Source organism: Streptomyces oceani (assembly GCF_001751245.1).
Taxonomy (GTDB): Bacteria; Actinomycetota; Actinomycetes; order Streptomycetales; family Streptomycetaceae; genus Streptomyces; species Streptomyces oceani.
Genome location: NZ_LJGU01000158.1, coordinates 33421 through 91091 on the forward strand (window position 1 = coordinate 33421; position 57671 = coordinate 91091).

Consider the following 57671-nt stretch of genomic DNA (forward strand, 5'->3'; position numbering starts at 1 on the left):
GGGCCCGCCGGGAACGGAGCAGGCGAGGCGTACGGCGCGGGCGGCGGCGGCCCGACGACCGGAAGAACGCCGGCGGCTGGTCGCGGTGGTGCGGGGGGACCGTCCGAGCGGCCGGGCGGGCCGGGCGCGTCGGTCCCCGGCGTCGCGGTCACCGTCGGCTGGTCGGCGACGGACTCCGAGCTCCTGCGCGGCGGATCGCCGTCCGCTGGCGGTTTCCACGGATCCTCGGGCCCGTCCGAGGCTCCCGAGGAGTCAGCCCGGCGGTACGCGTCGGTCATCTCGCTCTCTCCCCTCCCCAGCTTCGCCGAGGTTCCCCAGCTTCGCCGGAAACGCCTGTTCCTGCCGGAGCCCAGCCGATTAGGCTGCGCATCACCCTTAGACCGGAGGCTCCGTTGTCCGACCTGACCGCCTTTATCAGCGGGCTGCCCAAGGCCGAACTCCACGTACACCACGTGGGCTCGGCATCCCCCCGTATCGTCGCAGAACTCGCCGCCCGGCACCCGGACTCGCCGGTGCCCAAGGACCCGGCGGCACTCGCCGAGTTCTTCACCTTCCGGGACTTCGCGCACTTCGTCGAGTTGTACCTGTCGGTGGTCGACCTCATCCGGGACGCCTCCGACGTACGCCTGCTGACCTACGAGATCGCCCGCGACATGGCGCGCCAGCAGGTCAGGTACGCGGAACTGACGGTGACCCCCTTCAGTTCCGTTCGTCGGGGCATACCGGACGCGGCGTTCGTCGAGGCCATCGAGGACGCGCGCCGAGCCGCCGAGCGGGACCTGGGTGTCGTCCTGCGGTGGACGTTCGACATCCCCGGCGAGGCCGGGCTCCCCGCCGCCGAGGAGACGCTCCGGATCGCCACCGACAGTCGTCTCGGGGCCGACGGGCTGGTCTCCTTCGGCCTCGGCGGGCCGGAGCAGGGAGTGCCGAGGGCACAGTTCAAACCGTACTTCGACCAGGCGATCGCCGCCGGACTGCACAGCGTGCCGCACGCGGGCGAGACCACCGGCCCGGAGACGGTGTGGGACGCGCTCACTTCCCTACGGGCCGAGCGGATCGGGCACGGCACCAGCGCCCCGCGGGACCCGAAGTTGCTGGAGCACCTCGCGGAGCAACGCATCCCACTGGAGGTCTGTCCCACCTCGAACATCGCCACCCGAGCGGTGCCCGTCATGGCCGAGCACCCGCTTCCCGAGATGGTCGCGGCCGGTGTGCTGGTGACCATCAACAGCGACGACCCGCCGATGTTCGGCACCGACCTGAACACCGAGTACGGCGTCGCCGCCCGGCTGTTGGAGCTGGACGCCGCGGGAGTGGCAGAGCTCGCCAAGAACGCCGTACGGGCCTCCTACCTGGACGCCGCCGGAGCGACCCGGCTGTGCGCCGAGATCGACCAGTACACCCGGGCCTGGCGGTGACCGTCGTAACGGCGGTGGCACACCGCGGAGCACCGTACGCCGCACGGGAGAACACGCTGCCCGCCTTCCGTGCCGCGATCGCCGCGGGCGCGGACGCGGTCGAACTGGACGTCCGCCTCACCCGGGACGGCCTGCCGGTCGTACTGCACGACCGGACGCTCGAGCGACTGTGGGCGCACGAGGCGTCGGTCTCGGCACTGAGCGCGTCCCGGCTGCGGGAGTTGACCGACGGCGAGGTTCCCTCACTGGCCGAGGCGCTGGCGGTCACCAGCGGCGTCCGTACCCTCGTCGACCTGCCGGAGCGTGCCGCCGTCCACGCGGTGCTACGGGACGTACGCGCGGCCGGTGCCGCGGACCGGGTGTACTACTGCGGAGGCCCGCCGGCGCTGCGGGACGTACGAGCCGCGGCGCCGGAGGCCGAGATCGCGCTCAGCTGGCACCGTGCGGCGCCGCCTCGGCCCTCGCTGCTGGCGGACCTGCGACCACGCTGGCTGAACTACCGCTTCGGGCTGCTCACCCCGGAGTTGGTACGGGACGCCCACTCCCGGGGTTACCTGGTCTCCGCATGGACGCCGGACACCGGACGGACCATGCGTCGGCTGCTGGCCATGGGGGCGGACTCCCTGACCACGAACCGCATCGGCACGCTGCGGCGCCTTCTGGACCGTCAGCCGCGGAAGCGCCGGGACTGACGCCGCCGGGCTGGTCAGGGAGGTCAACCGCGGCCGAAACCCGGCGCCGAGCCGGGGCAGTTCGCCTCCGGTGGACTGCCCCGGCCGGCGGACTGCCGCTGCCCTCCGTCACTGGTAGGGGTGCTGGCCCTGGCCGTACGGCCCGCCCTGCTGCGGCTGGGCCGCGTACGGGTTGCCGCCGGCCGGGGGCTGCGGCTGGCCCTGCGCCACCGGACCGGGCTGCTGGCCCGGCCCGGCGCCCTGGGCCAGCAGCTGTTGGGCGTCCTCCTTGCTGACGTCGCTCTGGGCTCCGCAGAACGTGCACTGCAGGTGGTGCTTCGCCGGCATGACTGGGAAGAGCGGGACGAAGAACAGCGAGAACCTGGTAATCCGCTTCCGCAGGGCGTGCGCGGACGGATTGCCACAGAACGCGCAGAGCAGGTTGAGCATGGCCAACTGCACTGTCTTGGACGAGGTTCCGAAGATGATCACGATGCGTGGCCTTTCCATAGCGCAGGGGGACACGGCGAGTACGGTCACTGTGGACAGCATCACACCCCGCGACGGCCGTCCGTCAAGCGACCGTCGTCACCGGCCCCGGGCCGTACGCACGTCCCCGAGCTCCTGATCCGCGACGACCGCGACGACCGAACCCCTCGGCGAACCGACCCGGCGACCGGCGACCACGGCAGGCGTTCCTAGAGCGCGGTCATCACATGCTTGATCCGGGTGTAGTCGTCGAAACCGTACGCGGACAGGTCCTTGCCGTATCCGGACTGCTTGAAACCGCCGTGTGGCATCTCCGGCGTCAGCGGGATGTGGGTGTTGATCCAGACCGTGCCGAAGTCCAGCACCTTCGACATCCGCATCGCCGTGCCGTGGTCCGTCGTCCAGACCGAGGACGCCAGGGCGTACTCGACGTCGTTGGACCAGCGGACGGCCTCGCCCTCGCTGCTGAACGACTGGACGGTGATCACCGGTCCGAAGACCTCGTTCTGGATGATCTCGTCGTCCTGCTTCAATCCCGAGATCACGGTGGGCGCGAAGAAGTAGCCCCGCTCACCGACGCGCTCGCCCCCGGCCTCGACCTTGGCGTGCGCCGGGAGGCGCTCGATGAAGCCGCTGACCTTGGCCAGGTGGTCGGCGTTGTTGAGCGGCCCGTAGAAGCAGTCCGGGTCGCTCAGGTCGCCTGTCCTCACCTCGGCCGCCGCCTTGGCCAGCGCGGTCACGAACTCGTCGTGCACCGACTCGTGCACCATGACCCTGGTCGCGGCCGTACAGTCCTGGCCGGCGTTGAAGAAGCCACCGTCCCGGATCCCCTCCACCGCCGCCGCGAGGTCGGCGTCGCCGAAGACCACACACGGCGCCTTGCCACCCAGCTCGAGGTGCACCCGCTTGACGTCCTTGGCCGCGCTGCCGGCCACCTCCATGCCCGCCCGTACCGAGCCGGTGATGGAAGCCATGGCCGGCACCGGGTGCTCGACCATCAACCGACCGGTGTCCCGGTCCCCGCAGACGATGTTGAAGACGCCCTTGGGCAGGTCGAGTTCGGCCAGCACCCCACCGATCACCTCGGCCAGGAAGCCGGAGGAGGCGGGCGTGGTGTCCGAGGGCTTCAGCACGACCGTGTTTCCGGCCGCCAGCGCGGGCGCGAACTTCCACACCGCCATCATCAGCGGGTAGTTCCACGGCGCCACCTGTGCGCAGACCCCCACCGGCTCCCGGCGGACGAACGAGGTGAGCCCGTCCATGTACTCACCCGCGGACTTGCCCTCCAGCATCCGGGCCGCACCCGCGAAGAACCGCAGCTGGTCCAGCATCATCGGCAGTTCCTCCTGCCGAGTCACCTCCACGGGCTTGCCCGCGTCACCGCATTCCACCGCCAGCAACTCGTCCTGACGCGCCTCGAACTGGTCCGCGATCTTGAGGAGGAGGCGCTGGCGGACGGCCGGGGTGGCGTCCCGCCACGCCGGGAAGGCGCCCTCCGCGGCGGCCACCGCGGCGTCGACGTCGGCCGCGCCGGAGAGCGGGGCGGTCGCGTACGCCTCACCGGTCGCCGGATCGATCACCTCGGTGGTACGTCCATCGGCGGCGTCCCGGAACTCCCCGTCGATGTAGTTGCGCAGGCGACGCAGCTCGGCGCTCACTTCGCACCCCTCCTGTCAGCAGTCCGTTGGGTGAGACGACCAGCCTAACCACCTGGTGACGCATCCGACAGCGGCCGCCGAGGACGGATCACGTCGAACGCGGTCACCCGCCTCCGTGCTCAGTGGTCTGCGGTACGCGCCGACCGCCCCGGTACGGGGCCGGCCCGTACCGTACCGATGATCCATCTGGACGGTCCTGCGCGCTCGCCCGGCCGAGCCTCCCCACGCACCCGTCTCAGCTCTCCCTACGGTGCCAGTGACCGATGGCCCCGCCGGTCGTTCACCCGACCAGGGGATGGCGACAAGCAGACAGAGCAGAGGTGAACGGAGGTGCCCTCGACGATGGCTGCCCCACCGGACGACGACGTGCTCTGGGCGCGTGAACTGCACTATGCCTACGACGGTTCCCCCGCTCTCCAGGGCGTCACGCTCGGGGTGCGGGAGCGGGAGATCGTTACCGTCACGGGCCCACGCGGCAGCGGCAAAACGACACTGCTCGGTTGTCTCTCCGGCCGACTGGCCCCGAAGTCCGGCGAGATCTGGTTCAACAGCCTGCCCGTGCACACCCTGGGCCGGCAGTCCCGGGAGCGGCTCCGGCGCGACCGGTTCGGCTGGATCGGCAGCGAACCCCAGTTGGTGCCGGAGCTGACCGCCTGGGAGAACGCCGCTCTCCCCCTGTTGCTGAACGGCGCCCGGCAGCGGACGGCCCGCAGCTCGGCGACCGAGTGGCTGGAGCGGCTGGACATCGCCGACTGCGCGCGGAAGCGCCCTGCCGCGCTGGTTCAGTCGCAGCGCCAACGCGTCGCCATCGCCCGGGCGCTGGCGTCCCGGCCCGCCGTGCTCTTCGCCGACGAACCCACCGCGCCGCTGCACCGGACGGACCGGTTGCACGCGCTGCGCACGCTCGTCAGCGCGGCACGCTCGCACGGCATCACCATGCTGCTCGCCACCCACGACCCCGCGGCCGGCGCCACCGACGAGGTCGTGGGCACGTCCGTGGCGGACCGTCGAATCTCGCTGGTCGACGGTCGCCACGCCCGGCCGACGGGGGCTCCGGACACGAAGGGCAGCGCCACGTGCTCGCTCTTCGTCTAGCACGCGGCGCTCCTCCGACGGTGCTACTTCGTCGACTCCTCCTGGTCGGCGCGTCTGGCGGAGTCGGCTTCCTGCTGCTCAGCGCGCTCGGTTACGCCCTGGAACACCCGGAGGCCACGGGCGACGCCCGAATCCGGCTGCTGTGGTGCCTCGTGCCACTCGCGGCCACCGTGCACCTCGCGGCTGCCGTCGCCCGTACGGAGACGGGAGCCCGGGCCATGTCCGGACTGGACGCGGCGGGGATCGGCCCGGCGCGACTGCCGGCCCTCGCGGCGGTCTCGGCGACACTGTCCTCGCTGCTGGGGAGCGCGCTGGGGCTCCTGGTCTTCCTGCTGCTGCGCGGTGACGTGCACGGCGTCCCGTACTCCGGCGTGGCGAGCGAACTCCTCGGCGGCCAGCGGCCGATGCCCACCGCGGCGGCATTGACACTGCTGTGCGTCACTCCGCTGTCGGCCGCGTGCGTGAGCGCTCTCACCGTACGCACCGCGCCTACCCGTCGCGGAGTCCCGGCTCCGGCGCGTACGGAGCCCACCGGACCGGAAGCGGCGTCCCCACGGGCCGTCCCGGATACCGCGGCACAACCAGTGCGACAAACCCGTGCCGCGGGCGCGGTCCGGTCGGCGTACCCGGGCACCGCCGGAGCCCCCGAACACGGGCCCGGCCCCGCGCCGTCCGAGCCCGCCGGGGCACGCCGGCAATCGGTCACGGCTCCGGCAGGACTCCCCTGGGGTACGGCCCTGGTCGCGACCGGAGTCGCGCTCGTGGCGTTCACACACAGCGGACCCTCGTCCGCGCTGCGTGGGGACGAACTCCTGCCGCTGCCCGGGACACTGGACGGCAGCCCGCCCGGTGTACTGCTCGGATGGCTCCTCACGGCCTGCGGCCTGGTGCTGGCGGGTCCCGGACTGACGTACCTGTGCGGGCGGTTGATCGGCCTCGGCCGCCCCGGCGTGCTGCGCCTGCTGGCCGGGCGCACGCTGCAGGAGGAAGCACGGCGGATCGGGCCGCCGGTGGGCGCGATGTGCGCGGTGGCCTCCGGTGGCTTGGCCGCCCTGGAGTTGTACGGCGACCTGCCGGCCGGCGAGCCACGGGTGTTCGGACCGCTCACCGCGCTGGGCGCCGGGTTGGTGCTGTGCTGTGTGGCCGCGAGTCTGCTGACCGCGACCGGCGAGTGTCGTACGGCACGGACGGCGGCCACCGACACGCTGCGTCATATCGGCGCTCCCCGCTCGCTGCTGCGCAGGGCCGCCGCCGTGCGTGGGGTCTCGCTGGTGGCCCTGCTGGTCCCGGTGATCTGGGCGGTCGGCACGCTGGCCGCGCTGCCGCTGAGGTCCACAGTCGGCTGAGGCCCACAGCGGCTCAGGCCCACGCCGCTGTACCCGTGCGGCGAGATCGTCCCGCCCGGCCGCGGAGCGTGGTGCTCGGCCCGACTGTCAGGCCGGCTCCGCGGCGTTCGGCAGCACGACCACCTCGTGGCCGGTGAAGGTGACGCCCACGGTCTCGTCCAAGTCGGGAGCCCGCGACAACGGCGACTCCGCCGTCAGCGGCGGGCCCGCCACGGGCTGGAGCAGCACCGACACCATCGCGGAGGCGCCACCCCGGAACGTAATGCCGGTGACCGTGCACTTCAGGCCCTCCTCGGGGGGCGTCAACCGAACCCCCGCCGGCCGGACCAGCAGCTCACAGCGTCCCGACGGAGTCCCCTTCGGCACCTGGACCCGGCCCCAGGGTGTGTCGGCGCCCCGTTCACGCACGGTGGCCGGGACGATGTTCTCGAAGCCGAGGAACCGCGCGACGAACGACGAGGCCGGGCGCTGCCACACCTCGCGCGGCGTACCGGTCTGCGCCACCCGTCCCGCACGCATCACCACCACGCGGTCGGCGAGTGCGAACGCCTCCCCTTGATCATGGGTCACCGCCAGGACCGTCGTACCGAGGCGGCGGAACAACTGCCGCAGTTCGACGGTGAGCCGCTCCCGCAGTCCACGGTCCAGTTGCCCGAGCGGCTCGTCGAGCATCAGCAGCCGCGGTGTCGGGGCCAGCGCCCGGGCGAGCGCGACTCGTTGCTGCTCGCCACCGGACAGCGAACCGACCGCTCGCTCCTGAGCACCGGGCAGGCCCACCAGCTCCAGTAGTTCGCTGACCCGCTCCGCGCGTTCCGCCTTGGACAGCCTCCCCGCGCCGGGCCGCGCACCTGCCCCGCCGCCCGACCGCACGCCCGTCCGAAGGCCGAAGGCGATGTTCCCCGCCACGTCCTGCTGCGGGAAGAGCTGGTGGTCCTGGAACATCAGACCCAGGCCACGCCGGTGGGTGGGTACGTCCGCCTGGTCCCGGCCGGACAGCGAGACCCGACCGGCGTCCGCGGGCTGGAGACCGGCCACGACACGTAGCAGCGTGGACTTCCCGCTGCCGCTCGGGCCCAGGAGACAAACGGTCTCGTGATCCTCGACGGTCAGGTCCACCGCGTCCAGCGCGGTGCGGTCACCGAAGCGCACGGTCACCCCGGACAGGCGCAACATCAGAACTCTCCCGCGTTGTTGGTGCGTACTCGCTCCAGCACGATCAGCACGGCGCCGCACAGCAGCAGCAGAATGGTGCTCAGGGCCATGGCCTGCCCGTAGTTGAGCTCGCCGGCTCGTCCGAGGAACCGCGCGACGGTCACCGGCAGCGTGGGATGGTCCGCGCGGGCGATGAAGACGGTGGCGCCGAACTCGCCGAGCGAGACGGCGAAGGCAAAGCCCGCCGCCACCAGCACGGCCCGGCGCACCAGCGGCAGATCCACCGCACGCCAGACCTGGAACGGCGAAGCGCCCAGCACGGCCGCCGCCTCCCGTAGCCGGTCGTCCACCGCCCGGAGCACCGGCAGCATGGTACGGATCACGAACGGGACGCCCACCAGCGCCTGCGCCAGCGGCACCAGTATCCAGGACGAGCGCAGGTCCAACGGCGGCTCGTCCAGGGCGATCAGGAAACCGAATCCGACCGTCACCGCGGACGTGCCCAGGGGCAGCATCAACAAGGCGTCGAAGCCCCGTACGATCCGCCCCGCCCGACGGCTGAGGGCCGCCGCGGCCAGACCGCCCACCAGCAGGGAGACCAGGGTGGCGGCGAGAGCATAAGCCAACGAGTTGCCGATCGCCTCCACCGGCGGCACCAGGAAGGCGGCGCTGTCACCCAGTTCGAACAGCGCACGGTAGAACACCAGCCCGTGCCCGCCGTCCGGCCCACGCAACGAGCGCTCGGCCAACACCCCGAGCGGCAGCAGGAGCAGCACCGCGATCGTGACCAACACGGCCCACAACAGGGCCCACTGCCCCGCGCCACTCGGTCGGCGTGCCGTGTGCGCGGCGGCCACCAGCGGTAGCGCGGCCTCACGTCGACGCACGAGCCGGCCATAGCCGAGGAGCAGCGTCGCCACCGCCGCGAACTGCGTCAGCGTGAGCACCGCGGCCGTCGGCAGGTCCAGCAGGGACGCGGTCTGCCGGTAGATCTCCACCTCCAGGGTGGCGTAACGCGGACCGCCCAGCACCTGGATGACCCCGAAGGAGGTGAAGGTGAACAGGAAGACCATCAACGCCGCCGCGCCCGCCGCGGGGACCAGGGCGGGGAGCGTCACGGCACGCCAGGCGGCGAACCGGCTCGCGCCGAGGACCCGGGCGGCCTCCTCCTGCCGGGGGTCGAGCTGTGCCCACAGCCCGCCCACGGTCCGTACGACCACGGCGTAGTTGAAGAAGACGTGGGCCAGCAGGATCGCCCAGACGGAGGTGTCCAGCCGTACCCCCCAGAGCTCGTCCAGGGCCCCGCCCCGCCCGAGGAGCGCGAGGAAGGCCGAGCCGACCACCACGGTGGGCAGTACGAACGGCACCGTCACCAGCGCGTGCAGCAGCCGCTTGGCGGGGAACCGGAAGCGGGCGAAGACGTACGCGCCGGGCAGCGCGACCGACAGGGTGAGCGCGGTGGAGGCCAGGGCCTGCCACACCGTGAACCACAGGACCTGCTGCACTCCCGGGTCGCCCAGCACCGTACCGACCCGGTCCAGTTGCCATCGGCCGTCGGCGCGCAGGCCGCGGCCGACGATCGTCACCACCGGGTAGGCGAAGAAGAGCGCGAAGAACCCCACGGGCACGGCCATCAGGGCGAGTCGCACCCCGGCCGCGCGGCGTCGTACGGAGCGAGTGGCGGGCGGCCTCGAGGCGTTGGCGCCCGGAGCGGGGCCTCCGGTGTCGTGTACCGCCGGCTCGGCGCTGACCGTACGGGAGCGAAGTCCGTTGGCGGGGCCGCTCACCGGGTCACCTCAGGACCAGCGAGGTCCACTCGTCCACCCACCGCTCGCGGTTCTCGGCGATCCGCTCCGGGGCCATGGTGAGCGGGTCCTCGACCGTCGCGCCGTAGCGGGTGAACAGTTCCGGGAGGTCGACGTCGGAGCGCGCCGGACTGACGAACATCTGGAGCGGGAGATCCTCCTGGAAGGTCTTGCTGAGGAGGAAGTCGAGGAGGGCCTTGCCGCCCTTCTCGTTCGCCGCCCCGGACAGCAGCCCCGCGTACTCTGTCTGCCGGAAGCAGGTGTCCTCGATGACGCCGGTCGGCGCCTGCTCGGGCCGCTCCTTCTTCCCCAGCACCTCGACGGGCGGGCTGGAGGCGTACGAGACGACGAGTGGCCGGTCGCCCTTCCCCTTGCCCGCCGCCGAGCCGCTGAACCGGTCGTTGTAGGCCTGTTCCCAGCCGTCCACGACCTCCACGCCGTTGGCCTTCAGTTTCTTCCAGTAGTCCCGCCAACCGTCCGCGCCGTACTCGCGCACCGTGCCCAGCAGGAAGCCGAGTCCCGGCGAGGAGGTGGCGGCGTTCTCCGTGACCAGGAGGTCCCGGTAGCGCGGCTTGGCCAGGTCCTCGAAGGTGCGGGGCGGCTCCAGCTTCCGCTCCGCGAAGTAGTCCCGGTCGTAGTTGACACATATCTCGCCGGTGTCCACGGGGGTGACCCGGTTCCGCTCGGCGTCCGCACGCAGTTGCTTCGGGACGTTCGACAGACCCTTGGCCGCGTACGGCACGAAGAGGTCGCCGTCCAGCGCACGGGAGAGCAGCGTGTTGTCCACCCCGAAGAACACGTCACCCTGCGGGTTGTCCTTGTTGAGCACCGCCTGGTTGACCGCCGATCCGGCGTCACCGCCACGCAGCACCCGCACCTCGTACCCGGTGCGTTCGGTGAACTCGTTAAGCACCTTCTTGGACGCCGCGAAGGAGTCGTGTGTGACGAGCGTGACGGTGTCGGTGTCCGTGCCGTCAGTCCCGGAGCTGCCACAGCCGGCGAGCAGTGAAACGACCGCCGTGACGGCGAGGACGCTGGTGACCCGGTGTTTCATCGCGCTGCCTTCGTGTACGTGGAAACGGGTGCACGCGGGCAGCACAAGAGTCTCGCCGAACTTCCTACCCGGCATGATCCGGGCGAGGTTCGAGGGTCTGCGGCCGAACGATGCCGCACTCTCAGCGCTGCGCGCGCTCCCCTGTCGGTGTGGTGTAAACGCTCTTTCGAACAGTACCAGTACGCCGGCTCGGCCCGGCCGGGCGTCCCGTCATCGGCGTACGTCGTCCGGCCGCGCGTACGTCCCGGTCAGCGACCGGTCAGCAGACGGGACCGCTCAGCGGACGGGACCGGTCAGCGTTCGGTGGCGGCCAGTTGCCCGCAGGCGCCGTCGATCTCCTGGCCCCGGGTGTCCCGTACGGTCACCGGCACCCGATGCGCCTCCAGCGCCCGTACGAACTCCCGCTCGTCCTCCGGGCGGGAGGCCGTCCACTGGGAACCGGGAGTGGGGTTCAGCGGGATGAGGTTGACGTGCGCCCGCTTGCCCCTGAGTAGCTTGCCGAGCAGGTCACCGCGCCACGGTTGGTCGTTCACGTCCCTGATGAGGGCATACTCGATGGACACCCGACGGCCGGACTGCTCCGCGTACGCCCAGGCAGCGTCCAGCACCTCACGTACCTTCCAGCGGGTGTTCACGGGCACCAGGGTGTCGCGGAGTTCGTCGTCCGGGGCGTGCAGCGAGACCGCGAGGCGAGCGCTCAGTCCCTCATCGGCGAACCGCCACATGGCCGGCACCAGCCCGACCGTCGACACGGTGATCCCACGCTGCGACATGCCCATGCCGTCCGGTGCCGGGTCGGTCAGCCGCCGGATCGCCCCCAGGACACGGTTGTAGTTCGCCAGCGGCTCCCCCATGCCCATGAAGACCACGTTCGACAACCGCGCGGGCCCGCCCGGCACTTCCCCGTCGCGCAGCGCCCGCTGGGCGTCGACGATCTGGTGCACGATCTCGGCAGTGGACAGATTCCGGTCCAGGCCGGCCTGCCCCGTCGCGCAGAACGGGCAGTTCATGCCACAGCCGGCCTGGGAGCTGATGCACATGGTCACGCGTTCCGGGTAACGCATGAGCACGGACTCCACCATCGTTCCGTCGTGCAGCCGCCAAAGCGTCTTGCGGGTGGTGTCCTGGTCACAGCTGATATGCCGCACGACGCTCATCAGGTCCGGCAGCAACGCGCTACCGAGCCGCTCCCTGGCCGCGGCTGGGATGTCCGTCCACTCCGCCGGCCGATGCGCGTACCGGGCGAAGTAGTGCTGGGACAGCTGTTTGGCTCGGAACGGCTTCTCGCCGAGCGCCGTGACCGCCTCCCGACGCTCCGTGGGGGCGAGGTCGGCGAGGTGCCGCGGGGGCTTCGCGGCTCCGCGCGGCGCGACAAAGGTGAGTTCTCCGGGTGCAGGCATAGCCGTACCAGTGTCGCAGACCCGGCGCGACGCGCTCGCCGGACGGGGGCTTCGGCTGCGGCAGTCCGGGCCCAGGACGCGTGAAAACCGCGAACGGCGCGGCGCGGGCCGTACGCGTGGGACAACCGTACGTTCAGCCACTCCCGACGAACAGCGCCAGCAGCAGCCACACCACGGGCGCGGTCGGAAGCAGCGAGTCGAGGCGGTCCATGATGCCGCCGTGGCCGGGGAGGAGGGTCCCCATGTCCTTGATATCCAGATCCCGTTTGATCATCGACTCGCCGAGATCGCCGAGGGTCGCGCTGAGAGCGACCACGAAGCCCAGGACGAGGCCGTGCCACCAGCGGCCGTCGTCGATCAGGAGATGCGTGCACAGCGCCCCGGCGGCCATCGCGAACGCGACCGCGCCGGCGAGTCCCTCCCGGGTCTTGCCGGGGCTGATCCGGGGGGCCAGCTTGTGCGTACCGAAGCGCCAGCCGACCGCGTACGCGCCGGTGTCACTCACCACGGTCAGCAGCAGGAAGGTCAACACCCGCCACGCGCCGTCCTCGGCGGCCAACATCAGTGCCACGAACGTCGCGAGGAACGGGACGTAGAACACCGCGAACACTCCCGCGGTCACGTCGCGTAGGTACTCCTGAGCCGAGTCGGTCATCCGCCACACAAGCACCAACAGAGCGGTCAGCGCCATCGCGACCCAGGCACCCTCAGCACCCCGGGCATATCCGGCGATGACCATCGCGGCTCCACCCATCGCCAGCGGCACCAGTGGCACCCGAACACCCTTGCGCTCGGAGAGTCGGGAAGTGAGTTCCCACAGGCCGACGACCACCGCGGCGACGATCACCGCGACGAAGGCCGCCTTGTAGACGAAAAGCGAAGCGATGATGATCGCGCCAAGGCCCAACCCCACCGCTATCGCCGCGCGCAGGTCCCTCCCCGCACGCTTCTTGGGTTGCTCGGGGTCACCACGGCGTGCCTCGGCGGGTTCGACCGATGAGGGGCCCTCGGCATGACGGCCGGTTTCCGGCTCCCGGGGGCCATGCTGACCGGTGTCGTCACCGCCGCCGGTTTCCCCCGGGTCGGGCATGGTGGGCATGGGCCGAGTCTGCGGTCCTCCTTCCGGCTGCGCGTCCAGGCGCGCGGAATGGGTCGTCTCGCCCCGCCACGACGTGTTTCCCGGTACGGCCACGGACGCCCGTTCGGAAGGGCCGGGGAAACCGCCAGCCGACGGCGGGACCCCCCACGATGAGTCAGTCACGGATTCGCAGCCTCAGACCTCGAGCAGCTCGGCTTCCTTGTGCTTGAGCAGCTCGTCCACTTGCGCCACGTACTTCGCCGTGGTGTCGTCAAGCTCCTTCTCACCACGGCGGCCCTCGTCCTCGCCCACGTCTCCGTCTTTCACGGCCGCTTCCATCGTCTCCTTGGCCTTACGACGCACGCTGCGAATCGAGATCTTGGCGTCCTCGCCCTTGGCCTTGGCGACCTTGATGAACTCCCGGCGGCGCTCCTCGGTCAGCTCCGGGAAGACCACCCGGATGATGTTGCCGTCGTTCGACGGATTGACGCCCAGGTCCGAGTCGCGGATAGCTTGCTCGATGTTCCGCAAGGAGCTCTTGTCGAACGGCGTCACGACCGCCATCCGCGCCTCCGGCACCGAGAACGACGCCAACTGGTTGATCGGGGTCGGGGTGCCGTAGTACTCAGCCACGATCTTGTTGAACATCGCCGGGTGTGCACGGCCGGTGCGGATCGCGGCGAAGTCCTCCTTGGCGACGACGACCGCCTTCTCCATCTTCTCCTCGGCCTCGAGGAGGGTCTCTTCAATCACCACGTGCTCCTGGTTCGATGAATGAGCCTCAGACTGCTTCCTCCGGGATTGACCCCAGACTTCCGCAGCGCCCTGTTTCCTGCACGGTGTCCGACCTGCAGGCTGTTGTCCATCCCTAAGCCGGTCGCGCCAACCACGCAGCGTGCTCGGTGACTTCAGCCGGGGACGCCGGTCCGCCCGGTCACTGCCGGGTGCCCTGGCCATTGACCAGAGTCCCGATCTTCTCACCCTTTACGGCCCGACCGATATTGCCCTCCGCGAGCAACTCGAAAACCAGGATCGGCAGCTTGTTGTCCCGGCACAAGGTCACGGCGGTGGCGTCGGCGACCTTGAGGTCCCGAGTGATGACCTCGCTGTACTCCAACGCGTCGAACTTCACGGCTGCCGGATTCACCGCCGGGTCCGAGTCGTACACCCCGTCGACCCCGTTCTTGCCCATCAGCATGGCCTCGGCGTCGATCTCCAGGGCACGCTGTGCGGCGGTGGTGTCGGTGGAGAAGTACGGCATCCCCATGCCGGCACCGAAGATCACCACGCGCCCCTTCTCCAGGTGTCGGACGGCGCGTAGCGGAATGTAGGGCTCGGCGACCTGGCCCATGGTGATCGCCGTCTGCACCCTGGAGTCGATGCCCTCCTTCTCCAGGAAGTCCTGCAGCGCGAGACAGTTCATGACCGTACCGAGCATGCCCATGTAGTCGGACCGAGCCCGGTCCATGCCACGCTGCTGGAGTTCCGCGCCGCGGAAGAAGTTCCCACCCCCGATCACGACCGCGATCTCCGCTCCTTCGCGCACCACGGAAGCGATCTCCCGCGCCACCTTGTGCACGACGTCGGGGTCGACGCCCAGCCCTCCACCGCCGGCGAACGCCTCCCCGGAGAGTTTCAGCAAGAAGCGACGCCGGCCGCCTTCTTTGTCGGTGTCATTGCTCATGGAGATCTCCTCGTGCATACGAAGGAGGCCATTGCCGGTGGACCCTCTCGGTTCCTGCTGGCAATGGCCTCCTCGTCAGAACTGCCGTGTGCCCGACACCAGAGCCTTCCGTCCCGGATCGGACACTCCGATGGCCGGGCAGACCCTGGCGTTCCGTGTCCGACCGCGAGGGGCCGGACGGTGACGTCGAATGTCAGGCGCCGACACGGAAACGAGCGAACCGCTTCAGCGTCACTCCCGCTTCCTCCAGCACCGTCTCTACGGTCTTCTTGTTGTCCTTCGCGAACGGCTGGTCGAGGAGGCAGCTCTCCTTGTAGAAGCCCTTCACCCGGCCCTCGATGATCTTCGGAAGGGCCTGCTCCGGCTTGCCCTCCTCGCGGGCCGTCTCCTCGGCGATGCGACGCTCGTTGTCGATGGTCTCGGCCGGAATGTCCGCACGGGAGAGGAAGGCTGGCGCGAAGGCCGCGATGTGCTGAGCCACGTCGCGTGCGACGGTCGCCCGCGTGTCCGCGTCGGCCTCGCCGTCCAACTCGACCAGCACACCCACCTGCGGAGGAAGGTCCGGGCTGGTGCGGTGGAGGTAACCGGTGACGTACGAGCCGGAGAACTGCGCGAAGCGGTCCAGCACGATCTTCTCACCCAGGCTGGCGTTGGCCTCGTCGACGAACGCCTGCACCGTCTTGCCGCTCTCAAGCTCGGAGGCGAGCAGCGTGGCGATGTCGGCCGGGGACGTCGCCTCGACGTGGGCGGCGATCGCGTCGGCGACCACGACGAACTTGTCACCCTTGGCGACGAAGTCGGTCTCGCACTTCAGCTCGACGAGCACACCGGTCGAGTTGTCCTCGCTGATACGGGAGACCACCGCGCCGTTCTCCGCGGTGCGGGACTCACGCTTGGCCACCCCCTTCTGGCCCTTGACACGCAGGACCTCGACGGCCTTGTCGACATCGCCCTCGGCCTCGTCCAGCGCCTTCTTGCAGTCCATCATGCCCGCGCCAGTCAGTTCGCGGAGCTTCTTCACGTCAGCGGCGGTGTAGTTCGCCATCCTTCTTTCCTTCTGTGCACTGAGGCCCTGCTCGGTGCGGGGACCTGGCAGGGCTGTTCCGGTGTGAGGTCGATGGGCCGGTATGGCGACTGACCGGATGGCGTACGCCACGCTCGTGGGAGCCGGTCCCCGTACCGCTACGCGCGGTATTGCGTCCGTCGGTCCAACCTGCCGGCCGGGTTGCCGCGCGGCGGCCGGCGGGGATTCCGCCGGCCGCCGAACGTCACGCGTCGTCCGCTGGCTTTTCCGCCGCCGCTTCGTCCTGGACGGTGCTGGTGGCCTCGTCCGAGGTGCCGGTGGTCTCCGTAGCCTGCGTGGCCTCGGAGCCTCCGGGCTCGGCCGGCTTGTCCTCGGCCTTGTCCCCTTCGAGGAGCTCCCGCTCCCACTCCGCCAGCGGCTCGCTGGCCGCCTTCTCACCGCTCTTACCCGCGGCGGAACCCGCGGAGCGAGCGATCAGGCCCTCTGCCGCGGCGTCCGCGATCACCCGGGTCAGCAGGGTGACCGAGCGAATGGCGTCGTCGTTGCCCGGGATCTTGTAGTCGACCTCGTCCGGGTCACAGTTGGTGTCCAGGATCGCCACTACCGGGATGTTCAGCTTGCGGGCCTCGCCGACGGCGATGTGTTCCTTCTTGGTGTCCACGATCCAGACGGCGCTGGGCACCTTCTGCATCTCGCGGATACCGCCGAGGGTCTTCTCCAGCTTGGCCTTCTCCCTGGAGAGGACGAGCAGTTCCTTCTTGGTGAGGCCGGAGGCGGCCACGTCCTCGAAGTCGATCTGCTCGAGTTCCTTGAGACGCTGCAGACGCTTGTACACCGTCGTGAAGTTGGTCAGCATGCCGCCGAGCCAACGCTGGTTCACGTACGGCATGCCCACCCGGGTCGCCTGCTCGGCGATGGCTTCCTGGGCCTGCTTCTTGGTGCCGACGAACATGATGGAGCCGCCGTGCGCGACGGTCTCCTTGACGAACTCGTAGGCGCGGTCGATGTACGACAGCGACTGGAGCAGGTCGATGATGTAGATGCCGTTGCGCTCGGTGAAGATGAAGCGCTTCATCTTCGGGTTCCAGCGGCGGGTCTGGTGCCCGAAGTGGACGCCGCTCTCCAGCAGCTCCCGCATCGTGACGACGGCCATGGCCGTTCTCCTTGATGTACTCGGTTGTCTGACGACGACCGTGTGGTCGTCGCATGCCTGACGCCCCTGACGCGCTGTACCTGGGAATGCGCTGTTCAGAGCAAGTCCGAGGACCGAGATACGCGGCCACCGGGTGAGGGTGGCGGGGCGTGCGAAGTCGATCCGGGGGCCGGATCGCCATAGAAGTGTACGGGACCAGGGAAGCCGTGTGCGACCGCGCCCACACGGTTCACCCGTATCGGACACGTCGGACGCCGGTTGACCACCCCGAGCACTGAAGAGTGGCGGAGTTGTCCACAACTCGCGAGTTGTCCACGGCTTGCCGCCGCAGCCGGACGACTCCCTCCCGCCCTGCCAAGGTCTCTCCCATGCCATACGGACCGTGTACGAAAGCCTGGCGGGTAACCGCGCTCGCGACGCTGGTGCTGTCGCTGACGCTGGTGCTGTCGCCCTGGCTTCCGGCGGCGGCCATGGACATCCCTGGAGAGCGGAGGTCTTCCCGCGGGCAGACCTCCGCCAGGCCACTGACGGCCCCGGAGGACGGGACGCCACCCGGGTCCCGGAAGCCCCCGCAGCGACAGGTAGGACAAGCGCGCAGCTGGCCGGTGACCGGTGACGACTCCCGTTCCCGCCCACGACTGGCCGAGGGGTGGAATCCACCAGAGTCCCCTTGGGGCGCGGGTCACCGCGGAGTTGATCTCGCGACGGAAGGGGGCAGCCCGGTGCGCGCCGCCGCGCCGGGCCGGGTGACCTTCGTGGGAGCGGTGGCGGGTCGGCGAGTGCTCACCGTCGAGTTGCGAGACACCGGTGAACCACCACTACGCACGACATACGAACCGGTGCGGGCATCCGTCGAGGAGGGCGAACGGGTCGCGGCGGGCGAGGTGCTGGGGACCGTGCAGCATGGCCCCTTCCACTGTGCGGACGCGTGTCTGCACTGGGGACTGCTCCGAGGCGATCGCTACCTCAATCCGTTCACACTGTTGCCACCGGGCATGCTGCGGCAGGACTCTGCCCGTCTGCTGCCGTACCTCGACATCCCGCCGCCGAAAGGGGAACCGGACAAGGAGTCCGCGGGTGAGGATGACGAGGGAGCCGGAACTCCTTCCTCGGAGCACGGTCACTCGCACCGCCTGGTTGCCACCGAGGCCAGCCCAACGGCAACCCAGCTGATCATCGCGGTGACGCTGGGCGTACTCACACTAGGCACACGCCTCCTGCCAGAGCGCGGTCACGGTACCCGGGACGAGCGTCAGGCGCGGACTCCACGCAGCGCCATACCGACCGCCGCTTCGGCGATACGCGTGAGATGCTCCGGCGCACCCAGTTCGATACGGCGCACGGCCGCGTCGACAACACCTTGCAGCAATACGGCGGTCAGCCGCGGGTGATCATGGTCGAGCGCGCGGAGGGCCTCCACCACCATGTCGATCAAACCGCCATGAGCGGTGCGGATCTTCTCTCGGGCTCCCGCGTCCAGCTCACTCGCTGAGATCGCCACGACGGCCCGGTGTCGCTGGTCGCCGACCAAGGTGAGCTGCCGCCGCACATAGGCCTCGATCCTCGCCTCAGCGTTGGTTTCCTTCGCCATCGCGGCGGCCACCTCCGAGGACCAGACGGGGAGGTCGATCTCGCAGAGTTCCTCGACCACGGCCGCCCGTGAGCGGAAGTACTCGTAGACAGAGGAGCGTGCCAGGCCCGTCCTTCGCGCGAGCGCGGGGAAGGTCAACGCCTCCGTGCCGCCCTCGGAGAGCAACGAGCGTGCCGCCTCCAACAGGGCCGCACGCTGCATGGACCGGTGCTCGGCCACGGTGGCCGCTTGGATTCTGGGCACCCGCTCACTCTACGGAGGGCAGGACCGATTCAGCGACCCGCTTCCGCCAGTTTGGCCCGTAGTTGCAGCACCGACTTGGTGTGGATCTGACTCACCCGGCTCTCCGTCACGCCCAGGACCTGACCGATCTCAGCCAGCGTGAAGCCCTCGTAGTAATAGAGGGTCACCACTGTCTTCTCCCGCTCTGGCAACGTGTTGATCGCTCGTGCCAGTATCCGGCGCAGTTCACGGTCCTCCGCGATCTCCACCGGATTGTCGGCCGCGGTGTCCTCAAGGGTGTCCATCAGGCTGAGTCGCTCGCCGCTCTCGGCTCCCGCGTGCAACAACTCTTCCAGCGCGACCACGTTGGCGAGCGACAGCTGACTGAACACGCCGTGGAGTTCCTCCAGCGGGATCTCCATCTCCGCCGCGACCTCGGATTCCGAAGGGCTGCGTCGCAGGGATGCCTCCAGCGTGGCGTACGCCCGCTCCACCGCCCGGGCCTTCTGTCGTACGGAGCGGGGAATCCAGTCCATGGCCCGGAGTTCGTCGATCATCGCCCCGCGAATGCGCGTGATGGCGTAGGTCTCGAACTTGATGGACCGTTCCGGCTCGAACTTTTCGATGGCGTCGATCAGCCCGAACACCCCGGAGGAGACGAAGTCCGCCTGCTCGACGTTCGGTGGCAGCCCCACACTCACTCGCCCCGCGACGTACTTCACCAGTGGCGAATAGTGCAGGATCAACTGCTCCCTCAACCGGTTGTCTCCGGTCCCCTTGTACATCCGCCACAACTCCTCCAACGATGACGGGCGGCGCTCGCCGGGCACCTCGCCGTTGACAGCGTGCGGCGCCGCGGCGGTGGCCGCACGGTGGGGCCCGGGATTGTGCTGGGGCATTCGTCGTCTTGAGCCGTTCTACGTGGGGAGCGTCAGATGTGTGTGAGCGTAACGTGACCAGTTGGTCGCACTACGCGTTGAGTTGTCGATCCGGCATGCGCAGATACGTTCCGCTGCACGCACCCTCGGACTACTTCGCCGGTTGTCAACGACCGACGTGCGGGGGCCTCGCTGACCGAATCGGCGGACCCGACCCAGCCTTTCACCCAGGAGCCACGGTGCAAGGACCGCACCATCACCCGATCGGGTGGCCACGAGGCGCAGATTTGGGCACGCTCAACCACCAGCGATCGCCTCCCCGTTCGACGAATCCGAGTGCCCGCAGCTCGTGCAGCCGTGCGAGGGTGCGTGCGCTCGGCGCGCCAGAGGCCGCTGCCAACTCCGTCAGCCCCACCGCCCGACGGGCTGGCATGGCCTCCAACACGACCGCGGTGTCCGTGGGCAGCACGTCCCGTGGCAGGACCGGGCCGCGGCGCTCGGGAGCCAGCTCGCCGATCCGGCCGACCAGTTCGATCACCTCCGCGGGTTCCGTGACGAGTTGCCCCGACGTACGCAGGAGCTGATGCACGCCCGCCGAGAGGCCGGAGGTGACCGTGCCAGGCACCCCCATGACCATCCTGCCGAGCCTTTCCGCCCGGCGTGCGGTGACCAGTGAGCCGCTGCGCAGCTCGGCCTCCACGACCACGGTCCCTCGGGTGAGAGCCGCGATCACGCGGTTCCGCAGGACGAACCGGCTTCGGGTGGGGTGAACGGAAGGAGGAAGTTCCGCCACCAACAGCCCCTCTTCTCCCACACGTCTGATCAGTTCCCGATGTCCACGTGGATAGGTGACATCCACTCCGGAAGCCAGTACACCCACCGTCGCTCCGCCAACCGCCAGCGCACCGCGGTGCGCGGCGCCATCGATGCCGTACGCGGCTCCGGAGATCACCGTCCAACCTGCCTCGGCAAGCCCCGCACCCAGCGTGGAAGCGACATGCACGCCGTAATCCGTACAGGCGCGGGCACCCACCAAAGCGACCGAGCACAGTGCCCAGAAACGCAACGACGGAGCCCCGTGCACCCAGAGACCGATCGGTTTGGCCGCGCCCAGATCATCCAGTTGCCCGGGCCACTCCTCATCGCCCGGACAGACGAAACGAGTCCCGGCGGTGGCGGCGGCCTCGAGATCGGCTTCGGGACACGCCGCTCGGATCCGGGTTCGCAGTCTCTGCCATCGCTCCGGTGAGGCACCCTCGAGCGCGACTCCACCATTCTCGATCGCGCTCCGCACCTCGAGCGCCCCGTGCTCCAGGAGCCAGCGCCCCATCAACTCATCACCTGGTTCGACGACTCGCGTGAGGGCTGCTCGAGCCAGGCGTTCCCGCACCTCACTCATGGCCGCCCCCTGCTGTGTACCGCTCCCCGCTCCACACCCGTCCGGAACTCGAGCGCGGCCCGCACGTCACAAGCGGTCGGGCAGCCATGCCCGGCGAGGTCGGCCACTGTCCAGGCCACCCGCAGGACCCGATCGAGTCCCCTGGCTGTCAGCGCTCCCCGCTCCATGTCCGCCTCCGCCTCGCTGAGCGCTCCTGATGCGACTGGCCAGCGGGTACGAAGGACGTGGCCCGGCACCTCGCTGTTCGTCCGCCACGGCGTATCGGCGTACCGTGCCGCGGCCCTGTCCCGCGCCCCACGCACCCGTGCTGCGACCGTTTCGGTGTTCTCCGCTGCGTTTCCCAGCGCGGTGAGTTCCGAGCGCGTAAGCGGTTGGACCGGAACTCGCAGGTCAACCCGGTCCAGGAGCGGGCCCGAGAGCCGTGCGCGGTACCGTCGGATGGAAGAGGGTCGGCACTCGCACACCGCGGATCTCATCCCGTGCTGTCCACACGGGCACGGGTTGGCGGCGAGGACCAGCAGGAAGTCCGCCGGCATCCGCATCATCCCGCTGGCCCGCGCGACGACCACATGGCCGGACTCCAGCGGTTGACGCATCGCGTCCAGCACCCGAGTACCGCACTCCGCGGCCTCGTCCAGGAACAGCACACCTCGGTGCGCCACCGAGACCGCACCGGGGTGCGGCAGACCCGTGCCGCCACCGATGAGCGCGGCCATGGTGGCCGAATGATGCGGTGCACAGTACGGCGGCCGGTCCACCAGGGGACGGCCGGGTGGCAGGGTCCCGGCCACCGAGTGCACCGCCGTCACCTCCAGTGACTCCTCGGGGCTCAGGGGCGGGAGCAATCCGGGGAGTCGCTCGGCCAGCATGGTCTTGCCCGCACCTGGCGGACCCGACAAGAAGATGTGATGGCGCCCCGCCGCAGCGACCTCGAGGGCCTTCCGGGCGCCCCGCTGGCCCGCGACCTCCGCGAGGTCGACGGTACGGCTTTTCCCGTCCCAGGCGTCGCCCGCCACGGGCAGGGAAAGCCCCGTCAGTCCCCGCCCGGCGGGTCGCTCGTGATCCGGTCGGTCAGGCTCTCCGCGGAGGGTCTCCTCGGGCAGCGGCTCGTCGCTGAGCACGGCGATCAACTCACGCAGCGTACGCACCCCGATGACCGTGACGTCCGGTACCAGGGAAGCCTCCCCCACCGTCTGGGCCGGCACCACCACTCTGCGGTAGCCGGAGTCCGCCGCGGCCAGTACGGCGGGCAGGACACCCCGCACCGGTCGGACGCGGCCGTCGAGACCAAGCTCGCCGATCATCATGAGGTCAGCGATGGCCTGTGGATCGATGCGCTCCGCCGCTCCGAGCACCGCGCACGCGACACTCAGGTCGAAGCCGCTGCCGCTCTTGGGCACGGATGCCGGCGAGAGACCAACGGTCAGCTTCTTCTGCGGCCAGTCCGCGCCGGCGTTGACCACGGCCGCTCGGACCCTGTCCCGGCTTTCCACCAGGCTCTTGTCCGGAAGGCCGACCAGAGTGAACGCGGCAACCCCGGGCTCCAGGTCCGCTTGGACCTCGACCACCACCCCTTCCACTCCGACCAGAGCCACCGAACAGGTACGGGCGAACCCCATCAGGCCACCCCCTTGGCGTGCTCCAGCACCGGCGCACCCCGCCCAGGCAACAGCACGCCAACCAGATCGATGCGTACTCCCCCGGCAGGGGGATGGCCGTAGCGAGCCAACCAGCGCTCGCTGAGCCACCGCGAAGCGAGACGACGCAACCGTGCCGCCTTGGCCGGCGTGACGGCGGCCATAGGGTGCTCGTATCCCCCAGCACGCCGTGTCTTCACCTCGCAGATGACAAGCGCGTCCCTGTCCCGCGCGATGATGTCCACCTCGCCGTCAGCGCAACGCCAGTTCCGCTCCAGCACCGCCATACCGACAGCACGCAGCTTGCGAGCGGCCAGATCCTCTCCGTAACGACCAAGAGCTCCTCGGCATTCATGACCCTCACCTCCGTCACCGACTGTGACGGAGGTGAGGGAAACCGAGGGAGGGGAGGCGATTACTGTGGACGATTCACGGACTGTGGAGAACGTCGTCACTCGATCGAGTGTCTCGACGCGACCTAACCCTTAAAGTCAGAATCTTCGGGCAGGTTGAGTTCGCTCTTGTTCAGTTCCTCGATGTTCACGTCCTTGAAAGTCAGCACTCGAACCTGCTTCACGAATCGGGCAGGTCGGTACATGTCCCACACCCACGCGTCCGCCATCGACACCTCGAAGAAGACCTCGCCCTGGACGGAGTGCACCTGCATCTCATAGTCGTTGGTGAGGTAGAAGCGCCGCTCGGTCTCGATCACGAACTTGAACAAACCGACGACGTCTCGGTACTCGCGATAGAGCTTCAGCTCCATCTCGGTCTCGTACTTCTCGAGGTCCTCGGCGCTCATGGCATGTTCCCCTTCAGCCGTGCGTCCCCCTATTGTGCGTCAGCCACGACTCCCCCGTGCAGTCCTCCCACGCCGTAGCGCGATCGGCCCATAGGCGGCGCCTGCCATGATCAACACAGTCCCGGTCACGATTGCGGCCAGTAGCGGACGCAACGGACCCAAATCGGACACACCACCCGAAAAGCTGGCGAAAGACTCCGGACGCGACACCATGCCGAGGTTCGACATCGGCCAGGCCGTGGCGTCCACGCGCGCGTTCACAGCGGAGCGCGGCACCGCCCAGTGACCTTCCTTGAGGTGCACCCGAGAGTCCTGCGAATCCTCTCGGTGGTCACCCAGCAGGAACAACCCCTCGTCCGGGACAGTCCGCTCGAATCCGGTACTGGAGGCGGGGCCGTCCCTGGCCACATAGGGCTCCTCCACGGGTTCGCCGTTGATGACGACACGTCCCTGCCTGTCACAGCAGACGACCTTGTCACCACCCGTCCCGACGACACGTTTCACCATCGGCAGATCGCCCCAGGAGGGGTCCTCGAACACCACCACATCGCCACGTCGCACGTCACCGCCGTCTATCCGCTCCGCCAGCACCCGGTCACCGGACTGCACCGTCGGTGCCATCGAGTCGGTCGGCACCGTGTACGGCTGGTAGGCGATCGCCCCCCAGACGAATCCCCCGAGAAAAAGCACACAGCCGAGCGCAACGGCGAGGCTGGACAGCGTCTGCCCCAGGCCGCTCTCCTGCCGTCCGCTGTTACGCCCCGCTTTGCCCATGTCCGCGCTCCCGTGCTCGCCTCGTGTAGCCGCTGTCGGTGGGCGCACCTTACCGGGGCGTACGAAAGCAGTCAGCCCTTGATCGACGCGGCGTCAGCAGCACCAGCAGCCGCGGTAGCGGTGTCCGGCGACGACCGCCGCTCGGCCTTCCGACGCTTCCGTCGCCAGAGCACGATCGGCACCGCACCGGCCAGGCCCAACGCGGCCGGGGCCGTACCGACCATGTTGGCTGCCAGTCCTTCCTGACCGAACGTGTCCGGAACAGGCAGAGTCCCCCAACGGTCCAGTGGCCAGGCCACGACCACCGCACGGCCAACCGCCTTGTCGACCGGGACCATGGCGCTCCCGTCCCGCTGGTGGTAACGGGAGTCGAGAGAATCGGCCCGATGGTCACCCATCACCCACATGTGCCCCTTCGGAACCTTGACGGGACCGAAGGGTTTGTCGTCACAAGGGGTGTTCCCCGGGTAGAGATACGGCTCGTCGAGTGCTTTGCCGTTCACCGTCACAGAGCCGCCTTTCTCGCAGGCCACGGTGTCACCGCCCACTCCGATCACGCGCTTGATCAGGTCCTTCTCATCCGCGGACGGCATCAGCCCGATGGCGCTGAAGAAGACCTGCACGGCGTTCTGTTCGGTTTCCTGCTCCGGAAGCCACTGGCCGGGGTCTCGGAACACCACCACCTCACCACGCTCTGGTTCCGCGCCGAACCACGGTGTCAACTTGTCCACCAGGACCCGGTCACCCACCTGCAGCGTGTTCTGCATCGAGTTGGACGGGATGGAGAACGCCTGGAGCAGAAACGTCTTGATGAGCAGCGCGAGAATGAGCGCGATGCCAACCAGCAGCGGGAGTTCCTTCCAGAAGGAACGTGGCTTCTTCGGCTTCGCGTGCCCGCGTCCCTCTTCGCCCGCACCCTCACTCACGCTGACCGCATCGCCTTTCCGCTCCGCCGGTTGATGGTCGGGAGCCCCGGAAGCCGATCCGGAAGACTCTCCTTCCGGATCGTTCGAACCGGACTGCGCGCCCACGGCGACGTCCCCCACAACCACTCCTTACACTGCGCCATCGCCTCTCCCGCCACCGGTAAAGGCCCACTACTCCCATAACGAGCGGGAGTTCCACGGGAGTCGGGAGCTGAGCCAATCGATTCTCTCCGACCGGACCGTCGGCGGTCGCCGCACCACGCCCGTCCGGCACAGAGGCGTACGTCTCCGGTTCCGCCAACTGTCTCCAGTGATCGAAAGGCCACGCGATGACCATCGCCTGACCGAGCACGAGATCCTCCGGAACCGTGCCGTTCTTCTCCTCGTCCAGGTGGTACCGGGAGTCGGCCGAGTCCGAGCGGTGATCCCCCATGACGAAGACCCGACCCTCGGGCACCTTCACGTCGAACTCCATCTTGGACGGTGCGTTGTCCGGATGGAGGTACGGTTCGGTGAGTGGCTGACCGTTCACCGTGACCCGACCGTCCTTGTCGCAGCACTTGACGGTGTCCCCGCCCACTCCGACCACCCGCTTGATCAGATCCTGCTCGTCGTCGGAGGGCAGCAGCCCGATGAGGGACATGAAGTCCTTGACCTGCTTGACGCCCACCGGGTCCTCTTCCTCGGTCTGTGTCTGCTCTCCACGCAGCCATCCCCCCGGGTCCTTGAACACCACCACCTCGCCGCGCTCGGGCTTGGCACCGAACCAGGGCGTCAGCTTGTCGACCAGCACCCGATCGCCGATCCGGATGGTCTGCTCCATGGAACCGGAGGGAATGACGAACGCCTGCACCAGGAAGGTCTTCAGCACCAGTGCGATTACGATCGCCACCCCTATGAGGATGGGGATCTCCTTCGTCATCGACAGACGTCTACGACGCTTGATCCGCTTCGCCGCACGCCGCCGTGCGGCACGCCCCTGCTCCGGAGCACGGATGGACTTCGACTCCGATGCCGCGTCCGGTGACGCACCATCCGGGCGCCGATGATGGCCGTAGCGACTGCGGCCCCGCTTACCCACGGGAACCCCGCCCCGGGCCACCGGTCCCGTGCGCGACCTGACGGACTTCTCCGGTGGAGACCGTCGTCCAGCGGTCCACCGGCCAGCCGATCCAGTCCACTCGGCCGATCACCCGATCGACGGGAACGGTGCCGCCACCAGGCTTGCCGAGGAAGTCCCGGGAGTCACTGGAGGCGGCACGATGATCGCCCATCACCCACAACCGCCCCTCGGGCACCCGGATATCAAACGGTACAGCCGACGGCTCGTCATCATGAGGGACGTACTTCTCCACCGTCGACACGCCGTTCACCTGCACCCTCCCCCGCTCGTCACAGCACGTCACGCGATCACCGCCGACACCGATCACGCGCTTCACGTAGTCGCTCCCGGGCGGCTCCAGCAGACCCACCCGAGCTCCCACCGCGCGCACCAGCCTGGTCAGGGGATCTTCCTGCGTCCTCCCTTCCGGGACGAAAGAGCCGGTGCCGTCAAACACCACAACGTCTCCGCGCTCCGGATGGTTGCCGAATTGGTAGGCGAGTTTGTTGACCAGAACCCGGTCGCCAACCCGCAGCGTGGGCTCCATCGAGGAACTCGGGATGCGGAAAGGCTGCACCACAAAAGTGCTGACCAGCAAGACCACCGCGAACACAGCGGTCGTGAGGCCGCCCATACGGACGGAGCGCGACCACTCTCCAGCGCCCTTCTCGGGCTCCGGAGAGTGGTCGCGCTCCGTGGCGTCTTCCGCCCTGTCGTCCTGCCGTGGATCGTCCTGCTGCGGGTCGTCGGTGTCCATCGAGCCTTGTCGTCCGGAGGATGTCGCCGCTGATCCCTGTCGAACCACGTATCGCCCAGAGACCTTCCAGGGGAGGCCCCGGGGCCCCGGGGGACGGTCAGTTCTCCCGCTTCTCCTTGATCTTGGCCGCCTTGCCACGCAGCTCACGGAGGTAGTACAGCTTGGCGCGGCGAACGTCACCGCGGGTCACAACCTCGATCTTCTCGACGATCGGGGTGTGCACCGGGAAGGTGCGCTCCACGCCGACGCTGAAACTGATCTTGCGGACCGTGAACGTCTCACGGATGCCGGAGCCCTGCCGTCGGATGACGACACCCTTGAACTGCTGGACACGCGAGCGGCTTCCCTCGATCACGCGCACGTGCACGTTGACCGTGTCGCCGGGCCGGAACGCGGGGACGTCGCTACGCAGCGACGCGGCGTCGACGGAGTCGAGAAGGTTGGCCATGATCGTCTGCTTTCCTCGCCGATGCCACAGGTCATCGACGGAAGGTCGTATTACTGGATGGGATCGCCGACACGCCGAGCGGGCGTCGGTCCCCCTGTGGCAGGGTCGCGCGCTGAGCGTACGGCAACGGTTCATTCTTCCACGGCGTCATCCGGCCCCCCAAATCGCCCCTCGTCTTCTGGACGGTGCCCGCCCGAGTCCGTACGTGGCTCGCGTACGGGACTGGTCGCGGACTCGGCGAGGGTCGCCAGGTCGTGGCGGTCCAGCGTATCGGGGTCACAGCGCTCGATCAGATCAGGACGATGGCTTCGTGTCCGGAGCAGGGCCTGATCCCGACGCCATCGCGCGATGCGCTCATGGTGTCCGCTCAGCAGTACCTCGGGGATACCACGGCCACGCCACTCGGGCGGCTTGGTGTACACCGGCCCCTCCAGCAGATCCGACATCGAGCCCGGGGCGAAGGAGTCGTCCCGATGTGACTGCGCGTTTCCCAGCACGCCCGGCAACAACCGTGCGACGGCTTCCACGATCACCAGCACCGGCGCCTCGCCTCCCGCGAGGACGTAGTCGCCGATGGAGACTTCGTGGAGCTCCGTCCGCTCGCCATACTCCTCGATCACCCGCCGGTCGATGCCCTCGTAACGAGCCGGGGTGAACACCAGCCAGCGCTTGGTGGCCAGTTCGGCGGCGAGTTCCTGGGTGAACGGCCGACCACTGGGAGTCGGCACCACCAGTGTCGGCAGATTCGTCTGATCAGCGTCCCCAGAGTCGGCGACCTCCGAGGAAGTGCCGTCCCAAGGGCCGGCATCCGAGGCGCTCCGGCCCGAGGCGATGATCTCGTCCAGGGCTTCGCCCCAGGGTTCGGGTTTCATCACCATGCCCGGACCGCCGCCGTACGGCGTGTCGTCGACGGTGTGGTGCCGGTCGTACGTCCAGGCCCGCAGATCATGCACCCGGACGTCCAGTTGACCTCGGGCTCGGGCCTTGCCGACCAGGGAGACGTTCAACGGCTCCAGATACTCCGGGAAGATGGTGACGACGTCGAGCCTCACTCTGACCCGCCCTCGTCGATCAGGCCAGGAGGCGGATCGATGACCACACGCTGACTCCCCAGGTCGATCTCCGGCACGATCTCGGCGACGAACGGGACAAGCACTTCACCGCCGGTCGGAAGCCGCACGATGAGTACGTCCTGTCCCGGCAGATGCGAGATCTCCGCCACGCGACCGACTACGTGACCATCCCCCGTCACGACCTCCAGATCGGTCAACTGATGGTCGTAGAACTCCTCAGGATCTTCCGGAGTCTGCTCGGGGTCCACCTCGGCGATCAACAGCGTGTTGCGCAGCGCCTCGACCGACCCGCGATCGCGTACCCCCTCGAACCGCAACAACAGCCGCCCGCTGTGCACCCGTCCGGACTCCACCGTGAGTGGTCCGACATCGGCCGGCTCGGTGGCCAGTACGACGCCGGGAGCCAGTCGTAGCTCCGGTTCGTCGGTCCGGACTTCCACGGTGGCCTCGCCCTTGATGCCATGGGCGCGACCGATACGGGCGACTACCAGTTGCACGGTGCTCCGTTCCGTTCTGCTGGGGCCGTGTCGTTGGGATCTTCGTATACCGGGGGAGCGAGGTCGGATGTGTGCGATGACAACGCAGCGGCCGGGGAGGTCGTAACCGCCCCGGCCGCTGTCGGTGTTCCCTGCTGCCTGAGCCCGCCACGCGAAACGTCCACCACAAGGCGAGACGTGACGAGGCGTGGCTGGTGTGGCGACCTAGCGAATCTGGTCCACATCGACGAAGTCGACACGGACGCCGCGGCCGCCGAGCGCCCCCACTACGGTGCGCAGTGAGCGGGCCGTACGGCCGCTGCGGCCGATCACCTTGCCGAGGTCGTCAGGGTGCACCCGGACCTCGATCACCTGCCCCCGACGCAGGTTGCGCGCGGCCACCTGCACCTCGTCCGGGTTGTCGACGATGCCCTTCACCAGGTGCTCGAGGGCTTCCTCGAGCATCCTCAAGCCTCGGTCGACTCAGTGGCGGGCTTCTCGGCTTCGGCCTTGTCCTTCTCAGCCGCGGCCTTGTCGCTCTTCTTGGCCTTCGGAGTGATCGCCTCGCCCTTGGGCTCGTCCGCCGACTCCTTGGCCGCGGCCTCGAAGAGGGCCCGCTTGTCGGCCTTCGGCTCGGCCACCTTCATCGGCTCGGGTGCTGGCAGCCCCTTGAACTTCTGCCAGTCACCGGTCACCTTGAGGATCGCCGCGACGGGTTCGGTCGGCTGCGCGCCAACGCTCAGCCAGTACTGCACCCGCTCCGAGTCGACCTCGATACGGGAAGGGTTCTGCACCGGGTGGTACAGACCGATCTCCTCGATGGCCCGACCGTCGCGACGGGTACGCGAGTTGGCGACGATGATGCGGTAGTGCGGCGAACGGATCTTGCCCAGCCGCTTCAACTTAATCTTGACTGCCACGGGTGTGGTGTCTCCTGGTCTTGACGTGGTGGGGCACGGCGAACGGCCACGTGGGGTTGTGGTATCCGGAGTCCCCGAGGACGCGTCAGCCGGAGGAGAGAGGGGTCCTGTACGGCCGCCGAGTACAGCAGTCCATGATGCCACACCCGCACAGCGCCGCCGAACGGTGGCCACCCGGCCCTCCCGTACGCCCTGGGTCTGACTGGCAGGCACGGCCTGCGGGCCCTCCCGCCCGGCACCGAACCGGGCGGGGAGGAGGACCCGACCATCGCCCTGGCCGCTCCGATCGCCCTAACCTGCCACGGCCGCCAAGGCGCCGTGCGCGCTCGGGGCGTCCGGGATACGGAAGGCCTGGCCACAGGCGCCGCACATGATCGGAGCCTGCTCCAGCACAGACGGCACCACACGAACGTTGCGCCCACAGTCGCACACCGCCTTGACTCGCACTCCACCTCCCGAGGAGCCATGACGGGCTGCCGGGCCGCGGAAATTGCGGGTGTCAGTGTCGGTGGCGACGGTGTGGGCCTTCAGTGCCCGCTGCAGCCTCTGGCTCGTGGGGCGATAGCGCGTCTTCGTCTCGGACGCGAGGGTGACCAGGGAGAACCCGCTGCTCGGATGGGGCTCCTCGGGGTGGTCCAGGCCCAGTTCCTCGGCGATCGCCAGGAAGCGTCGATTGTGGTAGCGGCCGGCGCGCGAGGTGTCACGGACGCCGCGCGCGGCGGCGATTCCGTGAACGGCCTCGTGCAGCAACCGTTCGAAGGAGAGTTCCGCGCCACAGGCGGACGAGGACTCGCCGATCAGCGATTCTGGTGCGGCCAGGTCGGGCAGCTCAGGGTGGTTCCGTTGAATGTCGGCCCACGCGGCTGCCAACTCGGCGGCTAGGACAGGTGGTGTCGTGCTCACGTCGTCTAGAACGAGCGAAGGGCCCCGATCGTTCCGATACCCGGGCATCCCAAAGTAATTTGCACGTACCAGTCAGTTTGCTCCGAGTGCTCCGGACCATCCCAGGTACGTCAATCTGCGGAAAACTCGCACATCCGCGCTACATATCCCACACGCCGGTGCGTACACCGTCACACCTCAGGGCACGGCCCGGCCGCCGCCCTCCACACGCACTCGCACCGCACCCGCCGGTCACACCCTGTCACAGGCGTCCAGCGGCACCGGCACCGCCTGCCGCTGAGCACCCGGGAGAGCGGCGAGCACGTACGGCTTGCGACCCATGAGTCTCCGATCTCCAGGCCGTGCAGCGCCGGCCCCGGATGCCGGAGCCGACTGACCGAATTAACATGGTTTGCGAACCGTCACCGTTTGTTGGCGGGTTTCAGCTCAGGTCTCGTCCGGTCTCCGTGGCCCGACCCCCACGGTGGCGCCAGACGACCGGCCCAGGACGGTCAGTTTCTGGCAGTCGCAACGGAGTTCGCCAGCGGTGACACGCACGCACCGCCATCGGCTCACCATGCGTCAGACACGACCGGCACGGGCCCCGCGACGACTCACACGAACACGGCGGCGGATTGGGGCGCGCAGTGACCTCCACTCTCCTTCACGAACCGCTCGTACACGCACCACTCGTTCACGAACCGGACCTCGCCCAGCGTGCCCGCGACTGGGTGGAGATCCAGGAACGCATGCTGGTGCCGCTCTACGAGGCGGTCTACGACCAGCTGCGGGTGGGCGGCGGAACGCGACTACTGGGGCTCGGCTGCGGATCGGGGCTCGCCTTGCTGCTGGCTGCCGCCCGAGGTGCGTCCGTGACCGGGACCGACAGTGACGTGAGGCGGCTCGCGCTCGCGCAGGAACGTCTCCTGCCTCCCTCCGTCGACCCGGTACGCCGCTGGGACGCGCGGGTGGCGCCGTACACTTCGGGAGGTTCGCCGCTCGTCGAGAGCGCTCCGCCGGACGTGGTGACCGCGTTCGACGCACCCGGCCACGCCGCGGAACTGGCGCACGCCACACCCTCCCTGGCCCCAGGCACCCCGGTCGCCCTCGCCTCCTGGGGGCCACCCAACCGGTGCGGAGCGTCCTCGCTGCTGCACACGACCACACGTTGCCACACGGGGTACGGGGAAGCGGAGCGGGTGGCGGCAGCGGACCCGGCGAACCCAGCGGAACCGACAGGAGCGCCGACGGCGGCGGAAGCCGCCGCCGAAGCTGCCCGGAGCGATCCGAAAGCCACCGTGGAGCGGCACGGCGACGCGTACGCCGGATCGGGTCCGTCGGAGGCCACCAACCGGCAGCGACTCACCGAACTGGCGCGCCACTTCGGGCTTCAGCCGTTCCATGTGGGCAGCGTGGCCTGCTCTTTCGGTTACGCGAGCCTGGACAGCGCGGTACGCGGTCTGCTCTCCACCGGGCTGTTCGACGACCGAGTGGGCGGCGAGGCCGAAGGCGACAGCTTCGAGGAAGGTGACCGGTCGCGGGCTCCACGGGAGTTGGCACGGGCGCTGTCGCCGCATCGCCAGAACGACGGCACTGTATGGATGCCGCATCTCTTCCAGTACGTGCTCGCGCGGGCCTGAACACGCCCGCCCGTGCCCGCGTTCCCGCCCGTGCCCGTTGAGACGCCGTCGGTTCCGACCCGTGTGCGTGCGTCGACCGTACGGAGAGCGCGTTGGCAGTAACCAGGATTCTGGATAATATGGAACGATGCTGGGCAGCGAAGAGCGTTTCCTGACACGCAACGGCCTCGCGGCGCGTCAGCTGGCCGCCCTGCTGCTGCATCACGAGACCGACACCCGCCTTCCCCGCCTCCGAGACTTCGCCAGCGACCTCAAGGTCGGCAACGGCACCGTGCAGACCGGACTCCAGCTCCTCGAGGAGGCCGGCGCAATAGAGACCAAGGCACGCGGCCACCTCGGCACGTACCTCGTCCGCTCCGATCGGACCCTCCTGTGGCAGCTCGCCGGCCTCGGCACGCTGCTGGCCGCCATGCCACTGCCGTACTCACACCGCTACGAGGGACTGGCGACCGGCCTCCGCGCGGCGTTCGAGCAGGTCAGCGTGCCGTTCGCCATCACCTTCATGCGGGGTGCCTCGACCCGGTTGTCGGCGCTGCTGGAGGGCAAGGCCGACCTGGTGGTGGTCTCGCGGTTCGCGGCGGACCGGATCGCCGCCGAGCATCCCGTACGCCTGCTGGCCGATCTGGGACCGGCCACGTACGTCGGGGCGCACGGACTGCTGCTACGGCGTGAGGTGCCGTTGGAAACTCCCGGCCTGCGGGTGGCTGTCGACTCCTCGTCCGAGGACCTGCGGATGCTGGCGTCCCGGGCGTTCACCGACCGGGACGACATCGTGTGGGTCGAGACCTCATACATGCAGTTGCGCGATCTCTTCGCGCGTGGCGAGGTGGACGCGACCGTGTGGAATCTCGACGAGGTTCGCGATCATCTGGGCCCGGAGGTGGAGGTACAACCCCTGGGCAACGAGATCACGCGTGACCTGGCGCTCCGCAACTCACGGGCCGCGCTGATCAGCCGCTCCGAGGGGACTCGGGCACTGGACGCCGTACGGGACTCGCTGGACTTCGACGTGATCACCGGCGCGCAGTCCGAGGTGCTCAGCGGCGAGCGACTGCCGCTCTACTGACGGGCGGCCGGCCGGGCGGGGCCCGTGAACCTGGCGAGCCAGATGACCCGACGAGCCGGATGAACGGGCTCTAGCCAGAAACCAGGATCCTGATTACTCTCGGAGGAGTCGGAAGGACCTCGTCATGGAAGAGCAGCTCGCCCAGCGCATCCGGATGTTCCAGGAGACGGGCCAGGTACGGGCCGAGGTGGCCGAGTTCGTCACCACGGAGCTGGAGACACTGGCCGCCACCGGTCACGCGGTGTCCGAGGCCACAGCCGGCATGCTGACCAGCCACCTCATGATGGCCCTCAACCGCCTCCTGGACGGCGCCCCCATCGAGGACTTCCCCACCGACGAGCACGTCGCCCAGGAGCTGGCCGACCACCCGGAGGCCGTCGCCCAGGCCAGGGCCGTCGCCAGCCGCGCCGAACGGCGACTCGGCGCGAGTCTGCCCATCTCCGAGATCAACTTCATGGCCCTGCACCTGGCGGTGCTGGCCCACCGACCCACGACCGGCTGAACCACTCCCGCGCACGTACGACCGGCGCACGCACGAAAGGCCATCCAGGCATGACGAAGATCCTCACCGGCGGCGTCGGCAAGGCCGAGGTCGCCGAAACCCTCCAGGGCCTGGGCACCGGGTCGTTCGATGTCGTGGTCTCCAGTGACATGGACGCCGCGATGCAGCTGCGAACCGGCCAGGCCGACTACTACCTGGGCACCTGCCACACCGGCGCCGGCGCTTCCCTCGGGTTGCTCGTCGGCATGCTCGGCAGCGACGCGTGCCACACCTTCGGTCGTACGGTGCCGAGCCCGGAGGAGGTCAGCGCGCTCTTGGAGAGCGGCAAGAAGGCGTTCGGCTTCGGCATGGACCAGATCGACGACACCGCACCGGTCATCGCCCGCGCCATCGCGGCCCGAGTGGCCTGACTACCGGCGGGAGAGAACCGACCATGTCCACTCTGCTGGTCACCGCGGCGGACACCGGGAGCAAGGGGCTCGACTTCACGCTCGCCCAGCAGCTGACCGTCATCCTGCTGTGCGCCCTGACCGCGTTCATCTCGCACATGGCGCTCGCCGTCTTCAACGACGGCGTACGGCCCTTCCTGCTCGACTTCATCCAGGGCAACACCACGCGGAACGCCACCACCGCCGTGGCCTTCGGGCTGTCCGCCGGGTTCATCTTCGGGCTGGGGGCGCCGATGGCCCTCTCCAGCGGCGTGCTGAACCCGTGGTTGCTCTTCCTGCCGACCGACGTGCTCGGGCTCCTCTCCCCGAAGAAGTGGCTCGCCCCGCTCCTCGGGGCCGGCTGGGGAGCGGTGATCGTCTTCGGCCTGGGCGGGGCCAACGACCTCGCGCACGACCTGCCGGTGGACTTCCTCACCGCCCTGCAACAGATGTCCACACCGATCCTCTTCCTCTTCACGCTCTTCCCGGTGCTCGCCGTCACGAAGCAGTTCGGCAGGCTGCGCGGCGCCGTGACGGGTGTGGTGGAACTCGTGCTGGTCGTGTTCACCATGAACATGTGGCCCGACATCTTCGCGGGGTCCATCGCCATGGCGGTCGGCGTGCTGCTGCTGATCGGTTTCGCCGTACGCAAGGACCTCGTCGAGCACCGCCTGAAGCGGGCCGAGCAGACCGAAGCGGCCAAGGCCACAGCGACCGGCTCCGACGGCGATTCGGTCTCCACGGAGCGGTCCAACACCGCCGCGGAGCCGGCTGACGACCCGATGCAGTCGCTGTTCAGCGCGAGCGCGGCACGCATCCGCAGATACCTTCCGCTGTACATGCTGCTGGGCGCGGGCGTGTGTCTGCTGGCCCAGATGCACGTCTTCGGCGGCGGTGAGGCGACCAGCTTCCTGATCGCCGACGGCGAGTACGCCGAAGCGGCACAGGTCGACTTCTACCGCGTCTTCGGCTTCATCCCGCTGATCGCCACCACGGCGCTGGCCTCCGGGGCGTACGCCATCGCGGGCTTCACACTCGTCTACCCGATCGGTTATCTACTGCCCAACCCGGTGCTCGCCTTCGTCGTCGGCGCCCTGGTGCTCGCCGTCGAGGTCTTCGCGTTGAGCTACGTCGGCAAGCTGTTGGGCAAGCTGCCGTCCGTACGCGACTCCTCAGAGCACCTGCGCAACGCGATCACCGAGAGCCTGTGGCTCGCCATCCTGTTCGGCTCCCTGATGGCCGCCAACGAGATGGGTGGCGGCCTCGGCATTCTGATCGTCGGCGGGCTGTACCTGCTGAATGAAGCCATGGGCCGGGTCGTGGTCCGGATGGCCGCCGCGCCCGCCGCCGTCCTGGTGGGCGGAGTGTTGCTGAACCTGCTCTACTGGCTCGATCTCTTCACCCCGGTCAAGGGATGAACGCGCCACACAGGCGGCCGGACCGGCCGCACGAGGATACCGGCCCGCGGGGCCGACGGGGTGCGGCAGAGCCCGCCCGCCCGGACGAACCGCGCGCGCTCCCCCTGCGTACGGTCACCGGCTCGCTCGCGCCCGCCGCCGTGGAGGGCCCGGTGCTCGCCCACGAACACCTGGCACTCGACCTCCGTGCGGGCGGTGACGAGCGGGCCACCCTCGCCCCGGAGCGGCACGGGCGGCCCGTCGCCGCCGAACTGGACGCGCTGCGCGGGGAGTACGGGCTCGCGCTGGTCGTCGAGCAGACCTGCCGCGGCATGGGACGGGATCCGCGAGCCCTGGCCGCGATCGCCGAGGAAGCCTCCGTGGCAGTGATCGCGTCCACCGGCTGGTACTACGAGCCCTTCCATCCGCCGGGCACGGCAGCATCCGATCCGGAGGACCTGACCGCCCTGCTGCTCGACGAGATCGCCGACGGGCTGGACGGGACCGAGATCCTGCCCGGTCTGCTGGGCGAGGTCGGCAGCCACGGGGACTCCCCCAGCCCCGCCGAGCGTCGCGTGCTGACCGCCGCCGCCGAGGCGGCGCTCGCCTCCGGCCTGTCCGTGTCCACCCACGCCCAACTGGGACGGGGCGGCCCGGCCCAACTGGAGGTGTTGACCGCCGCCGGTCTGCCCCCGCACCGGGTTTGTCTGGGGCACCAGGACCTGCTGGACGATCCCGGCTGTCATCGCGAACTGGCCGCGGCCGGGGCGTACGTCGCCTTCGACACCGTCGGCAAGGAGAACTACCGCCCCGACGCGGACCGGTTGCGGTTGCTGGTGGCGCTGCTGGAGGCGGGGCACGCGGATCGGGTGCTGCTGAGCTGCGACATCTCCCGACACGGCTATCTGCGCGCCGAAGGCGGCCAGGGCTACGGTCACCTCTTCCGTTCCTTCCTGCCCCGGCTACGAGCGGCCGGCGCGGACGAGGACCTCCTGGACCTGCTCACCCGACGCAATCCGCTGCGTTTCCTGACCGCCGCCGTCGAGGAGTTGCCTTGAACACCACCGACCCACCGGAACCGTCCCCCACCGGGGAACCGCGCCGGGTCGAGACGCCGAGGAGCATCGACGGGCCACCCGAGTCGGCACGACTGACCGAAAGCGCCGGGCCACCCCAGCTGCCGGGAACCCACCCGTTGCCGGTCGTGCCGCTGGAGGCGGCGGTGCGCCGCCAGCACGAACTGCTGGCCTGCGTCGCCCGGCACTTCGAGGGCCAACAGCTCTTCGAGGCCGACGCCGGAGTGGTGCCAGGGCTGGGGCGCCCGCGCAGCACCGCCCGAGTGGAGAAGGTGCTCGCCGAGTTCTTCGACGCCGAGGCCGCGGCCCTGGTGCAGGGCGCCGGTACGGGAGCCATCCGCGCCGCTGTCCAGGCGGTGCTCGCGCCCGGCGAGCCGCTGCTCGTACACCGCGCACCGATCTACCGCACCACCGAGGTCACCCTGCGCGGACTGGGCACCGAAACCGTCGCTGCCGACTTCAACGACCCCGCGGAACTGGCCTCGGCCCTCGCCACCGGCCGCTTCCGGCACGCCTACCTGCAACACTCCCGACAGCGGCTGGCCGACTCGTACGACCCCGCCGCGGTGATCGAGAGCTGCCACGCGGCGGGCGTGCGGGTCCTGGTGGACGACAACTACACGGCCCTGCGCGTGCCCCGCTGCGGGGTCGAACTCGGCGCGCGCGCCTCCTGCTTCTCACTGTTCAAGCTGCACGGTCCGGAGGGGATCGGGGTCGTCCTGGGCGACCGCGACCTCGTGGAGAGCGTTTACCGGGACAACTACTCCGGTGGCGGCCAGGTGCAGGGCCACCAGGCGTTGGACGCGCTGCGGGCGCTGACGCACGTGCCGGTGCTCTGGTCACTCCAGTCCGCGGTGGGAGCCGAGGTCGCCCAGCGGCTGGCGGCGGGTGAGGTGCCCGGCGTGGCGGAGGTCCGGCTGGCGAACGTACAGGATCGCTGCCTGGTGGTACGCCTCGCCCGGCCCGTCGCCCGGCGGTTGCCGGACATCGCGGCACGGCACGGCGCGGCACCGTATCCGGTGGGATCGAACTCCCGCTACGAGGTGGCTCCGCTGTTCTATCGGATGTCCTCCGCGAGCCTGGACGACGCCCCGGAACTGGCGGACTGGACGGTACGGATCAACCCGATGCGGGCCGGCGCCGAACTCGTCCTGCGGATTCTCCGACGGTCCCTGCGCGACCTGGCCGACGAGCCCGGCTCCGACGCGTACGCCGCCCCGGGGCGGACCGCCGCGGGGCACGAACCCAGCACGCACGAACGCAAGGACTGACCGTTGTTCCTCGACACCGTCCTCACCCGGAATCCTCAGCTGGCGGACACGGCGGCCGCGCTGCACGCCGCCGGCGCCATCCCACCGGACACGTACGTGCTGGACCGGGACGCCATCGAGGCGAATGCCGCGCTGCTCGCGGCGGAGGGCGAACGGCTCGGCATCGCCCAGTGGTTCGTGGTCAAGCAGCTCGGCCGCAACCCGGAGGCCATCCGTACCGTGGCCCGTCATCTGCCACGCTTCGCCGCCATCGACGCGCCGGAGGCCGAGCGGCTGCACGCCACGGGCGCCCGACCCGGCAATCTGGGTCACCTGGTGCAGATCCCGGAGCGGGCGCTGCCCAGGATGCTCGCCTGGCGTCCGGAGGCGGTCACCGTCTTCGACGCCGACAACGCGCGCGCGGTCTCCCGTGCCGCCCTCGAACAGGGGTTCACTCAGGACGTGTTGATACGGCTGGCGGGCGCGGCCGGCTCGGTGTACCCGGGGCAGGAGGGCGGCGTACCACTGGAGACGCTGGACGCCTTCGCCACGGTGGTCGAGGAACTGCCCGGCGTCCGACTCGCCGGCGCGACCGCCTTCCCCTGTCTGCAGTGCGAACCGGACACCGGCAAGCCGCGCCCCACCCCGAACCTCGCCCTGCTGTTGAAGGCCGCGGAGGTGCTGTCGGGACGTGGCCATCGCGGGCTGAAGGTGAGCGCCCCGGGCGTGACCTCGATGGCGACGCTGCCCCTGCTCGCCGAACTGGGCGCCACGCACGGGGAACCAGGACACGCGCTGACCGGTACGACCCCGCTGCACGCCCAGGACCCCTGGCAGCCGGAGACGCCCGGCTACGTCTACGTCACCGAGGTGGCGCACACCCTGGCCGACGGACGTCCCGCGCTGCACGGCGGCGGCTTCTACCCGCGTGCCGGCATCGCCACCGCGCTGCTGCCGCGCTCCGGACTCCGATTGGGCGTACAGGGGGCCCCGGCCGAGAACATCGACTACTACCGGCTGCTCGACCCGCCACCAGCGCACGAGCGAGTTCGTACGGGCGACACCGCCGTGCTGGCCTTCCGCACCCAGATGTTCGTCACCCGCAGCACCGTGGCCGTGGTGGCCGGTCTGTCAGCGGGCGCTCCGAAACTGGTGGGTCTCCACGACTCGCTGGGCCGCCCGCTGACCGCCTCGGACGGGGGTGACGAGCGATGAGCAGGACCATCATCCTCGTGGTCGACGGCCTGGGTGTCGGCGCCATGCCGGACGCGGGCGCACTGCGTCCCGCCGACCTCCGGGCCGACACCCTCGCCCACACGCTGGACCACTGCCGGCAGACGACCGGCGAGCCGCTGCGGCTGCCGGTCTTCGGCGCCCTCGGCCTGGGACGGGTCCGCCCGCATCGGGACCTGCCTGACGAACCGCGGCCGCCGACGGCGTACGGTCGCGCGGCGTTGGGTTACCCCGGGGCGGACACCTATGCCGGGCACCAGACGATGATGGGGGCGGACTTCCGTACGGTCACCCTCGCCCGGCTGCGTGAGCACCAGGTCGAGGTGGCGGGCGCGTTGCGTGCCGCCGGGCACTCGGTGGCGCTGTCGGACGGCGTCCTGCTGGTGGACGACCAGGCCCTGGTACACGACAACCTGGAGGCCGATCCGGGGGTCAACTGGAACGTCTCGGCCCCCCTGACCGCGCTCGCGTTCGGCGACGTCCTGGAGATCGCCCGTACGGTCCGGGACGTGGCGCCGGTGGCTCGGGTGATCGCCGTGGGCGGCCATCCCGACGAGCCGCTGAGCCGGTTCGTACGGCAGGGCGACGACGGCACCGTGGGGCTGGACACGCCGGCCTCCGGCCTCTACCGGAACGGCGGGCTCGAAGTACAGCACCTGGGGGCGCCGTTGGATCACACCCGGCAGCTTCCGGAACTGGCCGCCCGGGCGGGAGTGCCGGTGACGCTGGTGGGGAAGGCGGCGGACATCCTGGCCTGTGCCGAGGCCGAGCGGTTGCCCGCCGTACCCACCGCTCGGGTGCTGGCGCACACCAGGGCGGCCGCGCTGGAGGCTGGTACGGGCGGGCGGGCGCTGGTAGTGGCGAACGTACAGGAGACGGACCTGGCCGGGCACCAACAGGACCCGGGACGGTTCGGCGCGTTGCTGGAGCGGGTGGACGCCGGGCTGGGCGAGCTGATCAGCGTGCTGGACTCCCCCGGCGACCGGTTGATCGTCACCGGGGACCACGGGAACGACCCGCTGGCAGGACATCCGTACCACACCCGGGAGTTCGTGCCGGTACTGGTCCACCAGCACGGGGGCGGTGCCGGCGGCTCGGCACGGCGGCTCGCGGACGCCGGCACGCTCGCCGACGTCGGCGCCACCGCCGCGCGAGCGCTGGGGTTGCCCCCGAGCGGGCTGGAGTCCGGCGAGCCGCTGTGCTGAGCCGCCGACGATCCTGTCCGGAAGCCCGCGTGCGCCGGGGGCACGACGGCTCAGTCGCCCGTGCCCGGCCACTCCTCCACGGTCAGCGCGAACCGCTCGTGGTCGCGCCACGCGTTGTTCAGGAACAGCATCCGGGGTGAGAAGCCCTCGTATCGGAAGCCGAGCCGCTTGGCCAGGGCGATGGACCGCTGGTTCTCCGGCTGCACGTTGATCTCCAGACGGTGCAGGCCGATACCGTCCGGGCCGTCGTCGAAACACCTGTCGATGATGAGGCGCAGCCCCTCGGTCATCCGTCCGGTGCCGGCGTACGGCACGTAACTGTCGTAGCCCAGAGCGGCGTTACGGAACCGGGCCCGGACGATGTTGGCGATGTTGACGCGTCCCACCAGCCCGTCGTCCGCCCGGTCGAAGATCAGGTACGAACGCAGCACCGGCCCCTGGCGCCGCAGCAACGCGGCAAAGCCATCCGGCTCCACCGGATTCCAGGGGGTGAGGTGGTCCGCCGAGCGGATCACCGCCGCGCTGTAGGCCCCTTCGTCCTCCGGACGCGGTGAACGGATGTATACGCGCATACGGCACATCATCCACCATCGCGGAGCGCCGTTACTTCGGCGGCAGCATGTCCTTGAACTCCTGCGGCAACTCGAAGTTCTCCACCCGCTGATCCTCGGCCTGCCCGAAGGCCGCGCCCGGCTGACCGCCGACGGCCCGCCGCTCGGCTGCCTCCTGCTCCTCCTGCTTCCGCTTCATCGGGTTTCCGGAACGCCGCTTGCCCTTGGCCTTCTTCTGCTGCTTGGCCTTCTTCTTGGTACCCCCGCCACCGATGCCGGGCATGCCCGGCGCACCGGGCATGCCCGGCATACCGCCGCCCTGCGCCATCTTGGACATCATCTTCCGCGCCTCGAAGAACCGCTCCACCAGGTTCTTCACCGCGCTGACCTCGACACCCGAGCCCTTGGCGATACGCGCCCGACGCGATCCGTTGATCACGTTGGGCTCGGCACGCTCGGTGGGAGTCATCGACTTGATGATCGCGGCGGTACGTTCGACATCCCGGTCGTCCAGATTGTCGATCTGGTCCTTCATCTGCCCCATACCCGGCATCATGCCGAGCAGCTTGGAGATGGAGCCCATCTTCTGGACCTGCTCCATCTGGGCGAGGAAGTCGTCGAGGGTGAACTCCTTGGGACCCTTCGACAGCTTGGCCGCCATCTTCTCGGCCTCTTGCTGGCTGAAGGTCTGTTCGGCCTTCTCGATCAGCGTCAGCATGTCGCCCATGCCGAGAATCCGGGAGGCCATCCGGTCCGGATGGAAGGCGTCGAAGTCGTCGAGCTTCTCGCCGTTCGAGGCGAACATGATCTGCTTCCCGGTGACCTGGGCCACCGAGAGCGCGGCACCGCCGCGGGCGTCACCGTCGAGCTTGGAGAGCACGACGCCGTCGAAGCCGACACCCTCCTGGAACGCCTCGGCCGTGGTCACGGCGTCCTGACCGATCATGGCGTCGACGACGAACAGGATCTCGTCCGGACTGACCGCGTCCCGGATGTCGGCGGCCTGGCGCATCAGTTCCTCGTCGATGCCCAGGCGCCCGGCGGTGTCCACGATCAGCACATCGTGCTGCTTCTCCCGCGCCTGCTTGATCGAGTCCTTGGCGACCTGCACGGGATCGCCCGTGCCGTTTCCTGGCTCCGGGGCGAAGATGGCGACGCCCGCGCGCTCGGCCACGACGGTCAGCTGGTTGACCGCGTTCGGCCGCTGCAGGTCACACGCGACCAGCATGGGCGTGTGACCCTGCTGGCTGAGCCAGCGACCCAGCTTCCCGGCCAGCGTGGTCTTACCGGCACCCTGCAGGCCGGCGAGCATGATCACGGTGGGCGGGGTCTTCGCGTACCGCAGTCGGCGGGTCTCGCCGCCGAGGATGCCCACCAGCTCCTCGTTGACGATCTTGATGACCTGTTGGGCGGGGTTCAGCGCCTGTGAGACCTCGGCGCCGAGGGCGCGTTCCTTGACCTGTTTGATGAACGCGCGGACGACGGGCAGCGCGACATCCGCCTCCAACAGGGCGATACGGATCTCACGCGACGTGGCGTCGATATCCGCCTCGGAGAGGCGTCCCTTGCCCCGGAGGTTCTTGAAGGTCGCTGCGAGGCGATCGGAGAGAGTGTCGAACACGGCGGTCGCGGGTCCTTCGCGTCGGATGTCTGCGGACGGTCGACCCCCAAGGGTATCCGCCAGGGCGGGAATGGTCAGCCACGGTCCGGGAGCCGACCACGACAGCCGGCCATGACAATGAGCCAGGCGAGAGGTCAGCGCCGGACCGACGGGGGCACTGGCTCGGCGACCGTGGCGTCCGCGTGGGCGCGGGAGGCCGGGGCGGAACCGGACGTACCGGTGTCGTACGCCGTCCCGTGACCGTAGGCGGTCTCCGCGTGGAAGAACCGGTCCAGCCCCGCGGTCTCCTGGTCCTCGGCGGCACGGAAACCGATGGTGGCGTCCAGCACCCGGGCCAACAGCCAGGAGAAGGCGAAGGAATAGGCCATCACCGAGAACACCCCCAGTGCCTGCTTACCCAACTGTGTCGGGCCGGCCAGCCCGCCGGTGGCGAGGACTCCCACCAACAGCGTGCCCACCACCCCGCCGACCAGGTGGACCCCGACCACGTCCAGCGAGTCGTCGTAACCCAGCCGGTGTTTGAGACCTACCGCCCAGGAACAAGCCACCCCGGCGACCAGGCCGATGACGATCGCGCCCAGCGGGTTCACATGCGCGCCGGAGGGCGTGATGGCGACCAGCCCGGCCACCGCGCCGGAAGCGGTGCCAAGCGTGCTGAACGTCCCCCGCCGGAGGCGCTCGTACGCCAGCCAGCCCATCATCGCCGCCCCGGTGGCCACCTGGGTGTTCAGCGCCATCGCCGCGGCGGTGCCGTCGGCGGTCAGCTGGGAGCCCGCGTTGAAGCCGAACCAGCCGAACCACAACAACGCGGCGCCCAGCATCACCAGCGGCAGGCTGTGCGGTGGCATCTCGTCCGTACGAAAGCCGATCCGCCCGCCCACCACGAGCACGGCGGCGAGTGCGGCGACGCCGGCGTTGACGTGTACGGCGGTGCCGCCCGCGAAGTCGATGACCTTCAGCTCGTACAGCCAGCCGCCCTCGGCCCATACCCAGTGCGCGACCGGGAAGTAGACGACCGTGACCCAGAGCGCGACGAACACGCCCCACGCGCTGAACTTCACCCGATCCGCCAGAGCGCCACTGATCAGCGCGGGGGTGAGAACGGCGAACATCAGCTGGAACACCGCGAAAGCGAGTACGGGCAGTCCGGCGTCGCCGGCGAGCGTACCGGTGTCGACACCACGCAGGCCGACGTGCTCCAGACCTCCGATCAAGCCGGCGGTGTCGGAACCGAAGACCAGCGAATAGCCGTACAACACCCACAGCACGCTGACGATGCCCAGCGACACGAAGGACATCATGAGCATGTTGAGCGCGCTCTTGACCCGCACCATTCCGCCGTAGAAGAAGGCTAGTCCGGGCGTCATCACCATCACTAGAGCTGTGCTGAGCAGGACGAATGCGGTATCGGCGTGGTTCACGTGGGTGTCTCCTCACATTGACGGCCGGCGATGCGCACGGCCCGCGGCCTCGGACGCCGGCGGGCCGGGACGACCAGCACAGACTGTCCCGGAGACGTTTCCGTCGACGCGCCGTCGTGTTACCTCCGGATCACGGTGCGCGGTGCGCCGTTAATTCCGGATCACGGCGCACGAAACCGGCCGCGACCCCGCCCGGTGTGACTGGCGGGGGAGCCGAGTCGGGCGTCCGGGGCGGTGGTCGCGGCCGGTGGTTCGGGGTGGCGTCGGATCGGGGGACGACACGCGGTGGACGAGCCTGGGACGGGCACGGGCGTGCCGGAGCGGTGTCGGGGACTGACAAGACCTAAGCCACGGCGAGCTCACCGTCCGGCGGTTCACCGGCCAACTGCCGGGACAGCCGCGCGACGGCGGGCACCTCGCCGAAGTCGCGTGCCGCTGTGGCAGCCGTGCTTCGCAGCCGGTTGTTGACCTGCTCCGAACGCAGTCGCCGGGCCACGTCCAGGGCCTCCGCCGCCCGCGATGCGCAGCGCTCCGGCTCGTGCCGCAGCAGGTGCACGCTCGCCATGCCGATGAGATTGAGGGCGAACGAGCGCTGGTGGCCTCCGCCCTCCGTCTCCTCCGCCTCCTGTCTGAAGAGTTCCACCGCGCGCGCCATCGCGGGCTCCGCGAGTGAGGCGTAGGCAGGGCTACGGCCCGCGGAGTAGGCGAGGTCGCGGTACGAGTGGGCGTTCTCGGCGTGCAGCTCGGCGGCCGAGAAGAAGCGCATCCAGTCCGGGTCCGCGTCCCGCTCGTCGATGTCCTCGAAGGTCTCCTCCGCCATGCGCACGGCACGCTTGCACTTCCCGGGCTGGCCCATGTTGGCGTAGGCGCGCGCCTCCAGGGCGTGCAGCATGGCCTGCGTACGGGCCGTCGCCCCCTCCCGGCTGCCGTACTGCGCGAGGTGGGTCAGCTCCAGTGCGTCCTCCGGACGACCCAGATGGATCATCTGACGGCTCATGTTGGAGAGGACGTACGCCCCCAGCGGGCGGTCCTCCGCCTCCTTGGCGGCGTGCAGGGCCAGCACGAAGTACTTCTGCGCCGTCGGCTGCATGCCCACGTCGTACGACATCCAGCCGGCGAGCTCGGCGAGCTCGCCGGTGACCCCGAAGAGGCGTCGGCGGTGCACGGGCGACCGGCACTCCCGAAGCAGGTCCGTGACCTCATGCAGCTGGCCCACCACTGCCTTGCGTCGCAGTCCGCCACCGCACTGCGCGTCCCAGCGTCGGAACATGACCGTCGTCTGCTCCAGCAACTCCAACTCCGGCTCGGAGAGTTGGGTCATCCGGCCCATGCCCTCCCCTTCCCCGGGCGGCCTTCGGTCCGGCCCCGGCCGCTCGGCACCGTCGACCCGGCCCTCTCGGCCCAGGTGGCCGATGCTGGCTAATCCGGCGCTCGGTGCCGCACCAGCCAGCGGCCCCGGCCCCGGCTCGGCTGAGCCGCCCGGCATCGCCGCGGGCACGAGCCACCGCTGCATCGGCTCGATCAGCTTCTGTCCGGCCGCCATGCTCAGTGAGGGCCCCAGAAAGCCGCGTCTGCCCAACATGAGATCGCTGCGCGAGAACTCGCTGATCATCGCCACCGTCTGCGGACCCGCCCACGGCAGATCGACACCCGAGGCCGGTGGTGACGACCGGGCCGCCCGGAGTCCCACGTCCTCCGCTCCGACGACACAGCCGAAACGCTCCGAGAAGAGCTCCGAGAGGATGCGCGGGATGGGCTCTCGCGGCTGTTCGCCGTCCAGCCAGCGGCGCACTCGCGAGGTGTCCGTGCTGATGTGATGCGCACCGAGCTGCCGAGCCCGCCGGTTCACTTGGCGCGCCAGCTCGCCCTTCGACCAACCGCTGCGCGCGAACCATGACCGCAACGCGTCGTTCGGCTGCTTCTCCGGCACGTTCCCGCCACCACCGTCGCCCACGGGTCGCCCCCATCCGGCTCCGCGGAACGCTTCATGCCTCTGGCATAGGCGCACGCCGAGCATCTCGCCGCTGTATATACCGAAAGTAACTCCACGATCACGTCGCGCGCGAGGCCGATTTCCGAATCGCCACCATTCGCCACCCCATCGAATGAACCTTTCGGCAGTGTCAACCGCTTCACTTGACGCGGTACGGGACGCGAGCGATCCGGAGAACACAGAACCGCGGTTTGGTCGTAACCATCCGCAGACAGCATCCGTTGGAGGGGGTATGGGCTTCACCATCGGCGCCATCGGCGGCATCCGGGACATCTCAGACCGGTGCTCCGGCCATCGGCGGCGCGGCCGGGGCTCCGAGTGCACCGCGGTCTCGGAGTACGCCAGTCTGTGGGGCTGGTCCGTGGTGCCGGGAGCGCGCGCCAGCCGCGGTGGCGGGCGCACCCGCTGCTCCTGCGGTGCCGTGAACTGCGCCGCGCCGGGCGCCCATCCGCTGGACCCGTCCCTGGAGGTGCCGGCGGGCGCGAGTCTCGACGAGGCCACCCGGGCCTGGAACCGGGTGCCGGGTGCCTCGCTGTTGCTGCCCACCGGGCGCAGCTTCGACGTGCTCCAGGTCACCGAGTCCGCCGCGCGGCAGGCGCTCGTACGGCTGGAACGGATGGGACTGCCGCTGGGGCCGGTCGCCGTCACCCCGGACCGGCGTGCCTGGTTCCTGGTGGCACGGGGCGCCACGGCGGAGCTGCCCGGCCTGCTCTATCGAATGGGCTGGGACGACTCCCGGATCGACCTCCGCGGGCTCGGACCGGGTGACTACATCACCGCGCCGCCCTCGGACCTGGGTGGCCTCGGACCGGTGCGATGGCTACGCGCTCCCGCCCCCGAGCGTGCGGCACGGTTCCCGGAAGCCCGGCTGCTCCTCGGCACGCTGGCCTACGTCTGCCACCGCTCAGCGGTCTGAGCCGCTCCGACGCCGGGCCCGTGATCGGCTCCTCGAGCAGCCGCCCGACTTGGCCTGCCACCGTACGACCGGCGCGAGAGCGGCGCGCAACCGGCGCACGAGCGCGGGGAGTCGGCAGGCTGCTCGGCCGGCTCCCCGCTGGCTCCCCGTGGGTGTTCAGTTTCCGTCGACGAGCGCCTCGACGAACGCCTCCGGCTCGAAGGGAGCGAGGTCGTCCGGCCCCTCACCGAGCCCCACCAGCTTCACGGGCACGCCCAGTTCGCGCTGGACGGATACGACGATGCCGCCCTTCGCGGTCCCGTCCAGCTTGGTCAGCACGATCCCGGAGATGTCCACGACCTCCGCGAACACTCGTGCCTGCACCAGACCGTTCTGCCCGGTGGTCGCGTCCAACACGAGCAGCACCTCGTCGACGGGCCCCTGCTTCTCCACGACCCGCTTGACCTTGCCGAGCTCGTCCATCAGGCCGGTCTTGGTGTGCAGACGCCCGGCGGTGTCCACCAGAACCACGTCGGCGGACTCGTCCGTGCCCTCCTTGACCGCGTCGAACGCGACGGAGGCGGGATCGCCACCCTCTGGCCCGCGGACCGTACGGGCTCCCACCCGCTTGCCCCAGGTCTCCAGTTGGTCGGCGGCCGCGGCTCGGAAGGTGTCCGCGGCCCCCAGCACCACGGACTTTCCGTCCGCGACGAGTACCCGGCCCAGCTTCCCGGTGGTGGTGGTCTTGCCCGTGCCGTTGACCCCCACGACGAGCACGACGCCGGGACGGTCGACCGTCCCGCTGGTCTCGGTGCGCACGGTCCGGTCGAGCTCCGGACCGACCAACTTGAGCAGTTCCTCACGCAGCAGCGCGCGGAGTTCCTCGGGCGTACGGGTACCGAGCACCTTGACCCGCTCGCGCAGGGACTCGACGAGTTCCTCCGTGGGCGCCACGCCCACGTCCGCCGTGAGCAGCGTGTCCTCGACCTCCTCCCAGGTCTCCTCGTCCAGGCGCTCCCGGGACAACAGCGTGAGCAGTCCCTTGCCCAGCGAGTTCTGCGATCGGGAGAGCCGGGACCTGAGCCGTACGAGCCGACCCGCGGAGGGCTCGGGCGTCTCGATCTCCGGCTCTGCCGGGGCGGCGGGAGCGGCCTCCGCGCTCTCCGGAGCTTCCGGGGCCTCGGTGGTCTCGGTGTCGGGCGGCCCGACCTCTTCAATGGTCCCGCCCGGTTCGGCCGGAGCGGTCTCCGCCTTCTCACCGACCTTCGGTTCGGCGGGAGGCGCGGTCGTGGTCGAGGTCGCGGTGTCCTGTGATCGCTTGGCCTTCTTCTGTTTCAGGCCACTGATCACCAGCCCGCTGATCGCGAGCAACGCGAGCACGGCAATGATGAGAGCAAGGATGACGATGTCCATAACGCGCTCCAGTATCGGTCACAGACGGACCGGAACGCCCACTCCCGCTCGGGCCGGCTCCGCCACGGTCCGCGGATGCTAGCGGTCCCACCGTACGGTTTCCGTGCCGGCGCCGACGCGCCCCCGTCTGGACCGCGGGATCGACTCGGGCGTGCCCGGTGGTGCTGCCTCGTGGACCAGCGGCACGGCGGCCACCGTGCCGTGCCGTGTGACCGGTTCTCAGTTCAAGCGCTGACTGATGACCTTCGACACTCCGTCGCCCTGCATGGAAACGCCGTACAGCGCGTCCCCCACCTCCATCGTGCGCTTCTGGTGGGTGATCACGATCAGCTGTGAGCTGTCCTTCAGCTCCTCGAGCAACCCGATCAACCGCTGCAGGTTCGTGTCGTCGAGCGCCGCCTCGACCTCGTCCAACACGTAGAACGGACTGGGCCGGGCCTTGAAGATGGCCACCAGCATCGCGACCGCGGTCAGCGAACGCTCACCCCCGGACAACAGGGACAGCCGCTTGACCTTCTTCCCCGGCGGACGAGCCTCCACATCCACCCCGGTCGTCAGCATGTTCTCCGGCTCGGTGAGCACCAGCCGACCCTCACCGCCAGGGAAGAGCCGGGAGAAGACACCCTCGAACTCCCGCGCGGTGTCGTGGTATGCCTCCGTGAAGACCTGCTCAACCCGCTCGTCGACCTCCTTGACCACCTGCAGGAGGTCAGCCCGCGTCTTCCTCAGGTCCTCCAACTGCTCGCCGAGGAACTGGTGTCGCTCCTCCAGTGCCGCGAACTCCTCCAGTGCCAGCGGATTGATCTTGCCGAGCTTCTGGTAGGCCCGCTCCGCGGACTTCAGCCGCTTCTCCTGCTCCGCCCGCACGTACGGCACCGGCTGGTTCCGAGGATGCTCCGGGTCCTCCGGCAGTTCCTCGCCCTCCGCCGGAGGCGACGGCGGTACGAGCTGCTCGGGTCCGTACTCGCTCACCAGACCGGAGGGCTCGACGCCCAGCTCCTCCAGAGCCTTGGTCTCCAACTGCTCGATCCGCAGACGCTTCTCCGCGCCCAGGACCTCACCACGGTGGACGGAGTCCGTCAGCTTGTCCAGCTCGTCCTTCAACTCCCGGGACTGGTCCCGTTCGGTCGCCAGGGCACGTTCCCGCTCGGACTTCGCCCCCTCGGCACGCTCCCGCTCCTCCTGAGCCCGTACGACCGACTCCTCCACATGCGCCAGCAGCTGCCGCGCGCCGTTCGCCACCGCGGCGGCCACATCGGCCTCCTGACGGCGGCGGGCACGGCGCCGCTCGGCACGCTCCCGGGCCTCGCGCTCCGCACGCGCTCCCCGGTCCAGCGCGTCCGCACGACCGGCCAGGCCTTTCACCCGCTCCTCGTGCGTACGGACCTGGAGGCGGGCCTCCATCTCGGTCTGCCGGGCGTTCGCACCGTCGGCCGCCAGGCGGTCGCGGGTGGTCGTGTCCGGCTCCTGGTCGTCCTGCCGCGACTCCTCCAGCACGGCGAGTCGCTCCGCGAGCTCCGCCGCCTCCTCGGTGGCGCCCGCCAGGGCTTCCTCCGCCTTCGCCACCGCCGCCACGGAGCGCTCCGCCTCCTGGGCCGCCGCGCGAGCCTGACCACCGAGCCGACCGAGTCGGCCCGCCACCTCGGACTTCTCCCGGTCCGCGGTGCTGCGCTCGGTGGCGAGCCGCTCCACCGTGGCCGCCGTCTCCCGCCTCCGATCCTCGGCCTCCGTCAGCCGCCGCGCGGTCTCCGCGCACCGATCCGCCAGTTCCGCCAGTTCGGCCGCGGCCTCGTCGACCGCCGCCTGCGCCTCCAGCATGCTGGGCGCGCCGGCCGATCCTCCGTGCGCGAAGTGCGCGCCGAGCAGGTCCCCCTCGGCCGTGACCGCCAGCAGCCCCGGGTTGGTGGTGACGAGCTGTTCGGCGTCCGCCAGGGTGTCCACCACCACGACCTCCCGCAGCAGCCGGCGCACCGCCGGCAGCAACTCGGCCGGGCCCCGCACCAGGTCCGCCGCGGGCGGGCACGCCACCCGGTCAGCCGCCCCCTCCGCAGGCACTCCCGCGTCCTCCGCGGCACCGTCCGTGGCCCCTTCCGAGGCACCCAGCAGCAACGCGGCACGTCCGGCGTCGTTCTTCCGCAGCAGACGCAGCGCGTCCGCCGCCGAGCGGACGTCGGCGAAGGCGAGCGCGTCCGCCGCGGAACCGAGCGCCGCGGCGACGGGGATCTCGTAGCCCGGCCGCACGGTCAGCAGCTCGGCCGCCGGTCCGAGCAGGCCGGCCAGCCGTTCCCGGGCGTCCAGCAGGGTGTCCGTACCGTCCTTACGACGCAGGTTGAGGGCCAGCGCGTCATGTCGGGCCTGGGTGGCCGCGCGTTCGCGTTCGGCGCTGTTCGCGTCCTTCCGAGCGGCGCTGACCGCGGACTCCGCCTCAGCCAGGGCCTCTTTGGCCGCGGTGTGCCGCTCGGCCAGGTCCTCGTCTCCCGACTCGAGGTCGGCTACCTCGGCCCGTAGCGTGTCGTACTCCTGTTGGGCGGACACGGAGCGCCGTTCCGCGTCCGCGCTGCCGGCGGTGAGGCGGTCAATCTCCGACTGCGCCGAGGCAGCCCGGCCGCGCGCGGCGTTGACCTGTCCCTGCAGCCTGGCGTGGCTCTCCCGGCGATCGGCAAGGGCTCGGGACTCGTCCCTGAGCCGACGCTCCTCCTCCTGGAGCTTCCGTTCCAGTTCCGACCGGTGCTCCACGGTGTCGTCCAACGCCCGGCTCGCGGCCTCCACCGCGGCCTCCAGTTCCGCCTCCTGCTCGCGAATACGGGCGGCCTCGCGCTCCATCTCCTCGGGATCGCGGCCCTTCCGTTCCTCCTCCGGCTGGGCGCTCGCGCTCTTCACCCGGGCGTCGGCCAGGCTCACGGTGCCCCGCACCCGCTCGGCCAGCTGCGACAGCTCGTACCAGGTCCGCTGGGCACGTTCCAGACGCGGCGTCAACGTCCGTACTCGCTGCTCCAGTTCACCCTCACGCCGGGCCGCGGCCTTGAGGCGGGCCTCGGCGGCCTCCTTGCGTTCCTTGAGCGCCGCCTCGTCCGCCACCTCGGTACGCAACGCCTCGCGTAGCGTGACCAGATCGTCGGCGACGAGCCGGAGCCGGGCGTCACGCAGGTCCGCCTGGATCACCTGTGCCTTGCGGGCCACCGCAGCCTGCCGGCCCAACGGCTTGAGTTGCCGGCGCAGTTCGTCCGTGAGGTCCTGTACCCGGGCGAGGTTCGCCTGCATCGCGTCGAGCTTCCGCAGCGCCTTCTCCTTGCGCTTGCGGTGTTTCAGCACGCCCGCGGCCTCCTCGATGAACGCCCGACGGCCCATCGGGTCGGCGTGCAGCACCGAGTCCAGCTGTCCCTGGCCGACGATGACGTGCATCTCCCGGCCGATGCCGGAGTCGGAGAGCAGTTCCTGGATGTCCAGCAGCCGGCAGGTGTCGCCGTTGAGCTGGTACTCGCTGCCCCCGTTGCGGAACATGATCCGCGTGACCGTGACCTCGGAGTAGTCGATCGGGAGGGCGCCGTCCGCGTTGTCGATGGTGAGCGACACCTCGGCGCGCCCCAACGGCGGGCGTCCGGTGGTGCCGGCGAAGATGACGTCCTCCATCTTGCCGCCACGCAGCGACTTCGCGCCCTGCTCGCCCATCACCCAGGACAGGGCGTCGACCACGTTGGACTTGCCAGAGCCGTTCGGGCCGACCACGCAGGTGATGCCTGGTTCCAGGCGGAGCGTGGTGGCGGAGGCGAAGGACTTGAACCCCCGTAGGGACAGGCTCTTGAGGTGCACCGTCGGACTGTACCTCGCGGGACACGCGGCGTTGGCGGACCGTGCGGGGCCGCGCGCGACGGCCCCCGGCCGCGCGACGGCGTACGGCCGGCCCTCTCGGGGCCCTCGGCCAAGGGTCAGGCCAGAGACAGGAAGAGTTTCTCCAGCCGAGCGCGCAGCCGGTCCATGTCACCGGGTTGCTGCGTCTCCTCGGTCAGGCAGTGCTGCAGTCCCGTGGCGATGATCGCGAACCCGGCCCGGTCCAGGGCGCGGGAGACGGCGGCGAGCTGCGTGACAACGTCCTCGCAGTCACGCCCCTCCTCCATCATCTTGATGACTCCCGCGAGCTGGCCCTGAGCCCTTCGTAGCCGGTTCAGCGCGGACTTCAGCTCGTCGGTGGCCATGTCCAGTTCCACGTTTGCCTCCTCTTATACCCCCTAGGGTATTATACGCATCAGGGGGTTACTACGTACGCGTTCGTCGACCGGAAGGACAACTCTCCATGCAGGCCCCCACTGAGATCCACCCCGCACAGGCCGCCGCGCGCCGAGGACTACACCATCATCGACGTGCGGACGCCTGGTGAGTATTCCTCCGGCCATCTGCCCGGGGCCCACAACATCCCCCTGGATCAGCTCTCGACCGCGCTGCCGACACTGCGTGACGCCGCCGCTCGTGGCGACCTGCTACTGGTGTGCGCCTCCGGCGCCCGCTCCGGTCGGGCCTGCGCCACACTCGCCGAGCGGGGCGTCGCCACCGCCACTCTCGTCGGCGGAACCCAGGCGTGGAGCCAGCACGGATACGAGGTGCAGCGCTCTGAGGACTCCCGCGCCACCTGGGGCATGGAGCGCCAAGTCCGCCTGACAGCGGGCGCGCTGATACTCACCGGACTCCTGCTCGCGCCGCTGGTCCATCCGGCGTTCCAGTTGCTGTCCGCCGCCGTAGCGGGGGGACTGGTCTTCTCCGCGCTCACCAACACCTGCGGCATGGCGGCCGTGCTGGCCAAGCTGCCCCACAACCGTGCACGTACGTGCGACCTCGACAGCACGCTCGGGACCCTGAACCGATAGCACCGACAGGCGGCCGCACGGGGTCGTCGGCCCGATCGGACCCGGAACGCGATCACCACAGGGCGCGCCTACAACGGCCTAAATACCCCCCCAGGGGTATTGTTGAGCTAGGAACGCGATGCCGGAGGTTTGGGCGGCACCCTTCGTGACAACTCGAAAAATACCCCCCTGGGTACACATCCCAGTGGCGGTCCAGCCGCGACACCCCAGGAGAATGCAAGTGACGGACACGACGACCGAGCTGACGGAAGACCCGCTGGCAGACGGACTGACGGTGGCCACCGTGGCGACCTCGTCGCTCGGGGACCACAGTTACGTGGCCGCCGACGGCGAGGTGGCCGTGGTGATCGACCCGCAGCGGGACGTGGACCGGCTGATCGCGGCGGCCGGACGCCTCGGCGCGCGGATCACGGCGGTGCTGGAGACACACGTGCACAACGACTACGTCTCCGGCGGGCTGGAACTGTCCCGGCTGACCGGAGCCGAGTACGGCGTGGCCGCGGCGGACCAGGCGCCGTTCGAACACCGGCCGTTGCGGGACGGCGACGTACTCGAACTCTCCGCGCGGACGCGCGTACGAGTGGTGGCCACTCCTGGCCACACCTTCCATCACCTCTCCTACGTGCTGGAGGGCGACGCGGGGCCGGTCGGAGTCTTCACCGGCGGCTCACTACTGCTGGGCACCACCGGCCGTACGGACCTCCTCGGCTCGGAACACAGCCAGGAGCTGGCCCGGCACCAGCACGCCTCCGCCCGCAAACTGGCCGATCTGCTGCCGGACGGGGCGCAGGTGTGGCCCACCCACGGATTCGGCAGTTTCTGTTCTGCCACCCAGTCGTCCGGCGAGACCGCCGACATCGCCGAGCAGCGGCGTATCAACCCAGCGTTGACGCTGGCCGAGGCAGCGTTCGTGGAACAGGCACTGTCCGGGCTGGACTCCTATCCGGCCTACTACGCGCACATGGGCGTACGGAACGCCGAAGGACCCGAGTCCCTGGACCTGCGCCCGCCGGAGCCCGCGGCCCCGGAGGAGCTGAAGCGGCGGTTGGCGGCCGGGGAGTGGGTGGTCGACCTGCGTAACCGCACGGCGTACGCCGACTCCCACCTGGCCGGGATCGTCAGCCTCGGGCTGGACGGACCGCTGGCCACCTGGCTCGGCTGGATGATCGACTGGGGCGCGCCGGTGACGCTGGTCGGCGAGACCGGCGAACAAGTCGCCGCCGCACGACGCGAACTGGCCCGTATCGGCATCGACGCGCTCGCTGGCGCCGCGGCCGGGCAGCCCGCCGAGCTCGCCGTCGATCCCGGACAGCTACGCGACACGCCAACGGCGATGTTCGCGGACCTGGCCGACGCTCTCCGGGGCCGCCCCGGCGACCTCCCGGTGGCGGACGTGGTGCTGGACGTGCGTACCAACAACGAGTTCCGCGCCGCGCACGTGCAGGACGCGGTACACGTGCCGCTGTACGAACTGAAGGACCGCCTCACGGAGATCCCCGCCGGCACCGTGTGGGTGCACTGCGGCAGCGGATACCGGGCCACCGCCGCCGCCTCGGTCCTGGAACAGGCAGGTCGCCCCTCGGTCATCGTCGACGACCAGTTCGGCAACGCCGAAAACGCCGGCGTGCCCATGACCGCGATCTGAGCCGCCTCCACGACCGCACGAAGCGGCGGCCGAGAGCCGTGGCACGCCGGCCACCGCTCCACCTCTGCGTGGCGACCCGGAACCGAAACCTACCTGGGGTGATCAACGTCCTAGCCCTGCTCGGAGCCGTCATCAGTCTCGCCCTCGGCCTGCTCGGGGCCGGTGGATCGATTCTGGCGGTGCCCGCCCCTCGTCTATGGCGTGGGACTGCCGCTCGCCGCCGCCATCCCACCTCTCTCGCGGTGGTGACCGTCGCCTCTCTCGGTGGTGTGCTCCCCAGGCAGCGCCGCAACGCGGTGCGGTGGCGCGTCGCGGGCGTGTTCGGCGCCGCCGGCATCCCCGGCGCCTTCGCCGGGGCCGCGCTGGGCGGGTTGGGTCCCGCGGCGCTGGCTGTTTCTGGCCTTCGCGGTGCTGATGGTGGTGACCGCCGTACGCATGCTGCGTGGCAGCGACGAACCGACCGGCGCGTGCCGTACCCGCGAGGGAAGAGTCGACTGGCGCAGCTGCCTGCCGAATCGATCCCCACCGGGCTCGGCGTCGGCCTGTTGACCGGGCTCTGGGCGGCGGTTTCGTGATCGTCCCCGCGCTCAGCCTGTTGCTGGGGCTCAGCGCCCAACAGGCCGTCGCCGGGCTGACAGCTCATGCGAGCGCCATGGGCGACATCGACTACCCGGTCCTGCTGCTGTTCGCTGGTTCGCGTACGTCGTCCTCGTCGTCGCCGCCACAGTGGCGACGACGGCAGTGCTCGCCCCGTCCGTGCTGGCCACCTGAGGGTGGCCCGGACGGCGGCGGAACAGCCGGACCCCTGCGGCGGCGTGGCCCGTACGGGCTTCCGAATTTCCGTGCAACTACCAGGCCGGGTTGGTGTTTTGACGCAGAAGGTGCAGGGCACATCAGACGGTAAGCATGGAGCGGGACGAACAAACGGCCGGCGAACGACAAGGGGTGGCAGACACGACAAAGGGACGCCGAAGCGTCCCTTGCGGTACTGCGCGGTTGGCGCTGCGGAAGCCCGACCGGCCCGGCAGGGCTGGGTCAGGTCAGCGCAGGCTCCGCCGTGGGTACGTCGATGCTTTCGAGCAGCGAGTCACTTTGCCGTGCGGCAGCTGCCAGCGCGTCGTTCTCCGACTGAATCCGTACCAACTCGGATTCGAGGTCCTGAACACGCTGCTGAAGCCGTCGCATCTCGGCGAGGACTCGGGGGTCGGAGCCGCCGGCGTAACCGAGAAGCGCCTTTGCCATGATGGATGGTCCTCCACAATGAGTGACCGACCGTAGCGGTGTGGGTCGTCAATGATTCGCACCCATGTCGCCTGCTCTGTCGGTTCTCTCAAAGGCAGACCACATACGGTGCACGGGGTTGAGTAAAGCGTCTCACCAAAAAAGGAGACGGTCAACACGATCACACCGCTACACCCCGGGGTGGCGCTGACTCAACGGCCTGAGCTGCGGGAGCTGCCGGAGCGACCAACCACGGGGGACGTAGATCACTTGTGAGCGGAAGCTTGGCACGGCACACCCGAATTGGCAACCTGTTCCCGGAAGCAACCAGTCACCGGATCTCGAAGCCCTCATACCCGCCTCGGATCGTGCCCCAGATCTCCGTGACACCCACGACACTGCCGGGCGTGTCGCCCGTACGCAACCAGTCCAGCAGAGAGTCACAGGACTCCTGCTCCCCCTCCGCCACCACCTGCACCCTGCCGTCGGCGAGGTTGCCGGCGAAGCCGTTCAGACCACCGATGCGCAGCGCCGCGGCACGCGTGAACCAGCGGAAGCCGACTCCCTGCACGGTGCCCCGCACCCAGGCCGTCATGCGTACTCGCTGAGCGTTGCCATTCGCACTCTCGTTCATCACGTCTCGGGCTCGGGCGCTCACGGCCCCTCACCCCTCCCCTCCCCTACTCGTGGTCAGGACACCCTACGCAGAGCTCTGGGCACCAGGAAGTTCACCGAACAGCGGCGCCGGCGGGCTCGATACCGTATTCTCCGCGATCAAACACAAGTTCTTCACTCCTGTGGGCGAAAGCCCTCGACATCAACCACTTGGGGACACCAGATGGGGATCGGCCGCCACCGCCGCACTGCTCGGGTACGCACGGGCCTGCTGGGGGCTACGGCCGCCCTGACCCTGGGCGTCGTCGCCGTCACCTCCGGCGTGCTCCCGGACACCGACGAGGGCACCACCGTCGAATCACGGGATGCCAGCAATCAGGCGCCGACCGGTGGCGCCCCGCTGGACCAGGAGTCCGAGGACGCCTCCGCCTCGGACCGGCCGAGCACCACACCCAGCGCGTCGAGGTCGGCGTCAACCCAGGGGGACGGACCCTCGGACAAGCCATCCGGGCGAGCGACGGACCGTACGGACGCCGCGACCGGGAACCCGAGCGGCACACCGAAAGGTGACGGGAACACCGGCACGGAGAATGCGCCCTCCCAGGACAAGAGCCGGTCAGCGGAGTCGGGCCCCGGGTCGGGGGACGGCGGCACCGGCGAGGAGTCCGCGGCCGAGGCCGCCGTACTGAAGTTGGTCAACGAGGAGCGCGCGCGGCAGGGTTGTCG

Annotated in this window: 54 protein-coding genes and 1 pseudogene (1 of these 55 running past the window's edge); 19 read left to right on the forward strand and 36 right to left on the reverse strand. The window is 69.7% G+C overall.

Features of this window, described 5'->3' with window-relative positions:
- Positions 1–392: 392 nt before the first annotated feature.
- Together AN216_RS24815 and AN216_RS24820 are read left to right on the forward strand one after the other, a co-directional pair.
- The gene (locus tag AN216_RS24815) at positions 393–1418 is read left to right on the forward strand and encodes an adenosine deaminase (RefSeq protein WP_070198962.1); all 1026 of its coding nucleotides are present in this window, start codon (positions 393–395) and stop codon (positions 1416–1418) included.
- On the forward strand, positions 1415–2110 hold the full coding sequence (locus tag AN216_RS24820) for a glycerophosphodiester phosphodiesterase (RefSeq protein ID WP_170843218.1): 696 nt from the start codon (positions 1415–1417) through the stop codon (positions 2108–2110). Before AN216_RS24815 ends, AN216_RS24820 begins: the two co-directional genes overlap by 4 nt.
- Before the next feature lie 108 nt (positions 2111–2218).
- Here the strand turns inward: AN216_RS24820 and AN216_RS24825 are convergent, their stop codons facing one another.
- Together AN216_RS24825 and AN216_RS24830 are read right to left on the reverse strand one after the other, a co-directional pair.
- Positions 2219–2581, reverse strand: a complete 363-nt coding sequence (locus AN216_RS24825) for a zinc-ribbon domain-containing protein (RefSeq protein WP_070198963.1) — start codon at positions 2579–2581, stop codon at positions 2219–2221.
- Between the two features lie 206 nt (positions 2582–2787).
- Positions 2788–4236 (reverse strand): gamma-aminobutyraldehyde dehydrogenase, encoded by a 1449-nt coding sequence (locus AN216_RS24830; protein WP_070198964.1) that lies wholly within the window; start codon positions 4234–4236, stop codon positions 2788–2790.
- A 342-nt stretch (positions 4237–4578) separates the two neighbouring features.
- On the opposite strand from AN216_RS24830, the gene AN216_RS24835 reads away from it, so the two are divergent.
- Both AN216_RS24835 and AN216_RS24840 read left to right on the forward strand, forming a co-directional pair.
- The gene (locus AN216_RS24835; RefSeq protein ID WP_070198965.1) at positions 4579–5331 is read left to right on the forward strand and encodes an ABC transporter ATP-binding protein; all 753 of its coding nucleotides are present in this window, start codon (positions 4579–4581) and stop codon (positions 5329–5331) included.
- A gap of 20 nt (positions 5332–5351) precedes the next feature.
- Complete coding sequence (locus AN216_RS24840; protein WP_070198966.1) at positions 5352–6677, forward strand: hypothetical protein; 1326 nt, start codon at positions 5352–5354, stop codon at positions 6675–6677.
- 87 nt (positions 6678–6764) lie between these two features.
- Here AN216_RS24840 and AN216_RS24845 read toward each other — a convergent pair whose 3' ends face one another.
- The 9 genes from AN216_RS24845 to rpsB all read right to left on the reverse strand — a co-directional run bounded on the left by AN216_RS24845 (position 6765) and on the right by rpsB (position 17027).
- Entirely contained in the window at positions 6765–7850 is a 1086-nt protein-coding gene (locus AN216_RS24845; protein WP_170843219.1) for an ABC transporter ATP-binding protein, read from the reverse strand.
- On the reverse strand, positions 7850–9478 hold the full coding sequence (locus AN216_RS24850) for an ABC transporter permease (protein ID WP_070199039.1): 1629 nt from the start codon (positions 9476–9478) through the stop codon (positions 7850–7852). The genes AN216_RS24845 and AN216_RS24850 overlap by 1 nt, the downstream gene beginning before the upstream one ends.
- A gap of 142 nt (positions 9479–9620) precedes the next feature.
- Positions 9621–10688 carry a thiamine ABC transporter substrate-binding protein gene (locus AN216_RS24855; protein WP_070198967.1) on the reverse strand — a complete coding sequence of 356 codons (1068 nt, stop codon included), beginning with the start codon at positions 10686–10688 and terminating at the stop codon, positions 9621–9623.
- 293 nt (positions 10689–10981) lie between these two features.
- Positions 10982–12088: a dual-specificity RNA methyltransferase RlmN gene (gene rlmN / locus AN216_RS24860; protein WP_070198968.1), complete on the reverse strand. Its 1107-nt coding sequence runs from the start codon at positions 12086–12088 to the stop codon at positions 10982–10984.
- A gap of 133 nt (positions 12089–12221) precedes the next feature.
- Positions 12222–13349, reverse strand: coding sequence for a phosphatidate cytidylyltransferase (locus AN216_RS24865; protein WP_070198969.1), 1128 nt, complete (start codon positions 13347–13349; stop codon positions 12222–12224).
- Between the two features lie 12 nt (positions 13350–13361).
- Positions 13362–13919 (reverse strand): ribosome recycling factor, encoded by a 558-nt coding sequence (frr, locus tag AN216_RS24870; RefSeq protein WP_070198970.1) that lies wholly within the window; start codon positions 13917–13919, stop codon positions 13362–13364.
- Positions 13920–14100: 181 nt separating this feature from the next.
- The gene (gene pyrH / locus AN216_RS24875) at positions 14101–14850 is read right to left on the reverse strand and encodes a UMP kinase (protein ID WP_107402095.1); all 750 of its coding nucleotides are present in this window, start codon (positions 14848–14850) and stop codon (positions 14101–14103) included.
- A gap of 193 nt (positions 14851–15043) precedes the next feature.
- Positions 15044–15895 carry a translation elongation factor Ts gene (gene tsf / locus AN216_RS24880; RefSeq protein WP_070198972.1) on the reverse strand — a complete coding sequence of 284 codons (852 nt, stop codon included), beginning with the start codon at positions 15893–15895 and terminating at the stop codon, positions 15044–15046.
- A gap of 223 nt (positions 15896–16118) precedes the next feature.
- Positions 16119–17027, reverse strand: a complete 909-nt coding sequence (rpsB, locus tag AN216_RS24885; protein WP_070198973.1) for a 30S ribosomal protein S2 — start codon at positions 17025–17027, stop codon at positions 16119–16121.
- A 470-nt stretch (positions 17028–17497) separates the two neighbouring features.
- Here rpsB and AN216_RS27840 point away from each other — a divergent pair.
- Positions 17498–17989 (forward strand): annotated as a pseudogene (locus AN216_RS27840) (peptidoglycan DD-metalloendopeptidase family protein); the annotation flags it as partial.
- 290 nt (positions 17990–18279) lie between these two features.
- Here the strand turns inward: AN216_RS27840 and AN216_RS24890 are convergent.
- The 16 genes from AN216_RS24890 to AN216_RS24965 all read right to left on the reverse strand — a co-directional run bounded on the left by AN216_RS24890 (position 18280) and on the right by AN216_RS24965 (position 30935).
- A complete protein-coding gene (locus AN216_RS24890) occupies positions 18280–18837 on the reverse strand; it encodes a TetR/AcrR family transcriptional regulator (protein ID WP_070198974.1) in 558 nt (185 codons plus the stop codon).
- Positions 18838–18890: 53 nt separating this feature from the next.
- The gene (gene whiG, locus AN216_RS24895) at positions 18891–19739 is read right to left on the reverse strand and encodes an RNA polymerase sigma factor WhiG (protein ID WP_070198975.1); all 849 of its coding nucleotides are present in this window, start codon (positions 19737–19739) and stop codon (positions 18891–18893) included.
- A 235-nt stretch (positions 19740–19974) separates the two neighbouring features.
- Positions 19975–21117 carry a DNA-processing protein DprA gene (gene dprA / locus AN216_RS24900; RefSeq protein ID WP_070198976.1) on the reverse strand — a complete coding sequence of 381 codons (1143 nt, stop codon included), beginning with the start codon at positions 21115–21117 and terminating at the stop codon, positions 19975–19977.
- Positions 21114–22736 carry a YifB family Mg chelatase-like AAA ATPase gene (locus tag AN216_RS24905; protein WP_070198977.1) on the reverse strand — a complete coding sequence of 541 codons (1623 nt, stop codon included), beginning with the start codon at positions 22734–22736 and terminating at the stop codon, positions 21114–21116. The genes dprA and AN216_RS24905 overlap by 4 nt, the downstream gene beginning before the upstream one ends.
- Positions 22736–23170, reverse strand: a complete 435-nt coding sequence (locus tag AN216_RS24910) for a YraN family protein (RefSeq protein WP_079166982.1) — start codon at positions 23168–23170, stop codon at positions 22736–22738. Before AN216_RS24910 ends, AN216_RS24905 begins: the two co-directional genes overlap by 1 nt.
- A 62-nt stretch (positions 23171–23232) precedes the next feature.
- Positions 23233–23556 carry a DUF2469 domain-containing protein gene (locus tag AN216_RS24915; RefSeq protein ID WP_070198978.1) on the reverse strand — a complete coding sequence of 108 codons (324 nt, stop codon included), beginning with the start codon at positions 23554–23556 and terminating at the stop codon, positions 23233–23235.
- 39 nt (positions 23557–23595) lie between these two features.
- Positions 23596–24330 carry a signal peptidase I gene (lepB, locus tag AN216_RS24920; RefSeq protein WP_070198979.1) on the reverse strand — a complete coding sequence of 245 codons (735 nt, stop codon included), beginning with the start codon at positions 24328–24330 and terminating at the stop codon, positions 23596–23598.
- A 71-nt stretch (positions 24331–24401) separates the two neighbouring features.
- A complete protein-coding gene (gene lepB / locus AN216_RS24925; protein WP_420855798.1) occupies positions 24402–25361 on the reverse strand; it encodes a signal peptidase I in 960 nt (319 codons plus the stop codon).
- The gene (gene lepB / locus AN216_RS24930) at positions 25249–26337 is read right to left on the reverse strand and encodes a signal peptidase I (protein ID WP_420855796.1); all 1089 of its coding nucleotides are present in this window, start codon (positions 26335–26337) and stop codon (positions 25249–25251) included. The genes lepB (AN216_RS24925) and lepB (AN216_RS24930) overlap by 113 nt, the downstream gene beginning before the upstream one ends.
- Positions 26330–27115, reverse strand: a complete 786-nt coding sequence (gene lepB / locus AN216_RS24935) for a signal peptidase I (RefSeq protein ID WP_070198981.1) — start codon at positions 27113–27115, stop codon at positions 26330–26332. The genes lepB (AN216_RS24930) and lepB (AN216_RS24935) overlap by 8 nt, the downstream gene beginning before the upstream one ends.
- 97 nt (positions 27116–27212) lie before the next feature.
- On the reverse strand, positions 27213–27563 hold the full coding sequence (gene rplS, locus AN216_RS24940) for a 50S ribosomal protein L19 (RefSeq protein WP_070198982.1): 351 nt from the start codon (positions 27561–27563) through the stop codon (positions 27213–27215).
- 131 nt (positions 27564–27694) lie between these two features.
- On the reverse strand, positions 27695–28615 hold the full coding sequence (gene trmD, locus AN216_RS24945; RefSeq protein ID WP_070198983.1) for a tRNA (guanosine(37)-N1)-methyltransferase TrmD: 921 nt from the start codon (positions 28613–28615) through the stop codon (positions 27695–27697).
- Positions 28612–29133: a ribosome maturation factor RimM gene (gene rimM, locus AN216_RS24950; RefSeq protein WP_070198984.1), complete on the reverse strand. Its 522-nt coding sequence runs from the start codon at positions 29131–29133 to the stop codon at positions 28612–28614. The genes trmD and rimM overlap by 4 nt, the downstream gene beginning before the upstream one ends.
- Before the next feature lie 204 nt (positions 29134–29337).
- Positions 29338–29577, reverse strand: a complete 240-nt coding sequence (locus AN216_RS24955) for an RNA-binding protein (protein ID WP_070198985.1) — start codon at positions 29575–29577, stop codon at positions 29338–29340.
- A 2-nt stretch (positions 29578–29579) separates the two neighbouring features.
- Positions 29580–30032, reverse strand: a complete 453-nt coding sequence (rpsP, locus tag AN216_RS24960) for a 30S ribosomal protein S16 (RefSeq protein ID WP_070198986.1) — start codon at positions 30030–30032, stop codon at positions 29580–29582.
- Between the two features lie 291 nt (positions 30033–30323).
- The gene (locus tag AN216_RS24965; RefSeq protein WP_070198987.1) at positions 30324–30935 is read right to left on the reverse strand and encodes a hypothetical protein; all 612 of its coding nucleotides are present in this window, start codon (positions 30933–30935) and stop codon (positions 30324–30326) included.
- A gap of 626 nt (positions 30936–31561) precedes the next feature.
- On the opposite strand from AN216_RS24965, the gene AN216_RS24970 reads away from it, so the two are divergent.
- The 9 genes from AN216_RS24970 (at position 31562) to AN216_RS25010 (ending at position 40711) form a co-directional block, all read left to right on the forward strand.
- Positions 31562–32554 (forward strand): SAM-dependent methyltransferase, encoded by a 993-nt coding sequence (locus tag AN216_RS24970; protein ID WP_244502646.1) that lies wholly within the window; start codon positions 31562–31564, stop codon positions 32552–32554.
- 127 nt (positions 32555–32681) lie between these two features.
- Positions 32682–33620 (forward strand): GntR family transcriptional regulator YhfZ, encoded by a 939-nt coding sequence (yhfZ, locus tag AN216_RS24975; RefSeq protein WP_070198988.1) that lies wholly within the window; start codon positions 32682–32684, stop codon positions 33618–33620.
- 124 nt (positions 33621–33744) lie between these two features.
- Positions 33745–34122 carry a PRD domain-containing protein gene (locus AN216_RS24980; protein WP_070198989.1) on the forward strand — a complete coding sequence of 126 codons (378 nt, stop codon included), beginning with the start codon at positions 33745–33747 and terminating at the stop codon, positions 34120–34122.
- A 50-nt stretch (positions 34123–34172) separates the two neighbouring features.
- Positions 34173–34532 (forward strand): DUF2620 domain-containing protein, encoded by a 360-nt coding sequence (locus tag AN216_RS24985; protein WP_070198990.1) that lies wholly within the window; start codon positions 34173–34175, stop codon positions 34530–34532.
- A 23-nt stretch (positions 34533–34555) separates the two neighbouring features.
- Positions 34556–35968 (forward strand): YhfT family protein, encoded by a 1413-nt coding sequence (locus tag AN216_RS24990; RefSeq protein WP_070198991.1) that lies wholly within the window; start codon positions 34556–34558, stop codon positions 35966–35968.
- Positions 35965–37005, forward strand: a complete 1041-nt coding sequence (locus AN216_RS24995) for a phosphotriesterase family protein (protein ID WP_079166976.1) — start codon at positions 35965–35967, stop codon at positions 37003–37005. Before AN216_RS24990 ends, AN216_RS24995 begins: the two co-directional genes overlap by 4 nt.
- A gap of 92 nt (positions 37006–37097) precedes the next feature.
- Positions 37098–38294: an aminotransferase class V-fold PLP-dependent enzyme gene (locus AN216_RS25000; protein ID WP_420855799.1), complete on the forward strand. Its 1197-nt coding sequence runs from the start codon at positions 37098–37100 to the stop codon at positions 38292–38294.
- A gap of 3 nt (positions 38295–38297) precedes the next feature.
- The gene (locus AN216_RS25005) at positions 38298–39488 is read left to right on the forward strand and encodes an alanine racemase (protein WP_070198992.1); all 1191 of its coding nucleotides are present in this window, start codon (positions 38298–38300) and stop codon (positions 39486–39488) included.
- Positions 39485–40711, forward strand: coding sequence for a phosphopentomutase (locus tag AN216_RS25010; RefSeq protein WP_070198993.1), 1227 nt, complete (start codon positions 39485–39487; stop codon positions 40709–40711). Before AN216_RS25005 ends, AN216_RS25010 begins: the two co-directional genes overlap by 4 nt.
- Positions 40712–40761: 50 nt before the next feature.
- Here AN216_RS25010 and AN216_RS25015 read toward each other — a convergent pair whose 3' ends face one another.
- From AN216_RS25015 to AN216_RS25030, 4 genes are all read right to left on the reverse strand, one after another.
- Positions 40762–41283 (reverse strand): GNAT family N-acetyltransferase, encoded by a 522-nt coding sequence (locus AN216_RS25015; RefSeq protein WP_244502647.1) that lies wholly within the window; start codon positions 41281–41283, stop codon positions 40762–40764.
- Positions 41284–41314: 31 nt separating this feature from the next.
- Positions 41315–42883, reverse strand: coding sequence for a signal recognition particle protein (gene ffh, locus AN216_RS25020; RefSeq protein ID WP_070198995.1), 1569 nt, complete (start codon positions 42881–42883; stop codon positions 41315–41317).
- 134 nt (positions 42884–43017) lie between these two features.
- Positions 43018–44304 (reverse strand): ammonium transporter, encoded by a 1287-nt coding sequence (locus AN216_RS25025; protein WP_070198996.1) that lies wholly within the window; start codon positions 44302–44304, stop codon positions 43018–43020.
- Between the two features lie 343 nt (positions 44305–44647).
- On the reverse strand, positions 44648–46321 hold the full coding sequence (locus AN216_RS25030) for an NsdA family TPR-like regulatory protein (RefSeq protein WP_244502648.1): 1674 nt from the start codon (positions 46319–46321) through the stop codon (positions 44648–44650).
- Positions 46322–46529: 208 nt separating this feature from the next.
- Between AN216_RS25030 and AN216_RS25035 the strand changes: the two genes are divergently transcribed.
- The gene (locus AN216_RS25035) at positions 46530–47213 is read left to right on the forward strand and encodes a bifunctional DNA primase/polymerase (RefSeq protein ID WP_070198998.1); all 684 of its coding nucleotides are present in this window, start codon (positions 46530–46532) and stop codon (positions 47211–47213) included.
- Between the two features lie 156 nt (positions 47214–47369).
- Here AN216_RS25035 and ftsY read toward each other — a convergent pair whose 3' ends face one another.
- The 3 genes from ftsY to AN216_RS25050 form a co-directional block, all read right to left on the reverse strand.
- Positions 47370–48605, reverse strand: coding sequence for a signal recognition particle-docking protein FtsY (gene ftsY, locus AN216_RS25040; protein ID WP_070198999.1), 1236 nt, complete (start codon positions 48603–48605; stop codon positions 47370–47372).
- A gap of 219 nt (positions 48606–48824) precedes the next feature.
- Positions 48825–52415: a chromosome segregation protein SMC gene (smc, locus tag AN216_RS25045; protein WP_070199000.1), complete on the reverse strand. Its 3591-nt coding sequence runs from the start codon at positions 52413–52415 to the stop codon at positions 48825–48827.
- A gap of 116 nt (positions 52416–52531) precedes the next feature.
- The gene (locus tag AN216_RS25050) at positions 52532–52810 is read right to left on the reverse strand and encodes a metal-sensitive transcriptional regulator (RefSeq protein ID WP_070199001.1); all 279 of its coding nucleotides are present in this window, start codon (positions 52808–52810) and stop codon (positions 52532–52534) included.
- A 99-nt stretch (positions 52811–52909) separates the two neighbouring features.
- On the opposite strand from AN216_RS25050, the gene AN216_RS25055 reads away from it, so the two are divergent.
- From AN216_RS25055 to AN216_RS27845, 3 genes are all read left to right on the forward strand, one after another.
- The gene (locus AN216_RS25055) at positions 52910–53464 is read left to right on the forward strand and encodes a rhodanese-like domain-containing protein (protein WP_070199002.1); all 555 of its coding nucleotides are present in this window, start codon (positions 52910–52912) and stop codon (positions 53462–53464) included.
- Between the two features lie 220 nt (positions 53465–53684).
- Positions 53685–55109, forward strand: a complete 1425-nt coding sequence (locus AN216_RS25060; protein ID WP_338059282.1) for a rhodanese-like domain-containing protein — start codon at positions 53685–53687, stop codon at positions 55107–55109.
- A gap of 98 nt (positions 55110–55207) precedes the next feature.
- Positions 55208–55684, forward strand: coding sequence for a TSUP family transporter (locus tag AN216_RS27845; protein WP_212732755.1), 477 nt, complete (start codon positions 55208–55210; stop codon positions 55682–55684).
- A gap of 460 nt (positions 55685–56144) precedes the next feature.
- Here the strand turns inward: AN216_RS27845 and AN216_RS25065 are convergent, their stop codons facing one another.
- Positions 56145–56351, reverse strand: a complete 207-nt coding sequence (locus AN216_RS25065) for a hypothetical protein (protein ID WP_070199004.1) — start codon at positions 56349–56351, stop codon at positions 56145–56147.
- Between the two features lie 310 nt (positions 56352–56661).
- Positions 56662–56964 carry an acylphosphatase gene (locus AN216_RS25070; RefSeq protein ID WP_070199005.1) on the reverse strand — a complete coding sequence of 101 codons (303 nt, stop codon included), beginning with the start codon at positions 56962–56964 and terminating at the stop codon, positions 56662–56664.
- A 204-nt stretch (positions 56965–57168) separates the two neighbouring features.
- Here AN216_RS25070 and AN216_RS25075 point away from each other — a divergent pair, with 204 nt between their 5' ends.
- Positions 57169–57671: the 5' portion of a CAP domain-containing protein gene (locus AN216_RS25075; RefSeq protein ID WP_070199006.1), read on the forward strand. It continues 313 nt past the right edge of the window; only the first 503 of its 816 coding nucleotides appear in the window; its start codon is at positions 57169–57171; its stop codon lies off the right edge, out of view.

What these genes read in the sequence shown, in the direction of transcription:
- AN216_RS24955 (WP_070198985.1), bottom strand. Translation starts at nt 29,577, where the DNA reads ATGCTCGAGGAAGCCCTCGAGCACCTGGTGAAGGGCATCGTCGACAAC.
- lepB (WP_070198981.1), bottom strand. Translation starts at nt 27,115, where the DNA reads ATGGACACCGACGACCCGCAGCAGGACGATCCACGGCAGGACGACAGG.
- AN216_RS24985 (WP_070198990.1), top strand. Translation starts at nt 34,173, where the DNA reads ATGACGAAGATCCTCACCGGCGGCGTCGGCAAGGCCGAGGTCGCCGAA.
- AN216_RS24845 (WP_170843219.1), bottom strand. Translation starts at nt 7,850, where the DNA reads ATGTTGCGCCTGTCCGGGGTGACCGTGCGCTTCGGTGACCGCACCGCG.
- AN216_RS25065 (WP_070199004.1), bottom strand. Translation starts at nt 56,351, where the DNA reads ATGGCAAAGGCGCTTCTCGGTTACGCCGGCGGCTCCGACCCCCGAGTC.
- AN216_RS25015 (WP_244502647.1), bottom strand. Translation starts at nt 41,283, where the DNA reads ATGCGCGTATACATCCGTTCACCGCGTCCGGAGGACGAAGGGGCCTAC.
- AN216_RS24905 (WP_070198977.1), bottom strand. Translation starts at nt 22,736, where the DNA reads ATGGGGTTCGCCCGTACCTGTTCGGTGGCTCTGGTCGGAGTGGAAGGG.
- AN216_RS24990 (WP_070198991.1), top strand. Translation starts at nt 34,556, where the DNA reads ATGTCCACTCTGCTGGTCACCGCGGCGGACACCGGGAGCAAGGGGCTC.
- lepB (WP_070198979.1), bottom strand. Translation starts at nt 24,330, where the DNA reads ATGGGCAAAGCGGGGCGTAACAGCGGACGGCAGGAGAGCGGCCTGGGG.
- pyrH (WP_107402095.1), bottom strand. Translation starts at nt 14,850, where the DNA reads ATGAGCAATGACACCGACAAAGAAGGCGGCCGGCGTCGCTTCTTGCTG.
- AN216_RS25070 (WP_070199005.1), bottom strand. Translation starts at nt 56,964, where the DNA reads ATGAACGAGAGTGCGAATGGCAACGCTCAGCGAGTACGCATGACGGCC.
- AN216_RS24995 (WP_079166976.1), top strand. Translation starts at nt 35,965, where the DNA reads ATGAACGCGCCACACAGGCGGCCGGACCGGCCGCACGAGGATACCGGC.
- AN216_RS25035 (WP_070198998.1), top strand. Translation starts at nt 46,530, where the DNA reads ATGGGCTTCACCATCGGCGCCATCGGCGGCATCCGGGACATCTCAGAC.
- rpsB (WP_070198973.1), bottom strand. Translation starts at nt 17,027, where the DNA reads ATGGCCGTCGTCACGATGCGGGAGCTGCTGGAGAGCGGCGTCCACTTC.
- dprA (WP_070198976.1), bottom strand. Translation starts at nt 21,117, where the DNA reads ATGAGTGAGGTGCGGGAACGCCTGGCTCGAGCAGCCCTCACGCGAGTC.
- yhfZ (WP_070198988.1), top strand. Translation starts at nt 32,682, where the DNA reads ATGCTGGGCAGCGAAGAGCGTTTCCTGACACGCAACGGCCTCGCGGCG.
- whiG (WP_070198975.1), bottom strand. Translation starts at nt 19,739, where the DNA reads ATGCCCCAGCACAATCCCGGGCCCCACCGTGCGGCCACCGCCGCGGCG.
- rlmN (WP_070198968.1), bottom strand. Translation starts at nt 12,088, where the DNA reads ATGCCTGCACCCGGAGAACTCACCTTTGTCGCGCCGCGCGGAGCCGCG.
- AN216_RS25010 (WP_070198993.1), top strand. Translation starts at nt 39,485, where the DNA reads ATGAGCAGGACCATCATCCTCGTGGTCGACGGCCTGGGTGTCGGCGCC.
- AN216_RS24980 (WP_070198989.1), top strand. Translation starts at nt 33,745, where the DNA reads ATGGAAGAGCAGCTCGCCCAGCGCATCCGGATGTTCCAGGAGACGGGC.
- tsf (WP_070198972.1), bottom strand. Translation starts at nt 15,895, where the DNA reads ATGGCGAACTACACCGCCGCTGACGTGAAGAAGCTCCGCGAACTGACT.
- AN216_RS24855 (WP_070198967.1), bottom strand. Translation starts at nt 10,688, where the DNA reads ATGAAACACCGGGTCACCAGCGTCCTCGCCGTCACGGCGGTCGTTTCA.
- ftsY (WP_070198999.1), bottom strand. Translation starts at nt 48,605, where the DNA reads ATGGACATCGTCATCCTTGCTCTCATCATTGCCGTGCTCGCGTTGCTC.
- AN216_RS25030 (WP_244502648.1), bottom strand. Translation starts at nt 46,321, where the DNA reads ATGCTCGGCGTGCGCCTATGCCAGAGGCATGAAGCGTTCCGCGGAGCC.
- AN216_RS24915 (WP_070198978.1), bottom strand. Translation starts at nt 23,556, where the DNA reads ATGAGCGCCGAGGACCTCGAGAAGTACGAGACCGAGATGGAGCTGAAG.
- AN216_RS24835 (WP_070198965.1), top strand. Translation starts at nt 4,579, where the DNA reads ATGGCTGCCCCACCGGACGACGACGTGCTCTGGGCGCGTGAACTGCAC.
- rplS (WP_070198982.1), bottom strand. Translation starts at nt 27,563, where the DNA reads ATGGCCAACCTTCTCGACTCCGTCGACGCCGCGTCGCTGCGTAGCGAC.